Genomic DNA, 57671 nt, shown 5'->3' on the forward strand with positions numbered 1-57671 from the left:
TATCGTATGCAAACAAAGTAACGTATCTATCCATATACAAAATAAAGTAATGAGGCTCTTATTATGAATAAAATTTTTCATATCAACACAGATAACCTAAACACCTCACTCTTAATAGCGGGCCATCAAAAAGTACAAAACCTGAAGCAAATTTGTCTTTCGTTACTGCTTTTACTAACGCTCGGTAACGGCCATGCAGAGCAGTCAACAACAAAGCCTGCTTCTACTCAACAAGCATCCATTAAATCGGAGAAGCCTCACACATGGATCACCATTGGAGAACATGGTTTCGCTGTTGCCTTAGCCGACACCGATGCCGCACGCGAATTTACAGCTATGTTACCGCTGACCCTAGACATGACAGACCTAAACAATAACGAGAAAGAAGCCGATTTACCAAAGGCGCTAACAACAGATACCTATCGACCTGGTACGATTAATAATGGAGACATCATGTTATGGGGTTCTCGTACTTTGGTGGTCTTCTATAAAACCTTTAATACCTCATATTCATACACTCGTATTGGTCATATTGAAGATAACACTAATTTATCGGCAATATTAGGCACTAGCGAAACCAGAATAACATTCTCAAAAAATTAAATAGGATATCCCTTGCGCACTTTCTCAAAAATCACTGCTATCATCATCGGCATATTAATGGTCCTTGCCATTAGTATTTTCTTATATTTACAACAAGCTCAATTTGATGAGCCATCCGTCGACACGACGCGTATTTCCTACCATACAGAACACCACTATCAACAAGGTGCGTTTAATAACGACACTACGACAAATGTTATTTCTAGCCAACAAAATCAACTCATGGCTTGGTATGCATTCTTTTTCACTGAAGACCTGAATGCGATTCCCAATAAGCCGTTGCCCTCTAAGAAAACAAACCTCAAATTATTAAATAAGCAAGACAACGCCATCGTGTGGATGGGGCACTCAAGTTACTGCATACAAATGGACGGCATTCGCATTTTCCTTAACTGTTGATTAGATTATTTGCTAAAAATACTATTAGTTCCACCCATTTTTACTCGTATTTATTATGGCATTAACGGTGAAATCTTTATTATTTGCGATGACATGGAAGGATATTTTGGCATTGTGTGGATTTTCTATTTTAGTGCCATTTATCCAGACGCTGCCGTCTTCACTGTATACGGTGCGATACGTGATCGAATACCCCGTGTTTTCTCTAACACCTTGGAAGTCTGAATATATGATGTTGTTCATCTGCTCGCCTCTAGCAAGGGTAAATAGCGCTGAGGATTTTGCATTAGGGAATGGATAATTTCTTGGGCCTGTCACTATAAAGTCGCTTATAGTAATAGCAATCAGATCGTTATAACCGGGTGATGATTTTCGAACGGTTACTCTCGATTCCAGTTCGGACTTGATGAAAACAAGTTTGTTATAGTTGTCGATCAGTTTGGTTTTGTCGGATGCTCTTTTCGCTTTTGATATAGAGAATTTGAGCGTGTCTGGTATGGCGTGTTTTATACCGGTTCGTTCTTCTAGTTCCTCTACTAACGCCTCGTTCATCTCTCTAAGAGTAATGTTGCCATAGGTTTTAAGCTCTTCAGCATTGATTTTAATTGCCAATAGCATTAAAAATCCCGTGAAAATATGACGTATTTTAATCGCTTTCATTTTTACCCTCTGTTACTAAAAAATATGTTCTTTACTTGGCTGAATTTTTCTAATGAATACCGCGTGTGAAAAATTATTAAATCAATGTGGTGTTATTATTTTAATTAATCAAAGCTTAATAAATAAGAGAGAGCGAATTCATATATTCCATTTTTACACAAGAGATATTTTTTTTATCAAAGTCGGCTTTACTACAATTTTTTGTATAAAAATCAATAATAGAGCGTAAATATATAATGTGCTTTTCCTCGAGACGCCTATAGCTGTCTAGGGCGATGCTTGAAAAAACAACAGACTGAAGTGATGGGGTCGTATATTTCATCTCGTTAAAAGATTTATCAATTCTAGTAGAAAAATACGTTATTAACTCTTCCTCTTTAGCCAAAATGTGTCCGCTCATATTTAAAGTAGGCCTATAGTGAAAAAATTGATAGATATTCATTAATTTTGGGTATACGAAAAATTGCGTTTTTAATAGGCTGTTGATGGCTATTTCTTCGTTACTCTCTTTAATATCTTTTAGCATAAAAGACTGTGTTTGAGAAACGGGTATAAATACTATAATGGCGGGAATAATAACAATAGGGCTTAATAAAAATTTTGTCATTTTAAAAAGTGCTCTAATACCATGTCCTTGATTTTTTTCAACGTTTGAATTTTTTAAATCAGGTATTAAAAGAGACATTAATGAAGCGAAAGCCAATAAAATAGATAAGCCAGAACAAGAAATTAAAATAAGCGGTGAAACGACCGTTTTCACAGCCTCTCGCATTACCCGAGTAGTGTTAATGCCCTCTGCAGGCAGACCTTTAGACCAAGCTGTCACCACCGATGTCACCAGTTTTGATTTTTCTTTATCCATGGCACGACTTATTTCTGAAATAATATCCCGTTTAGTGTTTATTGCTCCCTTTAAAATGTCATTCTGTTTTTTTGTAAATTCCGCGCGAATAATGGTTTCATAGAAAGCGTTTTCTGATGGCGTCCGTCTTTTTCCACTCCGAACAGCGTCGGTAAAATCGGTGAGCGCATTGACGCTGGAGTGACTAATTCCACCCCGACTCAAAGAGCGCCGATAGTTTTTTAAATAGCGCTGGTATCTTCCTTCTGTTGATGCGCTGACAACTTTTAGGTGACCTTCTCGAATATCTTTTAAGTTGGCTTTGAGTGAGCGGATTTTGGAGCTTAATTCAGCTATGGTTAGTTGGTGATAGGAGGCGTTTTTTTCATCCACCACCTTCTCAATCATGGCTTTAAAGTCGACCCTGAGTTTGCGGGTCGAGAAAGATTCGTCGAGTATCTGCTTGTTAGTACACATCGCGGCAGGAAGCAGAATAAGCCCAAGTTGTATGTCTTCAAACGGCGTAAAAGTAGACTCGGAATTCCAGAAAGGCACCGCGGTGCCCTCGCCGATCAAGAAGTTTTTCTTAGCGTAATTGCCTAAAAAACTACAAAGAATGGTTTCTTGTTTGGCGTTATCTACAAATTGATCAACGAGCTTTTCAATCCCATAGTAGATGGAGCATCCGGCTATCACAGACACAAAGAACGCTTTTTTTACTGGGCGTTCGAGTGAGTTTCGCGTCAGAAAATAGACGCTAACGAACACGGAGTACGATAATCCAATACTGGATAAGAGGCGTCCAGATTGGCTGTGTTCTTTTAGTAAATCCAACCCAGAGACCATGGGGTAAGTATTAATAAAGGCCGTAATGTAATAGGCCTCGATGCATAAAAAAATACTGCCAAAGATAAACAGATTTGTCTTTATAGCGGATGATAGGTCGAGCTGTGGGCGGTTTGTTGTTCGCGATTCGGTGTCCATACTGATCTTCTGTATATTTATGTAAATCCTTTTACCTGAGTATACGTGCTTGTGTATCCGTGTCCTACCACTACGATTTAACACACTTTGGTCGAATTAGACGACGTGTCTTCCGACATTCGACGTAGACATATTTGGCGCAGGCACCACCAAAAAACGCACCTTGTTAGATGAAAGTTGTGCCTCCCGAATCAAACTTACGACATCCTCTGAACCCTGCCCCGAGCGGCTGTTGGTAAAGGGGATCGCATGGTTGGTTTTAGGCTTTTTTATCAAATGCCTTGATCAGCACCGAGGTGTCTTGGCGGCCGCAGCCTTCTGCCATGAGGTCTTGGTAATCTTGATCGACGGATTGAGTAAGGGGAAGGCGGAGCCCCATTTTTTCAGCTTGGGCGAGGCACAGGCTTAAATCTTTGTGCATCCATTCGATGGCAAAGCCAAAGTCGAATTCGTTTTTCGCCATGGTTTCGCCACGGTTTTCCAGCTGCCAAGAGCCTGCGGCGCCGTGTTTTAGGGTGTCGACTAGGGTCGTAATGTCTAAGCCGGCTTTTTGCGCAAAGCGCATGCCTTCGGATAAACCCGATAAGACGCCGCCAATGAGGATTTGGTTGACCATTTTGGCGATCTGACCATTGCCAACGGGGCCCATTAAGCGAGTGGCTTTGGCGTAACAATTGAGCACGGTTTGCGCTTTGTCTAAATCACGTTGTTCGCCGCCTATCATCACGGTTAACACGCCATTGACTGCACCGGCTTGGCCGCCAGACACGGGCGCGTCCATGAAGAAAAAGCCTCGTTCTTGGGCGATGTGGTGCAGTTCTTTTGCCACTTCGGCAGACGCGGTGGTGTGATCAATAAATAGCGTGCCAGGCTTGGCGTATTGAAAGGCTCCAGCTTCACCTAAATACACGGCCCGCAGATCGTCGTCGTTGCCGACGCAGGTGAGTACAATGTCGCTGTCTTGTGCGGCGAGCGCGGGGGTTGTGGCGAAAGTCCCTGTGTATTCTTCGCACCACGTTTGCGCTTTTTGTGTCGAGCGGTTGTACACCATAACAGAGTGACCGGCGTTACTCACATGACCGGCCATTGGGTAACCCATGGTGCCTAATCCGATGAAGCTGACTTTGAGAGCGTGCATAGTAGGTTTCCTTTTAGTAGGGAGATTTTATGCCTTGATCATACGGGTTTGTTAAAAAATTACGATAGACAGAAAAGCGCAAATGGCTTAATACAGATGCCATTATTGGCGGTTTTTTACCGATTATCGTGTTTTATTGCGACCTAGTTCACTGGGGGGTTAGCGAAAAATACACTGTGGATAACTTTGTGCAAGAAAATTCTACTACGCGATTATTTCGACCAAGAGCGAGTGATAAACGATAATCGTACAAATTTTATACGATCAGCCTTCTTTTTTACGTTATGAACAAGGCGGTTGGGCTTGGATAAGTCCGTGTCAAGGCGATTGCATTGATGCAGAGTCTACATAAAACCTCGTATGATTGGCTATTGCTCTTGCCGAATTGTTGTGGCTTTTGGCCATTTTTATTCATAAAAATCATATAAAACAATAGTTTAAATTTTAACCAAGCTTGTTGTAACGTCATTTAGTAACGGTATTAGTTGTTCGTTCGCCTTTGTGTCTAAAGCCATGATTTTTATCTCATTAGGCGGCAGCTTGTGTGCAGAATCAAAGAAAACGGCTGAGTTTTTTGTCGCATTATCTTGGCGACGCTGAGAAAAATAGTGATACTTTTCAATGGTGAGAGCAAATAATTCGGCCCTATTCTTTCTGGGGATAACCTATTAAGAGCGACAATGTCTACTTCGTTTTTGATCGATAACATGATCAGTGAATGTCATTGCTGTCTTTATAGTCAGCTTTATAGTCTAGTATGCCGTTGGCTTTCTTGCATTTCTGCAGACATGGCAGGCACCACTATGAAAAGGTGTCCCTTGTTTTATAGGGGAAGGATTCGATAGTGTAATGAATACTGCGTATTGACGAGCACAAAACGACTACCTAATTCCGCTATTTAACCCGGCCATTTAACGAGGCTTCCATGACATCTATTTCTCCTAGTATGGTATCGCAAGATGACCTTAATGCAGCGTTTAAGCGTTTAAAGGGCATCAGCCAACAACACGCGTTCCCGACGGTGCAAGTGCGTACACAATTGCTTGATTCTTTATTAAAGGCCATCAAGCAGCACGAAGACGCGCTACTGAGCGCCTTACAAAAAGATTTTGGTCATCGCGCCCTCGCGGAATCGAGGCTGGTGGAGCTGGTGCCTTTAGTAGGCGAAATCAAACACGCCCAAAAAAAGCTGCATCAATGGATGCGCCCTTCTCGACGTAAGGTGCACATCAGTACTTGGCCAGCCAGTGCGAAGGTGATGTATCAGCCAAAGGGCGTGATTGGGGTGATTTCTCCTTGGAATTATCCGGTATTACTGTGTCTGGGTCCCTTGGTTGGTGCCATCGCGGCGGGCAATCGAGCGATGCTTAAAGTGTCGGAGTTTTGCCCAGAGACAAACAAAATATTGCGCGTTATCGTTGAGCAATCACTGGGCGATAAATGGGTCAGTTTTATGGAAGGTGACGTGGATGTGGCCAATGGGTTTAGCCAATTGCCTTTTGACCACCTGCTCTTTACCGGTTCGACGTCGGTTGGGCGGATTATCATGCGCAACGCCGCGGAACACCTAACGCCGGTGACTCTGGAGCTGGGCGGTAAATCGCCCTTGCTGGTGGCACCGTCGGCCAATTTAGAAGACACAGCCAAAAAACTCGTTTTCGGCAAAAGCATGAATACCGGACAAACCTGTGTCGCGCCGGACTATGTGTTGTGTCAGTCCGCTCAAAAAGTCGATCTGATTCGTTACATCAAGCAAGAATTAGCGCGCTATTACCCGGATGGCATTCTCAGTGAGGATTACACCAGTGTGATCAATGAGCGACAGCTAGCCCGTTTAAAAGGCTATGTCGACGAAGCCACAAAGGCGGGCGTGGCATGCGAAAACCTCATGCCGCAAGGCCCGATTGAAAGCGAAGGTAAGCTGGCGTTTCAGGTGTTGCATCAGCCAGATGACACGCTGGGGGTGATGCAGGAGGAGATTTTTGGACCACTGTTGCCCATATTAACGTACTCTGACATGAGCGAGGCATTGGCCTACATTCAGCAGCGACCTCGTCCGTTATCGATGTATTTGTTCACGCAAGACGCACAAGATCAAACGCGCTGCGAGCAGCAGACAGTCAGCGGCAGCTTGGTGATTAACCATACTCTGATTCAGGTCGCGCAAGCCGATTTGCCGTTTGGTGGCGTCGGAGCCTCTGGCATGGGGGCGTATCATGCGGAAGAAGGCTTTCGCACTTTTTCTCACAGTAAATCTCTATTGCGCAAACGCGGCCCCAATATGCTGGCTTTGTTGCGACCACCGTATCGTCGCGGCATACATGCATTAGTGGCCAAATATTGGCCTTTTCTGTGATGAGTGTTTACTCCGTTATTGGCAAGAAGGTGACCTTGTAGCATGAAATGTCTTTTGTTTATGGCGTGTGCAGTGCTGTTCGCCAGCTGCTCAAAAAAAGACCTATATGATAATTTGCAGTACAGCCATATTCGCCACTGTGAACGTTTTAAAGCGACGCAATACGATGACTGCCTTCGTCAATATAACGACTCCTATGAAGAGTATACCCAGCAAAGGAATTCTCAGAACTAAAAAGCCCATGACTTGCATCATGGGCTTTGTCGTCCAAGTACCCAAGCGGTGTCGGCTTAGGTACGGCTCGTTTATTTTGGTTTATTTCAGTTTGTTCAAGCGGTTCGCAATCGCGTCAATTTCTTGGCTCATGCGGCTCAATTGGCTGGAGTCACTGGCGTTGCTGCCGGTCAAGTCTTGTAAGCGAGAGACGAAATGACTCAAGTCTTGTGACACTTTTTGTTGCTCGCCCGCCGCGACGGATATTTGTGTCGCCTGATCCGTAATTTGCGAAAAGGCACTGACAACTTGCTGCAAGTGCGCGGCCGTCGCTTCCGCGGTGCTGACCGCGCGTTCTGTTTCGCTGTGGCCCAGTTCCATTGAGCTGACCGACTCCTTCGAGGCGACTTGCAAGCGGCCCAGTACTTGTTCAATTTCTACCGCAGAACTTTCACTTTTTGCCGCCAGATTACGTACTTCGTCGGCCACCACCGCAAAGCCGCGTCCTGTTTCTCCGGCCCGAGCGGCTTCAATCGCGGCGTTGAGCGCCAACAAGTTCGTTTGCTCGGCAATATCTCGAATCACGCTGAGCATGCCATTGGCTTGGCGGCTGTCTTCGTCGAGCTGGAGAATATTGGTTTGTGCTTTGGTCATGGCTTGCGTCAATGAACGCATGGTGTCGATGACGGTGTTCATTTCTTTGCCGCTTTTGCGCACATCTGTGTGAATGCGTTCGACGGTGTGTTTCGTTTCGTTTGCGTACATGGCCACGTTGTGCGAGGTGGCGCCCAGCTCTTCTGTCGCGGCGGCTAACGTCGCGTTTTCGTCGCTTAGGCTGTTTGCTTTGCTTAGGAAATCGTGGCTAAAAGTATTTAAACGACCGGCATCGTTCACCAGATTGGCCGATTCGATGTGGATTTGATCGAGCAAGTTTTTTAGCTTGTTGCCGTACGCGTTAACCGCTTGGCGCAAATCGCCCAGCTCGTTGGCTTTGTCAATGTCTAAGGTTTGTGTGCTGTTGCCATCGGCCAGCTCTTGAATTTGTACCGTGGTTTGATTGATCTTGTTGAGCAAGCTGCGAAAGAAGGACGCAGCGATCAGGCCAACAACCAGTAACAAAGCCCCAATGACCAACATGAGAAACCAGCCCATGCTTTGCGCGATCTCGGTCATGCGCTCTTTCGGTACGACTAAGCCAATGGTCCAGCCGGTTTGTGAATGTTTGAAGATATCTACGTAGGCTGCGCCGCCTAAAATATCATCGTGGGCTAATGAGACCACTTGGCTTTGGCCACGCATGTTATTCAATGCCGGCTTTAGCCAAGGCAGCTGGTTGCCAAGCTCTACCGCGGTCAACATGCTGGCGTCACTTTTCACCAAATTGGCTTTGCCTTTCGGGAAGCTAAGAACTTGGCCCGTTTGATCGATTGCAAAAACGTAGCCTTGGCTTTGTGCGCCATATAATTCCAGCGCAGTGGTGATGCCGTCAAGCATCATGTCCACGGTGGCAACGCCTTTAAACACGTTGCCTTCTTTCATCGCAATGGTGCAGGTGACCATGGGAATATTTGTCACGGGATCAATGTAGGCTTCAGACCAGACGCAACGTTTTACCGAGGCGGTTTTGCCTGCGGTGTACCAACTTTCATTGTGATAACCAGACCCAGCCGGGTCGTTATAATCATCAAGGTAGCTCATGTTGGCGCCTTCGCGGCCCCAAAAAAAGCTACGACGATCCGTTCCCTTAGTAAACGCCGAAGGCTCTGGCCAGATGCCACCGCCTGCGATGCTTTTATCGTCATGGTTATTAATGATGCTCGGGAAGACCTTTTTGAACAGAACATCGTCTTTAGGGAGTTGTGAGGTCGCTAGCGCCAGGGTACTGGTCAGCAACTGGATTTTGTCCAGTTTGGCGCTCAATAACTCGTTCAAGCCTTTTTGATTTACCGAGATTTGTCTTTGACGTTCAGCGGTAAGGTCCGGTTTTACTTTTGTTTCAATGACCAGAAAAATGCTGGCAAGAGCCAGTAACAGTATGACGATTAACCCAATATTGATTTGTTGTTGGATTTTAATCGATGATTTCATAATAACCTCGGTGTTTGACAGCTGGTTTTGGCAACATGGTGAATGAAATAAGACCACCGCGTTAAACCGTTTTAACGACTAGCCTAGTGCAAGCGCATTGCGTAACGGCCGATAAATCAGGGCTCCGCCATAGCAACCATAGCTGTGTATGATCGCACAGAATCGCCTTATTAATACAGCATAAATAGGGGCGGTGGCAGAGTAAAAAATCCCTATGATGTATGGCTATCCAACGGCGTGCGCGCTAGCATGTGGGACATTTTTTTGGGGGCCTTGCCATGTTTCAACTCATCCTTTTAAGTCATCAACAACACACTGATGTCGGTAATTTTTCTCTTTCTGCGGAGTTAATGGGCTTGCCGAAAGACATTCCGATCAGCATTCAACAAACCTGTCTCATGGGCGGCAAGCAAACAGGCTCGCGTTTAATCACGTTAACCGTAGGAAATTCTGTGGTGCGTGTGGTGCCAACCCGCGGTATGGCGGTGTTAGATGTGGTGAGAGCTACCGCATCGGGCAAGCCTGTGCGATTTGGTTGGGATTCGCCAGTAAAAGACATTGTGCATCCGAGCTTCATTCATCAAGAAGCCTCCGGTGGCATCGGTTGGCTCGATGGGTTCAATGAAATGGTGGTGCGTTGTGGCTACCAATGGGCGGGGCATCCAGGACAGGACGGCGACGAGTTTTTAACCTTGCACGGGCGCATTCAAAATACCCCCGCTGACGAGGTGATTTTAGAGGTCGAGCAAGCGCCGCCGTACCGGGTCACTTTGCGTGGCCGAGTGGATGAAAAACGTTTTAAATTCACTAACTTTGAATTGCACACCGCGCTGTCACTGACGCCAGATGAGCCTTATTTGTACATGAAAGACACCTTAATCAACAAGGGCAGTTACCCACGTGAATACCAAGCCATTTACCACAATAATTTTGGCCAACCGATTTTAGACAGTGGCGCTCAGCTGCATGTACCTGTTGCCGAATTGTCGCCTTTTAACGACTACGCCGCGGATGGGTTGAGCGATTGGAACCAGATGCCGGCCCCCACTCAAGACTTTGACGAAAGGGTGTTTAACGTTCGTCCTTTAAGCGACGAAAAGGGGTTCTCTTATGCGTTGTTGCACAATGCCAACGCAAGCTGTGGTATAGAAGTGAGTTACCAAACCGACACCTTACCCGTGCTCACTATTTGGAAAAACACCGACACGGTAGAGCAAGGCTATGTGATCGGGATCGAACCGGGTACCAGCTTTGCTTACAATCGATCTTATCAGCGCGATTTAGGCTTGGTTCCTACCATAGGCGCGGGGGAATCAAAACGCTTTGAAGTGCGATTTGGTCTGCTAACTGAACCACATCAAGTGGCCGATAGCGTGACAAATATTGCGCAAATTCAACGCCACCAAGCGGCTCAAGTACGCCAAACGCCGATTGTGCGCGTGAGTTAATCGGCGCGTGTCGGAACCGCTAAATGATCAACATAAGGCAAAAGTACAATAAATTGCTTTGTCAGAACCGGTACTTGTCCTTATTATCCGCGGCCTATTACATTGATTGATCAGCGCAAGCGCTTTATAGGGATAACCACATGGATTACAGCCTGTTTACAGTGACATTGTTAGTCGGAACCGGTTTTATTGCTGGTATTATCAACACCTTAGCGGGAGGTGGGTCTAACTTAACCTTGCCTGCGCTGATGGTCATGGGTATGCCGGCCGACATCGCCAACGCCACCAATCGCGTTGGTGTGTTTTTGCAAAACGTGACCGCCACGTTTGGCTTTCGTAAAGCCAAAAAACTCGATAACGCAGACATCATGCCCGTGATGATTCCGTCGTTACTGGGCGGTGTTGTCGGCGCGTTTGCGGCCAGTTACGCGCCCGAAACCTGGCTAAAACCCTTATTACTGAGCGCCATGATTGGCATGACGATTATCATGATTGTTCGTCCTACCATGATTGCGCCACCAGAAGGCACCGTGCCTTTTAAAGTGCGCGAAAAACCCAGTGCTTGGATCGCTTTGTTTATTGCTGGTGTGTACGGTGGCTTTGTTCAAGCGGGTGTGGGTTTTATTCTTATTGCCGCCTTGGCTGGCACATTACGTTATGACCTTGTTCGCACCAATGCGCTGAAAATGGTCTGCACCCTCGGCTTCACCGCCTTGGCGTTGTGTGTGTTTATCTGGAACGATCAAATACTTTGGATTCCGGGTCTCATCTTAGCCTCCGGCACTATGCTGGGGTCTTATCTAGCGGTGAAAATGGCGATTAAGGCCAATCCTAAGCACTTAAAGTGGTTCCTGTTTGTGATGACGGTTTGTGGCAGTGCCGCTGCTTTATTAAGTGATTAGCTTTTCCCCTGGTGTTACCAAGCGATCCAATACCACTTGCAGGCGTTTTTTTGCCTTGTGGCGCTGACGAACGTCATTCAGAATCTGATCCCAGCGTGGCAGCGTATTGTGCTGTTGGCAGATTAGGCGGATTTCTCTGAGGTATTCCCCTGCGACTGGGTAGGTTTTCGGGTTCACTTTGCTAATTTCTGCCTCGGCTTTGTTTAGCCAGATGGTCATAGCAAGTTCTGGATGCGTCGCGGAGGCTTTTCTGGCTAATACCGCTGCGGTATTCGATTGATACTTCAATTGCTCCGATTGTTTATCAAATAATTCAGCGGCCTCTGAAAAGCGTTGTTCATACAGCGCAATATCAATCTCCAGCAAAAGAGGAAAAGAAGGTTTTGCTGCTTTATTTTTGGAGGGTCGGCGATTTGCGTTGTCATCGAGCTGAGTGAGTAACGGAACCGGCAAAGGCCATATCGAGTCATCCCAGTCGGTTTCGGGAAGCGTGGCATCCTGTAAATAATGGAGCAGCTTCTCACGCACCGGCGGCCAAATAGTCAGAGGCTGACAAAGTGCTTCTAATTGTTTAAATACATCAAGATTAGGCCGTGTAAAGTAATTATCGGCCAATAATGCCGCCACTTCGTGGTGTTTGCCTTCTTTTTGCCATTGTTCTACTAAATGCTTTTTCAGTGATGATGCCATCCCAGCAGAGGTATTTTTATACCCTTGAATCATCCAATGTTTGGCTTTTTCTGGCTGATTTAGTGCCAAGTATGTTTTCGCTAACCCAAGGTAGTCTTCGGTGATGCTCAGACTGTCTTCTATTATGGCTAATAGTGTGTTTTGATCCTCCAACTTTTCCAAGGCATACAGCACATGTTGCAATAACTGTTTGTAGTAGTATTTGTCTTGAAAGGATGGCGTCTTATTGGCAAAAGTTTTTCTTTGATTGTTCAGCCGTTCTCGCAAAATGACTACCACAGCGCGCCATTCAGCGGCTTGATAAGACGGATGATCATAGGGCAGGTCAATGTTATCCAAAATACAAAAATCGTCGGATAATTCATGATCGATTAGCCAAAGTAGCTGATCCACAGGCGCCATGGCGCTGTTAGGAAGGGCGGTGAATACCGGTTGCATGGCAGAGCACAGCTGTTCGGCAGTTTCGCCTTCGTCACCCGCGTTGCCAGCTTGTATTATGCCTAATCTCCAAAGCTCTTTTCCTAATTCGACCACCTCATCACATTGCCCCTGCTCCAGTAAAGCCGTCAACCCTCTTTTAATAGGGCTGTAATTTGGTGTGAAACCTGTTTTATCCCAATGGTTTTGCCAGCTTTCTTGTGCAGTGATCTTTTTGATTTGGCTGCGTAGTGATGTGATGTGTTTCTTAGGGTCTATGGCCGATAAAGCGTCAGCGCGGTCCCTTAGATCAAATAAAAGATCATCAGGATTATCCTCTGCCATGTCCATTAATAACTGAACCAGCTTTTCCTTAGTTAGGGCGGTTAGAGTACGGCGAAGCGGTTGGTATTCCTGAGTATAAAAATCGACTTCTTCCTCTTCGTCATCGTCATACTCATCTGGCTCTTTAGGTGTATAAAGCTGGTTTGGTGACGCTAACGCCAATACCGACTCAATAGTTAAGCCCGAGTGAGTGAGTGTTTCCCGAATGGCTTTCACTCTGGCGTCCTTATCCTGCCTGTCTTGATCCAGTGCGGTAGGCTGAGAGCTTTCTTTTGGTGCTTGGGTGGGAATATCCTGACCTGCATTTAATGCCTTTGCCGCCGCTAAAATGACGGCGACGGCATGTTTGCAATGTCCCCCGCTATAGGGACAAGAGCAAGTGGAATCGAGTAGAACATCTAGGAATATTCGACAATCGTATAACTCACTGCCTTGAACCTGCGCACTAAGTTGATTGTCATTATCTAAGTGAAGCTGTGTGACTTTTTGGCTAAGCCCTTTGCCCCGCTCAACAATGGTGTCGCCAGCCCATGCGGCCAAATCATCATAGGTTAAGTTTTGTAGAGATTGAATAATATTGGTCACGTTCTTCTCGCTTTTTTTAAGCTCTTATTGTATTTCATCGACGATGATCATTGGCGACACATTGTCTGGCACAGTTGGAGCTCGTCGTCAATGTGCATAGTGTTCCATTGCGTTTTATGATGTTCGTTATTTTAGTGACGGGTGGGGCAAAAAAACAGGGGAGTAAAAGACGTTTTACTCATCACTGAGCGGTTTAAGCAGGCATACCACCCTTTCGATTTCTTTAAAGCCCATTTTCTTGTGTAAGACGATGCTTTTCTCATTGGCGATGGGGGTGTCGCTGGCCAGTTCCTCAAAGCCTTGTTGTCTGGCCCACTTTTCGGCGAATTCGATTAACTTTTGACCAATACCTTGCCCCTGAAAGGGCGGCAATACGTACCATGCTTCTATGTAGGGCGTCGTGTTTTGATGGCTGCCAGGCACGTTGTTCCGAAGGTTTAACTCAATAAAGCCTAGTAGGTTTTGAGCTTGGTCAAGCGCCACTATGGCTTCTTTTAGGTTGGGGTTCTGGCCCAGAAAAAAAGCGTCTACTTCGGCCTGATTAATGTCATGAATTTCCGGTAAAAACGCCACACGTAATGATGCCCAGTCGGCGGCATCGCGTGGCTCAATCGTGCGAATGTGTACGTTCATTGCGTGATGACCTTTGAGTGAGATAGTCAGATAAATGGCATGACTCTGCTTGTCTTTTTGGATCACAAAAAAAAGCCACTTCCTAATTGTCTCTGCATTTTAGAGAAATCGACACAAATTAAAACAGATTAATACCGTGAGTCTTTTTGCTTTCCGATCTCTTAATGTTACGGTTGATAGTCAGATGATTTCGTCTGTTTAGCGATCAATTTACTGCATAACAATAATAAAAAAGCAAAGGAGATGACCATGTATAAATATTTGCTGTTTGTGTTTGGCTTGCTGAGCGCATCTCTGTCTTGGTCTGCGAAAGCGCCTTCTATTAACGAGCTGAATTCTTGTCTTGCGTTGGTGGATTTTGTCGACATAAAGCTGGATGAATTTGCCGATCACTATTCATCAAACGATATGTTTGTCGTTCATAAAGGCTTATCGGCTTACAGTCAGTTTCTTCAACATGAGATGATTACGCCAAAATTAGTGAGTATGTACGGTGGCAACCACACTCAAGCTAAGCTGATGCAAACATTATTCGACCGACAAAGAAAATCTTTCCTTCAAAATCTAAATGACCGTTATTCAGAGCAAAAACTTTTGACAGAATACGCCGCGAGTATCAACGATTGTAGAGCCAAAACACGGATGAAAGCGGACACCGCCAAAGCGCTTGATAGCGCCATCACAGCGATGATAAGAATGGCGCGCGCTTAGGCGTTGACAGGTTAAAACCCGCTGAGTTGATCGATGACTTGCCCCGTCGACAATAAATGTTGCTCGTTTAAGTAGTTCAGTAATTCGGTGTTCACATCGTGTTGAATATTGGGTAACCCCTGGTTACCAAAGATACGATTTATTTCAATCACATAGGGCACTGAGCCGACCATGGCAATGTCGAACCCCGCGTGATTAATGTCCAGTGATTCAGCCAGAAAGGTCACCAAATCCTGAGCTTCTTTGGGGATCAACGCCACTTCCACTTGCCCGCCTTGGCTTATGTTGTTGTGAAAGCCATTGTCCGATTGCAAACGCCAGTAGCCACTTACTATCTTATTGCCGACCCAAATTACGCGCATGTCTCGATCAATCGGTAAGTATTCTTGCGCATACAAAACATCGGTTTTTTCCACGTAGTCGCGCCATTGGCCGAGGGTTTCAATCAGAAAAACACCATTGCCCATGCTGCTGCGGGGGATCTTTGCGACAAAGGGCGAGGGCATTTCTTCCCAGATTTTTTCGGCTTCATACGGCGTGTTTGCGGCGATCCGTGTGTATGGATGTTGGTGAGGCGCAATGGTATTGAAGGTGCGCGTCATTTCTACTTTGTCGTGACCGATCATATACGACGCGATACTAGGAAAAATACGTTTTTTAAGCCCGTAAATCAGCGCGTTAAGCTGCCAGTATTGTGGGAAAAGCAACCAATCGGCTTCTCTAATTTCGTCTAAATGGTCGTACATGGATTCGGGTTTTATATAACGGACTTGGGGGAGATGCAGAGTTCTTAGGGCGTCGAAAGAGATGATGTTCATCAAGTATAATCAGTGGCGAAACAAGCCGCGATTGTGCGGCCTGCTACCAAAAAAAGAAACCGTTTTATTGTCTAAATAGAAGTCTAAATACCTGCCAAAACACGGCGCTAAAAAAAGCCCAAGAATAGTTACCGTATCATCACGTTTTAGGCTCGTTACGCGTATTGCGCAAACGTCGCAAAGAGTCAAAAATCAACATGGCCAACGCCGACCAAATCAGCATAAAAGTGACCAGCTTTTCTGGGCTGAGCGGTTCGTCGTACAAAAACACCGCGAGAAAAAACATGCCCGTTGGGCCGATGTATTGAAAGAACCCAAGCGTCACCATGCTCACACGATTCGCCGCGGCGGCAAAGCACATCAAGGGCACCATGGTAATTGGTCCGGCGGCAAACAGCAGCCAGTTCACACTGGCACTGTTGTTAAATACACTGGCTGTTGAAGAGGTACTCATCATTAAATACGTCAGCGCAATGGGCAGCATAATGGCCGTTTCAATGGCCATACCGGTAAAACTATCGACCGCAATTTTCTTCCTTACCAAGCCGTAAAAGCCAAAGGTAATGGCTAACGCCAAGGCGATCCAAGGCAAAGAGCCAAATTGAATCACTTCAAACACCACCGCGCAAAAACACAACAACACCGCGGCTTTACGCACACCGTCTAACTTTTCTTTAAAGAAAATCATCCCCAATAAAATACTGATCAGCGGGTTTATGTAATACCCCAAGCTGGCGCTGAGCATTTTATTATTTTGCACCGCCCAAATAAAGGTACCCCAGTTAACGGCAATCAACACCGTGGTAATCAGCATCGCCAGTAGGGTTTTAGGGGATTTGAGAACCGTAGTTAATGCATCGGTATAACGCAATATTAAAATAAGCGCCAATACCAGTAAAAACGACCAAATAACGCGATGGGCAAGAATTTCCTGTGCGGGCACAAACGACATTTCCTTAAAATAAATGGGCGCGATGGCCCACAGAGTGAATGCCGTTATCGCGTAGAAAATGCCGCTTTTAGAAGACGTTTGCATTGAAGTGATCCTATTCAATGAGTGTTTTTAGTAAGGCTTGTGAGTGTATATTAATACTGGATAAATGGTCAGGTTTTTGTCTCTTTAGCAACAGAGTATTTCTTTTGCGTGTTGATCGCACATATTGCCTAAAGAAAGCGATGCGTTTAAAGTTGCCGGGTATATTTTTACATTAATCGAACTTCGGGGCGGGGCGAAATTCCCCACCGGCGGTGATTTGACGAGATTGAAGAATCCATCAAACAGCCCGCGAGCGCTTAACGCTTTTTTCCTTTGTGATTGAAAGCATTAAGGTCAGCAGATCTGGTGAGACTCCAGAGCCGACGGTTACAGTCCGGATGATAGAAGTCGACCAAGCCTTTGTTGCGCCTGACCTGTGTTAGGGGCTTCAGAGCTGTGCTTTTTTACGTACAGACCTTGGTATATTCCTCATCACCCCTGTGCATCTTACTGATTGGAGAAACCAAAGATGGCAGGAACATTCTTTATCATGATTGCGTGCTTCACATGGGCGCTTGATACCTTAATTCGCTACCCTTTGTTGGGGGCGGGTTATTCCACGTTGCAAATCGTTCTGTTTGAACATCTTACCTTGGTGCTGTTTGTCAGCCCGATGCTGTGGCGCTATCGCCATGTTTATCGTCATATGTCGATCAGTGGTTTTTCGTGCTTGTTCTTCATTGGTGGTATCGGCTCGGCAATGGGCACATTGGCGTTTACCGAAGCCTTCCATTATTTAAACCCGACTGTCGTGATTTTGCTGCAAAAACTGCAACCTATCGTGGCGATTTTGTTGGCGTATTGGCTGTTAAAAGAACGCATTGAAGGGCATTTTTTGCAATGGGCAGCGGTGATTTTACTGGGTAGCTTTGTGATGATGTGGCCAGATCTACGCCAACTTGGTGACGCGCAATGGCATTATTCCAGTGATACCGCGAGCCTATTAAAAGGCTACGGATATACCCTAATTGCCGTGATCGCATGGGGCGCAGCGACAGTGTGTGGCAAGTATTTGTCACATCAACATATGCCCGCCAACGCGATTATGTCGGGGCGATTCGTCGCCGGCTTGTTGGTGCTTTTACCTATGGCGCTGGCGCAATCCGACAGCTTAACCGCGATGACCACCGTGGACCTGAGCTTGGTCGTTGTCATGGCGTTGCTCAGCGGATTCATCGGCATGTGGTTCTATTACCAAGGCCTCAAAACCGTCCCCGCACAACTCGCCACCTTAGCCGAATTGTCCTTTCCCGTCTTCGCCGCCGCCATCAACTGGGTATTTCTCGACATGGGCCTCACCGGCTACCAAATTGTCGGAGGGCTCATGCTGATACTCGGCAACATCGGCCTGCGCATGAAAGAACTGAGACAGAATGATCTAAACCCAGTGACGCCGTGAACACAGCGATCGATGGGGCAAGTACCACAAAAAAATCAGTTAGGTTGACTGATTTTTTTGTGCGCTGAGCGTCAATTCAAAACCACAAGCATGGGCGTATTTCGACAGTGTCGTCCAGCTAGGGTTTGTGTTGCCTTTTTCTAAGCGACTGATATTGCTTTTTTGAGTGTGCATTTTAGCTGCGATTTGTTGCTGTGTTAAACCGGCTTTGATGCGCATGCTAAGCAGTTGATCAATTAAGTTAAATTCGTTTTCGAGCTTCTCATATTCAGATCTCACTTCGGGGTTTTCAAGGGCGCGTTGTTTCAGGGCTTGAAGACTCATTGTTGAACCTCTTTTTGTCTTTCGCGAGCTAGTTTGAGCTCATGCTTTGGTGTTTTTTGAGATTTTTTGATAAATACATGCAGTACATAGATACGATTACCTTTTAGGTAACAAAATAGACCTCGTCCAATGCCTTCCTTGGCTTTTGCTCTTATTTCAAATAAACCGTCACCCATAGCTTTCGTATGTGGCGGGCCTAAATGAGCACCATGCTTTTCCATTAATTCGAGCAATTTAATCATTCGTGCTTGAATTTTAGGAGGCATACTTAGAATGTGATCTTCGACACCGCTATAAAAATTTATTTTCCAGTTCATAAGAATCCTTTTATGAAGTTATCACCAATGATAACTTTGGTTGTTGTTTTTGTCTAATATTTGATCGGTTAGATTGCTCATCCTTGCCTTCTTATCAACTTCTTTTTTATTCTGCAAATGGGAGCTTCGCGCGGGTGTTTTTGCTTTAGAATAGGGCATATAGCTTGTCCGTTAGGTCAGCTTTTTTCTCTTTATGCACAGGCAGTGTAATGCAGGCTGTCAAAAGGAAGGTCAATGTCCCGTTCTATTTCTTCTTTTAATGTTTCAACTCCGGAGCTGAAAACTCAGTGGCTGCTGGTGGCGTTGCTGTGGATTGCAGGGATTTCTGCGGCGATGCAGTTCGCGAAGTTTTCGGTGTCGTTTGACGATTTACTGGTCCATTATCAGGTGGGCGCCACGTCTACCGGAGCGGCGCTGTCAGCCGTGGGATTGGCTGGGTTGGTATTTGGTGTGTCGGCGGGGATGATCGCGAGTCGGGTAGGGTATTTGAAGGTGTTGGTAGGAGCCTTGTTGTTAGGTGGGGCTTTGTCGTTGTTCCAATCTACTTTGCCTTCTTTCGATTTGTTGTTTTTAGCGCGGGCATTGGAAGGCTTTTCTCAGTTGGGTGTGGTGGTGGCGGCGCCGACGCTGATTGCTAAGTTGAGTGCGCCGCAGCATCGATCCTTGACCATGGGCATTTGGGGGACGTTTTTTGGTGTCGCTTTTGCGTTATGTGGTTGGGCTGGGAAGAACATTTTAGACCTATATGGTTTGCAGACATTGTTTTTGAGCCATGGGCTTTTTATCACCACAATCGGTGTGGTGTTGTTCTTCAAGCTAAGAAAAAACCCGGTATTGGATTTGGTGCCGGTGACGGGCATTCAAGACGGTTTTATCATTCAGATGATGAGGATTTATCGTAACCCTCGCGCCTTATTGCCAAGCTGTGTGTTCCTATTTTATACCTGTACCTTGGTGTCTGTTTTAACGTACGTGCCTGGTTTGATCGAAGAGGTGAGTTTGCAAAAGTGGATGCTGGTGGTGTTGCCTTTGGTCAGTACCAGTGGCACGTTTTTGGCGGGTGCGATAGCGCAGTATTGGATGCGGCCGCAAAGGGTCGCATTAATGGCGTATTCTGGGGTGGCGATGAGTGCGCTGATGTTGTTTTTTGTGCATGGGTCGGCGCTGGTGTTTTGTGTAATGGTTGGGATAATGGTGCTGTTTTTGGGGATGGTGCCGGGGTCAGCGTTGGCGATGATTCCGGCGTTGGCTCGCAATCCCAGTGAACAAGCTCAGGCTTATGGTTTGCTGGCACAGTTTGGCAACCTAGGCGCTACCGTTGGGCCACCGAGTTTTGCCACAGCGATAGCGGCGTATGGTTTATCGGGTTTGGTGGGGTTGGTGTTGTGTCTGTGCTGTTTTGGTGTGGCGTTTAGTGTGCTGGCAGGGCGGATGAAAACCGTGCATTAAGGGTCGCTTTTCCCTTTGTTATTTGGCGCTCGATAAAAAAGCCCCATCCATGTGTAAGAATGTCGGTCGTGATTGAGTCTAACGGTGTATACGGTAATTAAGTGGGTGTATTTTTGAGTGGAAAAACGCTGTTGGAGCATGAGTTATGAAGAAGTTGGGGTTGGTCATTGTCATTGCGATGCTTGTGGTCGGTTTTTTTTACTTTGATCTGCACCGGTTGCTAACGTTGGATGGATTAAAATCTGGCTTGGCGCAATTCGAGGCCTGGCGTGCCGATCGCCCTGTGTTCGTCGGCGGGGCGTTTTTGCTGTTGTATGTGATTGTCACGGCGTTGTCGTTGCCTGGTGCGGTTATCATGACCTTGGCCGCCGGCACGTTGTTTGGTTTAGGGTGGGGTTTGCTGATCGTGTCTTTTGCCAGCAGCGTGGGTGCGACTTTAGCGTTTTTAACGTCGCGTTATGTGTTGCAAGGCGCCGTACAAAAGCGTTTTGGTGAGCGTCTAAACGCCATTAATAAAGGGGTTGAAAAAGAGGGCGCGTTTTATTTGTTTACACTTCGCTTGGTGCCGGTTTTCCCTTTCTTTTTGATTAATTTACTGATGGGCTTAACCACGATTCGTACGGTGACGTTTTATTGGGTCAGCCAGTTGGGCATGTTGGCCGGCACGTTTGTGTTCGTCAATGCCGGCACGCAACTTGGCCAGCTTGAGAGTGTGTCAGGGATTTTGTCGCCGTCTTTGTTGTTTTCTTTTGTGTTGCTGGGCGTGTTTCCTTTATTGGCGAAAAAGCTGCTTAACGTCATCAAGGCGCGTCGCGTCTACAAAGGCTTTACCAAGCCAAAAACGTTCGATCGTAATCTTATCGTGATCGGTGGCGGTGCGGGTGGTTTAGTCAGTGCTTACATCGCGGCGGCGGTGAAGGCGAAAGTAACCTTGATTGAAGCCCACAAAATGGGGGGCGATTGTCTAAATTATGGCTGTATTCCCAGCAAAGCCTTGATCAAAAGTGCGAAAGTGGCGCAGCAAATGCGACACGCAGAAAACTACGGTTTGGACAGCCGCGAGCCGACGTTTTCTTTTAAAAAAGTCATGGCGCGCGTTCACGATGTCATTAGCAAAGTCGAGCCACACGACAGTGTTGAGCGCTATACGAAACTCGGTGTGGACGTTGTTCAGGGATACGCAACATTGGTTGACCCTTGGACGGTGGAGATCCAATTAAACGGTGGCGGTACTCAGCGCCTGACCGCTCGCAGTATTGTGCTGGCGACGGGCGCGCGTCCTTTTATTCCGGCGTTACCGGGGTTGGACGAGGTGGGTTATTACACCAGTGACACGCTTTGGGAAGCGTTCGCGACATTCGATGCACCACCAACGCGTCTAGTGGTGTTGGGCGGTGGTCCCATTGGTTGTGAGTTGGCGCAAAGTTTTGCCCGTTTAGGTTCCAATGTGACACAAGTCGAGCGTTCGGCTCGCATTATGGTGCGGGAAGACGAAGAAGTGTCTGAGCTCGTGCAAGAAAGCATGACATCGGATGGCGTGACGATTCTAACGTCACACCATGCCATTCGTTGTGAAAAAGACGGCGATGTTAAGCGTCTGATTGTTGAGAAAGACGGTCAAGAAACGGTCATCGAGTTTGATGCGTTGATTTGTGCCGTGGGCCGTGAAGCGCGTCTCGAAGGCTATGGTTTAGAAAACCTTGGCATTGAAACCAAGCGCACGATTGTCACCAACGATTACCTTGAAACCTTGTTTCCGAATATTTTTGCCGCGGGGGATGTGGCGGGGCCGTACCAATTTACGCACGTTGCCGCTCACCAAGCCTGGTACGCCGCCGTAAACGCGCTGTTCGGTACCGTGAAGAAGTTCCGTGTGGATTATCGTGTGATTCCATGGGCGACGTTTGTCGATCCTGAGGTGGCTCGTGTTGGCCTGAGCGAGCAAGACGCAAAAGAAAAAGGCATTGCCTATGAAATGGTGCGTTATGGTCTGGACGATTTGGACCGCGCGATTGCTGACAGCGCCGCACACGGCTTTGTGAAAGTCTTAACCGTGCCGGGCAAAGATACGATTTTAGGTGTCACCATTGTCGGCGAACACGCTGGCGATTTGTTGGCGGAATTCGTGTTGGCAATGAAACACGGTTTAGGCTTGAACAAAATTCTCGGCACGATTCACACCTATCCGACGTGGGCAGAATCCAATAAATACGCGGCTGGCGAGTGGAAACGCGCTCATGCACCAGAGCGTATTTTACATTGGCTGGAAAAATACCACACTTGGCGTCGAGGGTAAGTTGATGAAACACTGGCTGATTTTTTTAGGTGCGTTGTTTAGTTTACAAAGTGCGAGTGTCAGTGGCGCGAACGCCTTTGATCATTCCGTTTGGAATACATTGTTGCAACAGAACGTGGTGTTACTGGATGGCGGTAAAGCCAGCCAAGTGGATTACCAAGGCGTTGCCGACAATAAAGCGTCGTTGAATGCGTATTTGAAAACGTTGGAGAACGTCAGCCAGTCGGAATTTGATGGCTGGCCGAAAGACGACCAACTGGCGTTTTTGATCAATGCGTATAACGCGTGGACAGTGGATCTGATTCTTACCAAATGGCCGGATTTAAGCTCAATCAAAGACCTTGGTCGTTTTTTTCGTTCGCCGTGGAGCAAAGCGTTTGTTCCTTTGTTGGGAGAAATGCGTTCTTTGGATGAGATCGAACACACGCTGATTCGCGGTTCAAATCGTTACCAAGATCCACGTATTCACTTTGCCGTTAATTGCGCCAGCATTGGTTGTCCGGCGTTAGCAAACCAAGCGTTTCAAGGCGATAACGTCGACCGCTTGCTAGAGACACAAACGCAATTATTTCTAGCGGACAGCAGCCGTAACCGTTGGAATGGTAAGACCTTAGAATTGTCTTCTATTTTTAAATGGTATCGTGAAGACTTTGAAAAAGGCTGGCGAGGTCATCACTCATTAGAGGCGTTTTTGAGTGACTATGCCGGCGCTTTGTCATTAAATACCCTAACCGTAGCGGCCCTCGACAATCGGGCCCTCGACATCACATTTTTGGATTACGATTGGGCACTTAATGCAATACCCTAGTGTCCAGCACGGATGACTATTAGGAGGCAGTTTTGGATAGCGCGTGGGTTGTGTTGTTTTTGGCCGGTTTAATCACTGGTTTTTCCAAGTTTTCAGTGGGCGGCATGGGGTTGCTCATCTTACCGATTTTGATGATTGCTTACCCAGGCCCCGAAGCCTTGGCGATTTTGCTTCCGCTTTATATTGTCACCGACATCATGGCGGTGTTCAGTTACAAAGCGAAAGTGGCCTGGTCCGTGTTGGCGCGTTTTTTGCCTTTTGCCTTTTTGGGCGTGTATGTGGCGAGCCATTTTTTGGCGTCCATTGATGCGGATCAGTTTGTGCGCTTTTTGGGGGTGATGATTCTTTTCATGATTCTGTTGGGGCTATACTTGGATTACCGACCGACCCCCTTTATGCGTAAGCCATGGGCGGCCTATTCGATGGGTTTTTTTGGTGGCATTGTCACCATGATGGCGAATGCGGCGGGGCCCTTATTTAGCTTGTTTTTATTGGAACAAAAACTGGACAAAAACACGTATGTCAGCACCAGAGCGTGGGCATTTTTCATCATCAATGTGGTGAAATTACCCTTTTATTTAAGCTTGGGTTTGCTGTCTCTTGAAACCACTCAAGCCAGTGTGTACACCTTGCCCGGTTTGTTCGTAGGGTCTTTTATTGGTTACCATTTTCTGAAAAGAGTGAACCCGGTGCAGTTTAAATGGCTGATCCGAATTATGTCGATGATCGCCGCGGTTAAGTTGTTTATCTTTTCTTAGTGCGTGAAAAAACATTTCCTTACAAAAGAACGCAAAACGTAATATTTATGGCCTTGTTGCCTGTTAGGTTGTCCCGTACTAATGGGCACCCAGCGGTAAACTTGATGAGATACTGCATTTAACGTGCTCCTTACGGATAATTGTATGAAAAATAGCCAGAAAGGAATCGCTCAATGGGAGTGTGTTCTGAATACCATGCCCATTGCGGTTGGTTTGTCTTGTGTGTCTTCAGGCCAGATCGCGTACGTTAATCGTGCGTTCACAACGCTTTTTGGTCTTGCGATAGACGATCTTAATGATGTCGCGTCTTGGTTTGCACATATTTCTGCTCAGCCTGATTATTACCCGCGTGTGGTGGCGCCCTGGGTGCTTGCTAGTGACGCGGTGTCATCGGACTCTCTGGATATGAGTGTTTTGTGCTTGGACGGTGCTTTCAAGCAAATCAATGTCTGTTTTTCTACCCTCAACGGCAAAAGACTCTGGTACTTCAATGACATAACTGATCACTGGGTGGCAGAAGAGAGATTGCGGGCCCGCAGTCAAATGCTCGAAATGGTCGCCAAAAGCTCGGCCTTAAGCGATATTCTTAACGTTATTGTTGAGCAAATTCAGCAAGAAAGCCCCTCCTCGCTGTGCAGTATTTTGTTGTTTGATCAAGCTGAGCAGCGGCTCGTGGTGGGCTCTGCTCCGAACCTGCCTGACTTTTATAATCAGGAAGTGGATGGGTTAAAAATTGGCATGAACGTCGGGTCTTGCGGTACCGCTGCGCATTTGAATGAACGTGTCGTGGTGGGGGACATTGCCTCCCATGAGTATTGGGAAAACTACGCAGAATTGGCCAAGCAAGCCGGTGTGGCTGCCTGTTGGTCAGATCCGATCATGTCATCAAAGGGCGATTTGTTAGGGACTTTTGCCATTTACAAGTCGGCTCCTTCGTTGCCTTCTGAAAAAGACTTTGAGCTGATTCATTTTGCGAGCAGCTTGGCGAGCATTGCGATAGAGAGCTTTCGGGCGCAAGAGGCGCTTGAAAAGAGAGCCTATTATGACCATTTAACGGGATTAGCCAATCGCGGTTATTTCTTTCAAGAGTATGAGAAGGCGCTCAATAATGCGAAAAAGGACGCCACGCCACTGTCTATTATCATGATGGATGTAGACAATTTTAAGCGAGTAAACGACGGTTTTGGTCACAAAATTGGTGATGTCGTGTTGCAGAAATTGGCTGAGACCTGTCGCTCTATCGTACGTGAAGGGGACATGGTCGCAAGAGTCGGTGGTGAAGAGTTTGCCATTCTTGTACCCTTAACAGAGCAAAAAGACGCGTTAAAGATCGCTGAGCAGCTTCGGCACGAGATTGAGCGGTGTTCCGTCTTAAGTGCTGAGAATCAGCCGGTGAATTTTACGGTGTCGATGGGAGTTTGCAGCAGAGGTGACACAGACAACTCAGTAGATGAACTGTTAAACAAAGCCGATAAAGCCCTGTATCGAGCCAAGGCTGCGGGCAAGAATTGTGTGTTTACGCTTGAGCTTTACAGCGATCATCCCTTAGTCTAGCACTTTTTCCTTTAAGTGACTGAGTACCGCCATGAGTCAGACTCCCTCTTCTAATCAGATAAAAAACTACCTCGGCGCCTACAATCCTAGCGTGCAGCAACAAGCTCAGCAGTTGTTAGACACGCAAAAGTCGGGGGATTGGTTACTCAAAAAATACCCCGCTCCACATGGCTTAAATGGGCCACGCGCGCTTTATGATTACGCCATGGCGCTGAAAAATGACTTCATGCGCAGCTCGCCACCGATCAGCAAGGTCATCTACGACGATAAAATCCACATCATTCATAACGCCTTAGGTTTGCATACCTTTGTGTCGAGAATGCAGGGCAACAAGCTAAAAGCCAAGCACGAGATTCGTGTGGCGTCTTTGTTTCGGCGGATTCCCGAGCCGTTATTAAAAATGATCGTGGTACACGAATTAGCGCACCTGAAAGAAAAAGACCATAACAAGGCCTTTTATAAACTGTGCTGTTACATGGAGCCGGATTATCATCAGCTGGAGTTTGATCTGCGCTTGTATTTGAGCCACCGAGATCGTTTTGGCGACTTATGGTAAAGCCTCATCAGAGGGCAGAAAATGACCATAAAAAAGCCGATTTCCCTACAAAATCGGCTTTTTTGTGCGCTTTTCTTACCAAGAAAACACGATGTTCCTAAGCATTAGACAGCGAGAAGTCAGGCTTTATCAAGGTGAGTTTCTTGATCAAATAATTCAACAACACTCCGTAAAGAGGAATGAACAGGCCTAGGCTGATGATCAGTTTGAACGCGAAATCCGCCAACGCGATTTCTTGCCAATGCTGAGCCATGAAAGGGTCTGGGCTTTGATAAAACGCGATGCCGAAAAACGCCAAAGTGTCTAAGCCATTACCAAATAAAGTCGAGGCAGCGGGTGCGATCCACCAGGCTTTGAGCTGGCGTAGACGGTTGAACACCTGAATGTCCAACACTTGACCCAACAAGTACGCGAGTAAACTGGCCAGAGCGATACGGCCAACAAAGCTGTCAAACGTGGCGAGCGCTGCAAGCCCTTGAAAGGCTCCTTGTGCAAAAATCACCGACAACACATACGACACGATCAGCGACGGAATCAGCACGTAAAAAATGATTTTACGAGCCAGCGTAGCGCCAAAAATACGCACCGTTAAATCGGTTGCCAAAAAGATAAAGGGAAAAGTAAATGCGCCCCACGTAGTGTGGAGATCAAAAATCGTAAAGGGGATTTGGACTAAATAATTGCTCGAAGCAATGATCAGTAAATGGAAAAACGCAAGATAACCAAGCGCCTTGCCTTGTTGTGCCGGTGTGAACGTACTCATTAGTGAGACCTTTTTCGTTTGATTGGGGTGAGGGAACCCAAGTTAAAAAGTGCGCCATTCATGGTGCACTTTCTGAATGTATCATTAAATTTCGAGCGAGATTATACAGAAAACGGGTGATTAAAAAAGACACGACGAGAAAAAGTAGTGTTTTTAATCACCTTAATCTTCATCGTCGGTGCTGTTGATGCGAGCGAGCCTGTCTTGTTCTTCGTCAAAGGCGTCTTGGATTTCTTGCAGTACAGAATCCACGTCCGCGTCTTCGGTTGGCTCTTCAAACAAACCGGTCAGTTCGGTTGTTGGCGTCAATTTACCGGCTTCAAACAGCGCCCAGATTTCTTTGGCGTATTGGGTCTCGAGTAACTCGGGAGCGGACATGCCATAGTAGTTACGCATGTTGTTTACGTCGCGTTCTAGCATCCATTCGGCGTTGTTGTTGGCGGCCGCATCCACAGCTTGGGGTAAATCGATAATAACGGGGCCGTGAGAATCGACCAGCACGTTAAACTCAGACAAATCACCGTGGATCAACCCAGCGCACAGCATGCGTACGATGTCTTTAATGATGGTGTCGTGATCGCGTCGCGCTTGTTCTTCGCTCAGTATCACGTCGTTTAGGCGTGGCGCCACTTCGCCGTTGTCGTCGGTGACCAGCTCCATCAGCAAAACACCATCGAAACAACCGTACGGCGTAGGCGCACGAACACCCGCTTCGGCCAAACGATACAAGGCATCGACTTCGGCATTTTGCCAAAGATTTTCTTGCTCATCACGGCCAAATTTAGAGCCTTTTTCCATGGCACGAGAGCGACGGCTGTTACGGACTTTTCGCCCTTCGCGGTATTGAACCGCTTGTTTAAAGCTGCGCTTCCCCGCTTCTTTATACACTTTGGCACAACGAATATCTGATCCGCAGCGTACCACGTAAACCGTCGCTTCTTTGCCACTCATTAACTGTCGTAGGACTTCGTCAATTAAGCCATCTTCGATGAGGGGTTGTATTCTTTTTGGGATCTTCATGCGGCTCGTTATACAGTGATTGGGTGATAAATGAAACGTCGAGCAAAACATCACAGGACGTTTGGTTAATAAATGCTTTATCGTCTACGTTATCAGATATGTCAATAGTAGCAAAATAACCAAGCCTGATGTTAGCGTGATATTATCGATTTCTAAGATGTTTGATCATTTAGCGCCGTCTATTGTGCGGTTTTTTGCCTGCTTTACCCGGTATTCCAAGGGCTTTTGCTCGGCGCTCTTTTTTTGACGGTTCACGTTTTGTCTGCGTATTTGAGGTTTTATTGAGGTCTGGCTCAAACCCTGGCAGCCATTGCACAATAAACGGCTCGCCGACCAGTTTTTCAATGTCGGTTAATAAATAGCGTTCTTTTTCTGCCACCAAGCTCACTGCTAAGCCAGCCGAGCCGGCGCGACCGGTGCGACCAATGCGATGAATGTAGTCTTCCGCGTTGTAAGGCAATTCGTGATTGACCACATACTGAAGTTGGTCGATGTCGATGCCTCGGGCGGCCACATCCGTCGCAACCAGCGCACGCACTTTGCCCGCTTTGAAATCCGCCAGCACGCGATCACGGGCTCCTTGGGATTTGTCACCATGAATGGCTTGAGTCGCGATGCCGTCTTTTGCCATTTCTTTGGCAAGCTCGTCGGCGCCTTGTTTGGTGCGGGTGAACACCAGCACCTGCTGCCAGTTTTTCGAGCCGATCAAAAAGGACAAGAGCGCGCTTTTTCGATCTTGGTCAACTGCATAAACTCGTTGTTCAACCTGAGTCGCTGTCGTGTTTCGGCTGTCTACCTCGATCAGTTTAGGGTCGCGCAATAACGTTTTGCTCAGTGCGAAAATCTCATCGTTAAAGGTCGCCGAGAAAAATAAGGTTTGGCGCTCAGCGGGCAGCGTTTTCAAAATGCGCTGAATGTCGATGATAAAGCCCATGTCGAGCATACGGTCAGCTTCGTCGAGCACCAAGGTTTGCAGCCGGCTTAGATCGATTAAATTTTTCATCAATAGCTCAAGCAAGCGCCCTGGCGTGGCGACCAACACATCGCAGCCTTGTTTGAGCGCATCAAGCTGCACATTGATGCTGGCACCGCCGTAAGCAACGACCGAGCGAATGGGCAAGTTGTTGCTGTATTTCACGAAGCTGGCGTGCACTTGTTGCGCCAGTTCGCGAGTCGGTGTGAGCACCAATACCTGAATGCATGCGGTGTTTTTTTGCAACAGAATCCGGTGCAACAGTGGCAAAGCAAAGGCCGCCGTTTTACCGGTGCCCGTTTGCGCACCCGCCATAAGATCCGTGTGCGCCAGTACCGCAGGAATGGCGGCCTGTTGAATCGGTGTGGGCGTGTTGTAGCCAAGGGCCGTAACCTGTTGAAGAAGATCTGGGTGAAGGCCTAACGACGCAAAGCTCATGGGGAATCCGTTTAATTAAAAGAAAAGAAGTGAGTGATAAAAAGCGACTCGTAAGTCGCGCTAGTGTAGCTGAAAAAGACAGGGAAAAAACCAAAAGCAGGGCGCGATGTGAGGCCTGCTTTCGGTTAAATAGCTGAGAATCACAAATTAGGCTTCTCGATACGCCAACATGGCCGCGGCCAAATCTTCGCGAGAATCCCCCACGGATTTAAACAAGGTGATGGCGTGATCGGGTTGCTCCAGCGCGGCTCGGCCAAGGTGAGTGTTACCACACAATTCGGTTAATTCAGCGTGAATATCCGTGGCCTTAATGGCGCCTTCTTTAATCGGCATGATCAAGTCACCGGTTTCGGCCAAAGCACCAGCGCGGGTATCAACAAAAATCGCGGCGGCTTGCATCGCGAGGTTATCCACTTCGCGCATGTTTGGGGTGAAACTGCCGACCAAATCCACATGAACGCCCGGTTTTAGCCAGCTTCCTAACAAAATGGGCTCGTTGGCGAGTGTTGCGCAGCTGATGATATCCACCTTTCCTGCCACGTCGGGCAACTGCTCTGTAGTGCAAACGCGCGCGTCTAGGCCTTGCGCTTGTAAATCGGCCGCAAACTCAGACGCCGCAAGGGAGGTTCTGCCCCAAACCCACACGGTTTTGATCGGGCGAACACGGCAATGAGCCGGTACCAAATGCTGCCCCATGCGCCCTGTCCCCATCATCAGCATGCTACTTGAATCCGCCCGAGACAAATAAGACGACGCCAGCGCCGAGGCCGCCGCGGTGCGAATCGCCGTGATCACATTGCCGTCCATTTGCGCCAGCGTTTGACCGGTTTTGCCACAGCTTAGCGTGTAAAGGCTGGTTAACCCAGGCAGATTGTGTGCGTTGTTGCCAGGAAACACGCTGACTTGTTTCACGCCAAAGTATTGGCCCTCGATCCAAGCGGGCATCAATAACAAGGTCGCCTGCGGCGCATTCGGCACATCGATAAAATGATGATGGCGAACGGGAGAATGCACATCGGCGACAAAAATATCGCGTAACGCATCGATGATCTTCGGCCAAGTAAGGCGGGCGCGTAACATATCGGCAGAAATTAGCATGGTAACAGCTCCTGTGGAAAACCCTAAAAAGTGAAATATTTAAATCAGTAATACAAATAAACAGTACAGATAAACAGTACAGATAAACAATAAGAGTCGATTCAAACTCAGTCGCTTCTATTCTAGCAGGATAGAGTCAAGGAAAGATGACGTAAACAACGATACGCTGCACAGACCATAGCGTTTTTTCGAACACATCGGGAGTTCTAGAAGGCGCTTAAGTCCCCAATATAAAAAACGATATCACGTGATTAAATTACATAAATTTACATTATATCAATCTGGATATTTTTATTTCCTTAATATTTTAGTAAAGATTTTAATGGCGGTGTTTTTTAGTTGGTTTTTTCTATAAAAAACAGATGGTTATCTTTCGTTAAGAAAATGTGAAGAAATTAAGTAAAAAAAATGCAGACTTTGAATTAAATACAGATACTTTTTCGCAAGCCGTCGGTGATTCAACCTACGACCAAGGTGGCCGTGTTGCTGTTAATGCTTCCAGCACCCACACATCAGGCGATAACTTTGTAACGGCTAAAGGAACAGTGTTACTGACAACCGACGGAACCACCGGCGTAGATGATGCTTACATTCAAATGGGTAATAGCACAGTGAGTGTTCAAGCAGGTCGTTTCGAAGGTGTAAACCTATTCCCTCTAGGCAAAGACACCATGGTTTCACATGCTGGCGATGTGACAGTTTACAATGCGGGTGATGTACGTGGCCGTGCGGGCAGCAAAGGTGGTCAGTTTGCCTTGCACGTTAATGCCAGTGATAGCGTTAAATTCGAAGTAGACACGATTTTTGGTGATGCCGATTCTAAAGCAGGTGCTCATACATCGGCTGTCTCAGGTATTCGTCCATCGGTTTCTTTCACGACAGACATGGCTACATTTACAGTGGGCTATGAAAGCGTTAAATACGATTTAACTGGCGGCGGCGATGTTAACAAATCTGGTTTTGGTGCCACTGTTAACTTTAACGTGGGTGATGCCAACATTAACCTTGCCGCTACGTCTGGCAAAGATGACAACACAGACCAAAAAGTATCCTCTCTTGCGGCCAACATGACCTACGGTAACTTTGGCCTAGGCGTGATCAGCTCTAGTGAGGACAATACTACAGGCAGTGATCCTTCTGTGATGACAACTTATGTTGCTTACACCATGCCACTTTTGGACATTGATAACGCATCCGTTACCTTAGCGGGTTCTTACTCAACAGCGGATGATGTGGCTGTTGGTACGAACGATAAAACCACCGCTGCTCGAGTTCGCTTTAACTATAGCTTCTAATACGATAGTTAAAAATAAGAACAATATTGCTAGTTACCCCCTTTTCTAGCGATATTGTTCTTTCCTCGTTTCTACGCCTTCCTGTTTTCCACTCGTTTTTCTGTTGACTCGTTCCCACGCTCCGCGTGGTAATGCATATATAAACTTTTGGCTTACAGTGAGCAAATACTGTGCAGGTGATTGTTTTTCTCAGTAAGCCCCCAATCAAGTGTTCATCCTTGATTTCAAGATTAAAACAGATTCCGGAGTACGTTATGTCACAGTCAGAAAACACCCTTTTCAGTGCAGTCCAACTTGGCGATGTTGCCTTGGCCAATCGTTTTGTCATGGCGCCGCTAACCCGCACCCGCGCACCCGGTCATTTGCCCAATGCCTTGATGGCGGAATATTACGGACAGCGCGCCAGCACCGGCTTGATCATCACCGAATGCACCATGGTGACGGAAGACACCTCGGCATTCGGCGACGATCCGGGCATTTACTCGCAAGCGCAAATCGACGGTTGGAAGTTGACCACAGACGCCGTGCATCAAGCGGGCGGCCATGCCTTTATGCAAATTTGGCACGCTGGAAGAGCCGCACATCCTTTGTTGAACGGCGGTAAAGAAGCGGTAGGTCCGAGCGCCATTGCAATCGACGGCGAGACGCACACCGCAGAGGGCAAAAAGCCTTACACAGTGCCTCGTGAATTAACCGTCGCCGAGATCAAAGCCATTGTGAACGATTTCCGCCAAGGGGCGATCAATGCCAAAGCGGCGGGGTTTGATGGCGTTGAAATTCATGGTGCCAACGGTTATTTACTTGACCAATTCTTGCGCGACAGCGCCAACCAGCGTACCGACGAATACGGCGGCTCGATGGAAAACCGAGCGCGTTTCTTGTTCGAAGTGATTGAAGCCGTGACAGAAGTGATGGGCAGTGGCCGAGTCGGCGTGCGCTTGTCGCCATTGAACAGTTTCCAAAGCATGAAAGACACGGACCCATTGGCGTGGACGCGCTTTTTGGCAGAGCAATTAAACCGTTTCAACTTGGCGTATGTTCACCTGATGCGTGCCGATTTCTTTGGGATTCAGCAAGCTGACGTAGTGAGCGTCGCACGCGAAGCGTACCAAGGTCACCTGATGGTCAACATGGGCTACAGCCCAGAAGAAGCCCAGCAAGTGATTGCCTCTGGCCAAGCCGACAGCGTGGCATTTGGAACAGGCATTTTGGCGAACCCCGACTTTGTCGAGCGTGTCAAACAAGGCGCTGAGCTGAACCAACCGAACCCAGACACTTTTTACACACCAGGCGCGGTTGGTTACACCGATTATCCGTTGATGAGTGCCTAGTAATTTATTCGTGCTTAACGACCGTGGTATAAACACCTTATCAAAACGCCAAGGCTGCCGTGCCGTCTTGGCGTTTCTTTTTGTCAGTCAATAAAAATAGGGCGTTATTGTTAATGTCCCAGATTCCCTGTAAATTTTAGTTCGCCGTATAAAGAATGGAATTTTTATGACACAGCTGACTTCAAACTTCTCTTTCTTAAAAGAGCACGACCCGCTTTTCGTTGAGTTGGCTTCCTCAGCAGAACGCGCTTTCGTTGGCGACCCAAACACCACCTTGCTGAAATTGCGTCAATTGGGCGAGGCCTTAGCCCAGCATATTGCGGTACTGGCAGGCATTCCCTTCGATGAGCAAACCTCACAAGCGGATCTGCTCTATAAAATACACCGTGAATTGAAGTTAGAGCCGGTAGTACGAGAGCTGTTTCACACCTTGCGCATTGAAGGCAATAAAGCCAACCACCAATTCAAAACCAAGCACAAAGAAGCCATTAGCGGCTTGGTTGTCGCGCGCAAATTAACCATCTGGTTCCATCAATCTTTTGGCGAAGCGGGAGTCAAATTCAAGCCTGGCCCTTTCGTTGCCCCGACAGACCCCAGTGAGCAGCTACGAAAACTGCAAGGTGACATTGCTCAGTTAAAAAATGATCTGCAACAGGCCAATCTTGATCTGGATTCCAGCCAGCAACTCAATGAGCTGGTGGCCAAAGAAAAAGACGAATACGAAGCGCTGGCTCATGCGATGGATGAAGAATCCCGCGCATTGGCTGAGCAAGCCGCGGCACATGAACAGGCATTTACGCAACAGCAGCGAGATTACGAAGCCAAAATTCAGGCACTTCAAGCTCAGCTGGCCAGCCAAGATGACACCACACAAGCAACTCAACGTCAGCAATTAAACACCAATACGCAGGCCGCCACGCAACACATAGTGTTAGACGAAGCGTTAACCCGTATCTTGATTGACCAACAACTCACCGAAGCGGGTTGGATGGCAGACAGCGAAGCCTTCACCTTCCGCAATGGCACCAGACCCGAAAAAGGCAAAAACATCGCCATTGCTGAGTGGCCCACAGAATCTAATGGCGTCGCTTTAAAAAAAGAAATGGGCCGAGCCGATTATGTGCTGTTTGCCGGTTTAACGCCCATCGCTGTGGTCGAAGCGAAAAAAGAAAACACCAATGTCGCCGGTAAGATTTCCCAAGCAGAACGTTACAGCAAAGCTCTAAACGTCTTACCACCCATGCAAGGCGCCTGGGAGTTGGCCGGCATGACAGTCGCCTGGCCCGATGAAAACGAGGGCCATTACAAGGTGCCTTTTGTCTATTCCTGCAACGGTCGCCCTTATGTGCCCCAGTTAGCGGAACAATCCGGCACTTGGTTTCGTGATGTGCGCGATTTTGCCAACATTAAGCGCGCACTGCCGGGCTTTTATACGCCGGTCGGCTTGCTCGATCTGCTCAAACGCAGCAAAGAGGCGGCCGAGCAAACACTCAAAGCGGAACCATTCGGCTACTTAAAAGTGCGTGATTATCAGCAAAAAGCCATAGTGGCCGTTGAAAATGCACTCTCCCGTGAAGTGCGCAGTGCCTTGCTGGCGATGGCAACAGGCACCGGTAAAACACGCACCATCATTGGCTTAATGTATCGCTTTTTAAAAACGGAACGTTTTAAGCGCATCTTGTTTTTGGTGGATCGTACCGCATTGGGGCAACAAGCCATCGATGCCTTTAACGAAGCGCCCCTTGAGCAAAATCACACCCTATCTAAAATCTACAACGTGGCAGAGCTTGGGGATATGACAACGGCGGCGGAAACTCGTGTTCAGGTAGCCACTGTACAAGCCATGGTGAAGCGCATTTTTATGAGCGACACCCCGCCGCCCGTCGACCAATTTGATTGCATTATTATCGACGAAGCACACCGCGGCTACACACTCGACCAAGACATGACAGAAGGGGAAATAGCCACGCGCGATGCCAGCCAATACCTGTCCAGTTACCGTCGTGTATTGGAGTACTTTGATGCGGTCAAAGTGGCATTAACCGCCACCCCCGCCAAACACACCAGCGACATTTTTGGCAAACCCGTTTACACCTACTCTTATCGCGAAGCCGTGGCGGACGACTGGCTGATCGACCACGAGCCGCCCATTCGTTATGAAACCCTACTGACTCAACAAGGCATCAACTTTGCCAAAGGCGATCAAGTCAGTGCGATCAACACGCAAACCGGCGAAGTGCAAAGTGCCGAATTAGACGACGAGCTAAGCTTTGACGTAGATGCGTTTAACCGACGAGTCATTAACGAAAATTTCAACCGCGTTATCTGTGAGCAGTTAGTACAGGAGCTAGACCCGTTTGGCGACGAAAAAACACTTATCTTTTGTGCCACCGACTTACACGCCGACATGGTCAAGCGGTTGTTAGATGAAGCCTTTAAAGACCTCTATAACGGCGAGTATAACCAAGCCGCGGTCGCCAAGATTACCGGCCAAAGTGACAAAGTTGACCAACTGATCCGCCAATACAAAAACGAACGCTACCCGAACATTGCCATCACGGTGGACTTGCTGACCACCGGCATCGATGTGCCTACCATTTGTAATCTGGTCTTTATGCGTCGCGTAAAATCACGGATTTTATACGAGCAAATGATCGGCCGTGCGACTCGTCGCTGCGATGAAATCGGCAAAACGGTCTTCCGTATTTACGACCCTGTCGACATTTACGCCGCCCTTGCCGATGTGAATACCATGAAGCCTCTGGTGAGAGATCCGAACATTACATTGGAGCAATTGGTTGGTGAAATGACGAATCCAGAGCAGTTAGAGCGGTCGCTAAACGCCCCTGGAGATACGCCTGAACAAAGCCACGCCGATGTGGTGCTGAGTCAACTCAGCCAGAAGGTGATGCGAGTACTGCGTAAAGCCGAGAAAAAAGCCGAAAACAAACCGGCACTCAAGCAAAAACTTGGTGAACTACAAGAATTATGGGGCATTGAACCCAAAAGCCTGCACAAACACCTAAACGCGCTAGGCCCTAAGTCAGCCGCGACCTTTATCAACCAGCACAGTGGCTTATTGAACCAATTAGCCGACGTGAACCGCTTGCTAGGCAGTGATCGTCAACCGGTGATTTCTGAACATCACGACGAGATCAAAGAACGCACCCAAAGTTACGGCGAACACCAAAAACCGCAAGACTACCTAGACAGTTTCAATCAGTTTATTAAAGCACAACTGAACCAAAATACGGCACTTTCAGTTGTAGTCAAAAGGCCTAGGGACTTAACTCGTGAACAGTTGAAAGCTATCACACTCCTTCTCGATGGAGCTGGTTATTCAAATGTGAGCCTTCAGGCTGCGGTTCGTAAGCAAACAAATCAAGATATTGCAGCTAAGATAGTGGGACATATTCGTCGTGCTGCATTAGGTGAGCCTCTAATTCCATTTGAGCAACGAGTCGCGCAAGCCATGCAACGCATTTACCAAAGTCACAACTGGCTGCCAACACAACGAAAATGGCTAGAGCGCCTAGCCAAACAACTGGTACACGAAGTGATTATTGATAGAGAATTTGTTAATAGTCGTTTTTCTGATTACGGTGGAGCTAAACAGTTTGATAAAATATTGGGCAATCAACTGGATAGCGTACTGGATGAACTTAGTGACGCTATTTGGCCACAGAAAAGTGCTTAGAGTTGCCTCTATGAACAATTCAAAAACACATAGATGCTTCAAGGAAAGTTTGAAAAATAGAAATCATTTCACCATTATTCGCCAAGGATCAGGCTTGATTAAGTTTACTTTACTACCTATAATTTTGCGCAATACACCCGCCAAGCCTATGGTTCTTGTAACTACGCTCAAATCGTGCGGGTTTTTTATGCCTGCAATTTGCCTGAACAAAATCGAGAGAAGGCAATGATAGCATTCAACAAACCTGCAATAACCCCTGAACAACAGCTTACTTTGTTAGAAAAACGCGGGCTGACTATTTTTAACCACTCCCGCGCGTTGGCATTTTTACGATCCGTGAGTTTCTTTCGTCTAACGCCCTATATGCGACCTTTTCAGGAGAATGCTCAGCATAATTTTATTGCCGGCACCTGCTTTCGTCAGTTGGTAGAAATATATGATTTTGATAGACGACTACGTTTATTAGTGATGGACGCCATTGAACGAGCGGAAGTCGCTATCCGTGGTCATATTAGCAATCATATGGGCACTGCCTATGGGAGTCATTGGTACCTTGAAGCAACCTATTTTAAAAACAGATCACAGCATGATCGTTTATTAAATGACATTCGCAGTAAGCAAGAAAATGAGCTTCGTGATTACCACAAAGAATGTGATCGAATAGATAAGCTCAAAACAGACGATGCCCGTAAAGCTAACTTGAAAAGCAAACGGCAACAAGAAAGCTACGCTAGGCATTATGCGTTAACCTACACAACTCCTGAACTCATACCTAATTGGGCTATGGTAGAAGACATCACCTTGGGTACGCTGTCCTATTTATACAAAAACCTCAGTAAAGACAGCGATAAAAAGCATATTGCTAGGGGATTAGGGCTAGAAGCCCCGTTACTTGAGTCTTGGCTGCATACCTTAACCACGGTGAGGAACCTATGCGCTCATCATAGCCGCCTTTGGAATCGAGAACTGGGCATTAAGCCGGCCGTGCCGAAAAGTAACCGAATTGCATGGCCAAACTATTTGAGAGAAGGCAGTGCAAGTTTGCATACCCGTGCAGCGGTGATTCTACCCATATTGCAACATTTTATGACTCATTGCGCGCCGCATGCCAGCTGGAAACAACGCTTAATTGAGCTCTTTAATGAGTTCCCGAATACACCTTTAACCCCTATGGGTTTGCCAAATGATTGGCAGTACGACCCATTTTGGCAAAACACCTAAGAGACCTTTTATGACCAACAACGACATCGTTCAAAAACTCTGGAATCTGTGCGACGTATTACGCGACGACGGGATTAATTACAGTGATTACGTAACAGAACTCGTGCTGCTGTTGTTTATAAAAATGGTGCATGAAAACACCGAAGCCGGCACGATTAAAAAGCACCCTTTGCCGGAAGGCTGCCGCTGGACCGACATCAGCGAGAAGTCGGGCATTAACTTATTAAACGATTACAAACGCATCCTGTTAAGCCTTTCCACGGGCAAAGACGCCGACGGCAATCTAGTGCATGATGATCTATTGATCAGTGCGATTTACGCCGATGCGCAAACGCGTTTGCGTGAGCCGCGCCATTTAGAGCAAATGATCAAAACCCTCGACCACATTGACTGGTTCAGCGCCGCCAAAGATGGCCTTGGGGATTTGTACGAAGGCTTACTAGAGAAAAACGCCAGCGAGACGAAATCCGGTGCGGGCCAGTACTTTACTCCGCGCGCCCTAATCAACAGCATGGTGCGTTGCGTTAAGCCGCAAATTGGTGAAATCATACAAGACCCAGCGGTCGGCACGGCCGGTTTTCTCGTCGCCGCCGACCAATACATGCGCGAGCAAACCGACGATTACATGGACTTAACGGCCAAAGAAGCCGAATTCCAGAAAAACCAAGCGTTTGTTGGCGTAGAACTGGTGCCCAATACGCGCCGTTTGGCCTTAATGAACTGCTTATTACACGGCATGGAAGGCGACGACGAAGGCGTGGTGCATTTGGGCAACGCCTTAGGTGACGCCGGTAAAGCGCTAAAATCGGCGGATATTATCCTTGCCAATCCGCCCTTTGGCACCAGTAAAGGCGGGGAAGCCAGCAACACCCGCGACGACCTCACCTACAAAACCAGCAACAAACAGCTGGCGTTTTTGCAGCACATCTACCGCAACCTAAAACCCGGTGGCCGCGCCGCCGTGGTATTGCCAGACAACGTCTTGTTTGAAGCCGGCGTGGGCACCGACGTACGCCGCGACCTCATGGACAAATGCAACCTGCACACGATTTTGCGCCTGCCTACTGGAATTTTCTACGCACAAGGGGTGAAAACCAATGTGCTGTTTTTTACCAAGGGATCGGCGGCCGACACGTTTCAGATGGAAAATTGCACCGAGAATGTCTGGGTGTACGACCTGCGCACCAACATGACCAGCTTTGGTAAACGCACCCCCTTTGGCGACAACCATTTAGCGCCGTTTGAAGGGGTCTATGGCGAGAACGCCGACGGCATCAGCCCCCGCAACGAAGGGGAATACAGCTTCAATGTGCAGGACGCACGAGTGTCGCCAGAGGCAGGGATGCCGGAAGCGACGGGTGCGGAAGAGATTGCCGTAGACAAACAAGCGGCTGTGGAAAACGAAAACGTCGACGACGATCTACTAAAAAGCCGCTGGCGTTGCTTCAGCCGCGACTGGATACGAGACACCAAAGGCGACTCGCTGGACATCAGCTGGTTAAAAGACAAAGACAGCGTCGACGCCGCCGACTTACCCGAACCCAGCGTACTCGCCCGTGAAGCCAAAGACGAACTCGCGGCCGCCATGAGTGAGATTGATGAATTGTTGGCAGCGTTGGAAGGGGTGAATTAATGAGTGACGTTAATTTGCCGGAAGGATGGGCTAAAACTAAAGTAATTGATATCGCAGATATTAACCCCAAAAAAATAGATGCTGACCCTGAGGTTTTATCTGGTTTTATTCCAATGTCACATGCTCCTACAGATTTTAACGGGGCTTTATTTTTTGATGAAAAACCATGGGGCGATATTAAAAAATCATACACGAACTTTAAAGACAATGATGTCATTGTTGCTAAGGTCACTCCATGTTTTGAGAATGGAAAAGCAGCCATCGTTCAGGGTTTGCCAAATGGGATCGGTGCTGGGAGCTCTGAGTTTTATGTTATTCGTCCAGCTAATCAGGAAGTGTCGACACGTTTTCTATTTTCTATTGTAAAGTCACATAAATTTTTACGGGAAGGTGCTGAAAATATGACTGGTGCTGTTGGCCTTCGTCGAGTTCCCCGTGCTTTTGTTGAAAACTTTGGAGTGCCACTCCCACCTCTCGCCGAGCAAAAAGTCATTGCCGATAAACTCGACACCTTGCTGGCACAGGTCGAAACCACCAAAGCCCGTCTCGAACGTATTCCCAACATCCTAAAAACCTTCCGCCAATCCGTCCTCGCCGCCGCTGTGAGTGGGAAATTGACGGAAGAGTGGCGAAGTAATACCAAGACCAAAACTACTCTTGAATTTATGGACTGGAAATGGGGCAATATACCATCTACATGGAAAGTTAAATTATTTCCTGAGCTAGTAGATAGCCGACTGGGAAAAATGCTGGATCAGGCAAAAAACACAGGGATACCTACCAAGTATATTGGGAATATTAATGTTCGTTGGTTTAGTATTGACTTAAATAAGACACAAGAAATATTGGTATCTGAGAATGAGATTAAAGAGCTGTCTTTAAAGATTGGCGATGTTTTGATTTGTGAGGGTGGGGAGCCAGGAAGGTGTGCTATTTGGGATAATGATTTCGATGAGCCGATTGTATTTCAAAAAGCATTACATAGAGCAAGAGTGAAAGTAGAAATCCTCCCTGAATGGCTGACGATGAATATTAAAAACGACTGTGACATGCTGACTATGGAACAGCTATTCACTGGAACAACAATTAAACATCTGACAGGGAAAGCTCTCAAGAGGTATCCCATAAGAGTCCCTCCCCTCGAAGAGCAAACCCAAATCGTCCGCCGTGTTGAAGAGCTCTTTGCCTTTGCCGACGCCATCGAGCAAAAAGCCAATGCGGCTCTTGAGCGCGTCAACAATCTCACCCAATCCATCTTGGCCAAAGCCTTCCGCGGTGAACTCACGGCCGATTGGCGCGCGGCAAATCCTGAGTTAATCACCGGCGAGAACTCCGCCGACGCCTTGCTGGCAAAAATCAAAGCCGAACGTGAGGCGATGAAAAAACAGCCTAAGAAAAAAGCGGCGACAAGAAAAATCCAGTAGGCATGACCACGCTCCGCGTGGGAACAAAGAAACAACCGTGGTATAAACACTTTATCAAAACGTCAAGGCTGCGGCTTTGGCGTTTCTTTTTGACTTGTTAAGGCAACCACATCGTGACGACTACACTTTCTTTGACCTCCAAACTGCCCGCCACGGGCGTGACGATTTTCACTAAGATGTCGGCGCTGGCCAATGAAAAAGGGGCGATTAATGTATCCCAAGGTTTTCCAGATTTCCCGCCCGATCCACGCTTGCTAGAACGCGCTTCTCAGGCGCTGTTAACGGGCAATAATCAATATTCTCCGATGACGGGGCTGCCATTATTGCGGGAAGCGATCGCGGGTTTGATAGCGCGTCATTATGGCCGCACTGTTCATGTTGCCGACGAAATCACCGTGACCAGCGGCGCGTCGGAAGCGATTTTCGATGCCATTATGGCGCTGATCAAACCGGGCGACGAGGTGGTGTTGTTCGACCCCGCCTACGATTTGTACGAGCCGGCGGTGACCTTAGCTGGCGGTGTGTGCAAGCGGGTGACCTTGGCGGCACCGAATTTTCGTCCGGATTGGCACGCATTCCGTGAAGTGCTGAGCGACAAAACGCGTTTGGTGTTGATCAACTCACCACACAACCCGACCGGCAGCTGTTGGTTGGCAGACGATTTAGAGCAATTATGGCAAGCGGTTCAGCACTGTGATCTGTATGTGTTGTCGGACGAAGTGTACGAATTTATCCAGTTTAACGAAAAGGTGGTGAGCGTTCACAAACACCCAGAACTGGCTCTGCGCAGCATTGTGGTGTCGTCGTTTGGCAAAAGCTTTCATTTGACCGGCTGGAAAGTGGGTTACGTGGTTGCGCCCGCCAATATCACCGCAGAATTGCGCAAGGTTCATCAATACGTGACTTTTTGCACCGCGACGCCTTTGCAACAAGCCTTGGCGGAGCATTTGCTGGCCTTACCGGAAGAAAGCGCGGGGCTGGCGGGGTTTTATCGTCAAAAACGCGACTTACTGAGAAACGCCTTGGCAAACAGCCGGTTTCATTTATTGCCCTGCGATGGCACCTATTTTCAGCTATTGGACTACCGCGATATCAGCGATTTGGATGACGTGGCGTTTTGCGAATGGCTCATTGATGAAATTGGCGTTGCGGCGATTCCGATCAGCGTGTTTTATCAAACACCGCCTGACAACCAGCGAGTGATTCGTTTGTGCTTCGCCAAAACAGACGACACCTTAGTCGAAGCGGCTCAGCGCTTGAGTGCGCTGTCGCCGAGTTTTTCCTAATCAGCTTGGCATGGTGTCAAAGGCGGGAATGTCTTCAATGTGCTCATCCCAGTTGGCTTTGCTGCCCATAAAAATGTGCGCTTGTGGCAACATGTCTACATCGGTATCCAAACAACCTGCTGGCACAGCGATCAGCCCACGGGTTTGGGTCGCGTCGGTCGGTACATTGGAGCCACAAATCGAGCAAAACGTGCGCGCAAAAAACGTGTCTTTAAGATGGTAAAAACTCAATGCGTCTTCGCCACTTAACCACGTCAGCGTACCGCCCGGTGCAAACAAATTCGCGCAATGGTTACTGCCCGAGGTTTTACGACAGCGTGTGCAATGGCACAGAATAAAGCGTTTAAAGTCGCCTTCTACTTCAAATTTGACCGCGCCACATTGGCAAGATCCCGCGTGTGAATGGCTCATAATAAAGTGCTCTTTGTTATTAGATGCGTGTGATGACAGGGCAGTGCTTCATGCTTGATGGAGGATAGTAAAGCCTATGCAGCCATAAAAAAAGGGATCAATACGTTTTGAAGTGACACAAGAAGTGGCTCGTTCCCACACTCCGCGTGGGAACGAGGAATTGAATAAAGGATTACAGCGAAAATTCAGAAGACGGTTTCACTCGTTTACCTCATAAAACCAGGCGGGTATTCAGCACGACTTCAAAGCCCTCTTGCTTGCCTGTGGCTGGAGAGGTTAGGACTAAGTTCAATCCTGCGCCAGTGCAAATCGCATCAACAATCGCCAGACCGAGCCCTGAGCCCGCCGCTTGAGTATTGGAGCGTTTAAAACGGTTGCGTAACAAAGCAAGTTCGTCGGCGGAAATAAGGTCGCATTCATTGATCACTTGAAACGTCCCGTTTTGGTGTAAGTTGACGTCGATAGGCTGGTTTTTTTTGCCATGTTTGAGCGCATTTTCAATCAGATTCCGGGCCAAAATAGCGAACGCATCCGCATCTAAAAAAGACAGAGTAGGGCAAGTGGGTAGGGTGAGTCGGATATTTTGGGCATCTTGGTAGGCAAAATCTCGCACTATCATCGTGAGAATGGGCGCCAGATCTTGCGGACGTTGTGATAGGGCGCTTCCGCCTTCTGCTTTAGCAAGCTCTAATAGCTTTTCGGATTGTTTAGCGAGGCTTTTTAATGATGTTTCCACATCGTCTAGTTGCTGTTGAGCCTGTTTATCTTGGTTCAGGGTCGCTTGGAGGCGTTGAACTTTTGCTAAGGCGGTGGCTAACGGGGTGCGTAGCTCGTGAGCTCGGTTGGCAGTGAAACTGCGTTCTGTGTCGAGCGCGCGACGCAGCCGTAAGAGCAACCGATTCACCGCGACGGCAATGGGCTCAAATTCTTCGGGTAAGCGCGTCATGTCGACAGGGGATAAATCACCAGCGTCACGTTTTTCGATCGAACGTTGAAACCGGTCTACGTTACGCAAAGACCGCCGAATGACCCACCAAATGCCAAGTAGACTAACGGGTGCCAGTATGAATAGCGGCGATAATAACGCAACAGCGGCTTCTAATAAGTCTTCGTTTCGATCGATCAGTGGCTCAGCGAGGTGAATAGAGTACTGGCTGTCTGTCGTGAGGGTGGCATAGATCCTGTGCGTTTCATTGCTTGAAAATCCCAAGTTGAGCGTGGGAGTAAAGACATTTTCTTCCGTGGGAATGGATTGAAAAAGCACGTTGCCTTGTTGGTCAAGAACGCGGTAAAGCAAAGGATGATGGCTGTCGATAGTGGAGAGGAAAAGCGCGACGGCATGGTGATTTTTATTAGGCGCTATGCTATCAAGCTCTGAGCGGGAAAGTTCAGTGTTGTCGAGTAAAGAAAGAATCAGTTGAGCGGATTGTTCTAGTGCTTTATCGAAGGATTCGTTCATTTCCTTTTGCACAACGATGCCTGATGCCAAGGCCCCTAATAACCAGAGCACTGACACGCCAAGTGTGAGCGCGATACTGAGGTTTCTTTTTAAGCTCATTTTAGCGCTCATAAATTGCCAACCGGTAGCCCATATTTCGAACCGTAACAATGGTGTTACGTCCCAGTTTTTTACGTAAACGACTAATGTACACTTCGATGGTATTGCTTTCGATTTCCGCACCAAATTGATATAAGCGATCTTCAAGTTGTGAGCGTGACAGCAAGGCGCCAGGACGCTGTAAAAAGCCTTCAAACAATGCCCATTCTCTGCCTGTTAACTCGACAAACTGATGATTTACCTTGAGGCGATGGGCGTTTAAATCGACCTCGATTTCGCCCATTTTGATAAATGGGTTCGGGTCTTTACGATAGCGACGAGCGACCGCAGCGACACGAGCCGATAGTTCTGATAAATCAAAGGGTTTAATAAGATAGTCATCCGCGCCGGCGTTCAGCCCTTCTATTCGGTCCGAGACCTGATCTCTTGCAGTGAGTACGATCACCGGCGTTGTGTTTCCAGTGCCCCTGAGTTTTTTGAGAAAATCAAGGCCGTTGCCGTCGGGCAACATCAAATCTAGCAACACCAAGCTGTAGTCTGTGGTTTTGAGATTGGCGCTGGCAAAGTGTAGCGTGTGAACCCAGTCAACGGCATGGCCATCATCACTGATTTGGTCCCTTACAGCTTCCCCTAAGCCTTGCGTATCTTCTACTAAAAGCACTCGCATAATGACCTCTGGCGATTTGGATTCGCCATCAATGTAACCTAGTAATTTTGCTCATTCTAACCCATTGACCTGACATAAGTCTGAAGAAAGAACACACCTCAGCGTCAACATGAAAACCTCCTGTCTGGTTTGGTCCTGTTTTACCATGATATTGCGTGTGTTCAGCTGGGAGTCAGGTAAGCGTTGTACAGTGATGGGCGTAAAGTTAATCCTATTGGGTTAAACAAGACATTAGCCATTGACCGAAAGGAAAACACTCATGAAACGCCCCTTTTTCACTGCCCTTATTTGTTTGCCTGTAGTGGTTTTATCTCTGTCTGCTCAGGCTCGTGAAGTCACTTTCACGACAACATTGGCGCGCTATAACGGCAGCGGTGCTTACATCGCGATGTATATCACCGATGCTCAGAGTCACTATCAAAAAACAATTTGGGTGGCTGGAAAAGATCGAGAATATTACTCTCATTTAAAAGGTTGGGCCCGAGGCAGCGGTAAAAAAAGTGCTGAGTACGATGGGAAAACCGGCGCCAGTATAAGCAGTGGTCGAACCCTCACCTTTACACAAAATGTGGAAGAAAAATGGTTTGATGCCGGTTACCAGCTGGTCATCGATACCGCGGTTGAAGACAGTAACAGTAACCGAGGTGACGTGGTAACGCCTCTTACTATGTCGGGATCGGGTCATGCTGTGGCGGGCTCAGATTATGTGATGTCCTTTCAATATGATGTTCGATAACGGCCTCGGGTAACGCGTTATGTTGCGTAAATATCACACGGCACTCAGTTTGTTTGCGATGATTTTCTTATTCATTGTTGCGTGTTCAGGCGTGGTGTTGTCGGTTATACCGACCTTACATAAGGCCAGCCTTGTCTCAATACCTAACGGTACCCAAAATGTGGCGACGTTGGCACAAAGTGTGACAGCGCGCTATGGACAAGTGAGCCGTATGGAACGCAATCAATACGGCGACATGGTGGTGTATTACCAAAAACAGGGCGTTAACGCTGCGGATATCATTCACCCGCGCACAGGAGAGCGCCTTGCAACGTATCACCCTTCTGCTTTTGTGGTGTGGGTCAAAGATCTACATCGCGCTTTTTTGCTGGGAAATACGGGGCGTATGTTGGCAGGCATGATGGCGGTCATTATGACGCTGATTGTCGTGTCGGGCACGTTTTTATTAGTGCGTCGTATGGGGCGCTGGCAGGCCTTGTTAACACCGATCAAAGGAACGGGCAGCACGCGGATTCATGCTGAATTAGCGCGCTTTGCCTTACTTGGCTTGTTATTGTCGTCGTTGACGGGCGTGTATATGTCGGCGGTACGGTTTGGCGTGTTCAGCAATGAATCTTATATCGAGGCGCCTTTTCCCGAAACGGTATCAGGCGGCCAGCCCATGCCAGTGAATCGTTTGCCTGTGCTTATGGCGACGGATGTGAATGCCCTAAAAGAGCTGATTTTTCCAGAGCCAGATGATCTGCAAGACGTGTATTCCTTTACCACACGTAACGGCGTCGGATTTATTGATCAGTCAACAGGGCATTGGCTCCAGTTCGTTTCCTTGTCAGATAAAGGACATATTCAGCAATGGATCACAGACTTGCATACAGGGGAAGGATTTTGGTGGTTAGGGCTGATCCTTGGCGCAATGGTGTTAACGGTGCCTGTTTTGTCTTTTACAGGGGCGCAAACCTGGTGGCGCCGCCGCAAGGCTCGACCAGTGTGGGATAATAATGTCATCGGCAACGACGTAATATCAGCGCCAGAGGTGCTTGTTTTGGTTGGCTCTGAAGGAAACACCACATGGAGGTTTGCACAGGAGCTGACGTCACAACTGCAACAAGCGGGTTTAAAAGTGCAATGTACTGAGATGAATCAACTTACCACGCATTATCCTTCCGTTCGCCAGTTATTCGTTTTAACGTCAACCTACGGCGATGGGCAGGCTCCGGCCTCGGCGAGTCAATTTTTAGCCAAGCTTGCGCATTTTACCCCCGATCACATGACGTTTTGCGTACTGGGCTTTGGTGACCGACAGTTTGCGCGTTTTTGTCAGTACGCTGTAGACGTGGACAAGGCGTTGCACCAAACAGGCTTACTGCGTTTTCATAATGTGAGTTTCATTCATCGCTCTTCTTCGCTTGAGTGGCAACAATGGGGGCGCTCTATTCGTCATGAAACGGGTATTCCATTATCGCTAAACGCCATATCAGCGCCAGATAACACTCTAGCGCTTACTTTATTCGAACGTGAAGATTTTGGACAAGACCCCACCACGGCCACCAGTATAATGCGTTTTCAGCTCTCACCAGACCAGACCATGCCTACCTTTGACGCGGGAGATTTATTGAGTGTGATCGCGCCCCATTCAACCGGCCCCCGATTGTATTCTTTAGCGTCTTCAAACACCGACGGCGTCGTTGAAATATGCGTTCGACGACATGCTCAGGGCGTGTGTTCCACTTACCTTCACCGCCTGGCACTTGGTGATCAAGTACAGGCTTCTATTCGGTTCAATGTGTCATTTCGACCACATTACACAGGCAAGCCGATTATTTTAATTGGCGCCGGCACCGGAATAGGCCCATTAATGGGTTTTATTCGGAATAATCGTCAAAGTTGCCCACTGTATCTTTATTGGGGAGCACGAACAAAAGCGTTTGATTTTTTATACGAGACCGAATTGAACATCTGCCTTAATGACAAGCGACTGACTCAACTACACACCGTATTTTCTCAGGACAGTGCACATGATGGGTGTAAACGTTATGTACAAGACGCCCTGTTAAACGACGCGGTAGCCCTACTCGATAGACTAGAAAACCAGGCACACATTCTCATCTGTGGAGGAAAAGACATGGCAACTGGCGTAGCCCTCGCCATTAACGAGATACTGAAGCCTACCTCGGTCGACGTGGATACATTAAAAGCTCAAGGCCGCTACTTGGAAGACGTGTATTAAGCTTCTTCATTAAACAATCTTTTGGTTAATCTAGGTTACCGAGGAAAGCGATCCGCAGGGTGAACTTGGCGGCGTTTACACATTACAAGTCGTCGAGGTGCTCTAAGCACCAATTCGCTCTGTCCAAAACAGCGTGTTTTTGCGCGTCGCTTTGTTTGTCCCAGTTGCCATAAATCATCCCAATGCGTGGATTTTTGCCTAATCGTTCTCGATGTTTCACCATGAAGTTCCAATACAAGCTGTTGAGTGGGCAGGCCAATTCGCCGGTTTTTTCTTTCACCTTGTAATGGCACGAGCCGCAATAGTCGCTCATTTTTTGAATATAGCTGCCGCTGGCGGCGTAGGGTTTGGAGGCGATCCAGCCACCGTCCGCGAATTGACTCATGCCTCGCGTGTTGGGCAGTTCCACCCATTCGAGCGCGTCTATATAAATCCCCAAATACCATTCGTCTACTTGCTTGGGCTGGATTTCCGTGAGCATACAGAAGTTGCCGGTGACCATAAGGCGCTGTATGTGATGGGCGTAGGCGTAGTCGAGGGATTGGCCGATGGCGCTGGAAAGGCAATGCATGTTGGTGTCGCCTGTCCAGAAGTAGCTGGGTAAGGTGCGTTCGGCGTTGAGGGCGTTTTGTTCTTGGTAATTCGGCATATTGACCCAATACATGCCGCGCACGTATTCGCGCCACCCAAGAATTTGCCGCACAAAACCTTCGATTTGCGCAATGTCGATCTCATCGTTTTCTCGATAGGCGGTCACCGCCGCTTTGATGACGTGCTTAGGACTAATGAGTTTGCTGTTCAGCGCGAAGGACAAGCGCGAGTGATAAAGGCTCCAGCTGTGGGGTGTTTTGCTGGTCATTGAATCTTGAAAACGACCAAAATTTGGCAATAAATGCGCACAAAAATACGCCAGTAATGTGAGTGCATCGTGGCTGGTAACGGGCCACAGAAGGGAAGATTCCGCTTTGCCGATCGACGCAATGTGGTGGCGTTCGAGACGCGCCAAAATCGAGGTCACATCATGTTGAAAGCATAGAGGCTCGGGAATTGCCGCGATGTCTTGCGCTTTGAGCTTGTTGCGATTGGCGCTGTCGTAATTCCATTGGCCGCCTTCGGGTTGTTTTTCATCGGCCATGAGAATGTTAAAACGCTGGCGCATTTTGCGATAAAAATTTTCCATGCGCACCGTGGCGCTGGGTTTGAAATAGCGCGTGATGTCATCGTATGGCAGCAAAAAGTGCTCACTATCGACCATGCTTACAGACAAAGCGCTCGCGCTTTCAGGCCCGTGATTGTCGATTAGTGCCTGATAGTGTTGCAGCACACGGTATTCGTCGGGGCGTTGCAATTCAATGCGGGCAATTTGGTGCTGAGCAGCGATCGATAACATCACCTGCTCGTGAGACTGGGGTGCGGTTCCGTCACGTGTTTCGTCCATTGTTTCGCTGATTGTTTCGCTCATTGTTTCATCAAGGGTGAGATAACAGACCTGATGGCCGGCGGTTTTTAAAGCGTCGGCGAAGCGTTCCATGGCGAGAAAAAACGCGCACAACTTTTGCACGTGGTGTTTCACATAGGTGGCTTCGGGGTGCAATTCGGCGATTAAGTACAAAATGCCGTCGTCTTTTTGGCGAAACCAAGAATGAGCGGCATTGAGTTGGTCGCCCAGAATAACGCGAAGCGTGTGGTATTGAGTCATGAGTCGCCTTTTGAGGATATTTTGGCCGATTTAGCGCGCTTTGGCGCACGAACGTGAGTGGCTAGAATGCGTTGTTTTTCTTTCTTTACATCGAGATTTTGGCGGTAGCCCCAGAGCCGATCGCGCGCAGCTTTACCGGCTTCGGCCAGCGCAACAATGGGCGCGGGGTAATCGTCGCCAAGCCGGCACTGGTAGAGGGCTTCTTCCATGGGCGACATTTCCCACGGCGCATGAATCAGCGGCGCGGGCACTTCTTGTAATTCAGGCACCCAGCGACGAATGAACTCGCCGTCAGGGTCTTGGTCTTGCGCCTGTTTGACGGGATTATAAATGCGAATGGTGTTGGTGCCGGTCACCCCCGCTTGCATTTGAAACTGTGGATAGTGAATGCCCGGTTCAAAGTCCAAAAACAAACGCGCCAAATGATGGACGCCCAAACGCCAGTCGATGTTCAAATGATGGCACAAGAAGCTCACCATCATGGCGCGCATGCGAAAGTTCATGTAGCCGGTGGCGTGTAGGGCGCGCATGCAAGCATCGATCATCGGATAACCGGTTTGGCCTTGTTGCCACGCCAGTAAATCCGCTGGCACCTGTGCGTCGCGACGGTGAGGAAAATCGTAGTAGGCGCGATTGACGGGGCGAAATTCCATGGCGCATTCGCTTTCGAACTTTTGCATAAAATGGCAATGCCAATGCAATCTTGAGCTAAGGGCGATCAATGTGCGTCGCCAACCTTGGGTTTGCCAGCGAGACAACAAATCTTGATACACCTCACGCAGGCTGATGTTGCCCCAAGCCAAATAGGGCGAGAGCCGAGAGCAAGCCGAGCGGCTCGTGAGAGGGCTGGAAATAGAGCGATAATAGTCTTTACCGCGACCATCGTAAAAGCTGTCTAGGGTGCGCCAAGCCAGCGTTGGCCCACCGGTTTGCATGCCTTTTTGGGGCGTTTTCCACGACTCAGGAATAGACACCTCTGGATAGGATCTCGGAAGATCAAACCAGGTAATCTGATCGAGCTTGATGTCAACCAGCGGTGCGCGCATGACCTTTTTCCATTCGTCATCCCATGAAATGCGGTTTTTTAACGCTCGGATCACCGCGCCGGTGGGCGATTCTTGCCAGTCGACTTGATGCTGGTGGCACCATTTTTTGACCTGTCGGTCGCGATCAAAAGTGATGCCGAGGCCGATTTCTTCGCTGCTAAAAAGTTGGGTAAAGTGTGAGTCTTGGTGCAGTTTGCTCAGTGCACTGAGCGCGTCATCCATGACAACATGCACGCCGCCACCATGCGGTTCCAGTTGTCGGTTTATGTCAGTGAGGGATTGCCACACAAAGCGCCAGTGGCGCTCGTCGTAATGTGGGTCAGTAAGAAGGCTGGGTTCAAATACGTACAGCAAAATAATAGGCCGCTGCTGGGCAATCGCATTAAACAGCGGCGCGTGGTCGGTAAGGCGCAAATCACGCTTGAGCCAGACCACCACCGGAGTGTGTGGTGTGGCTGGTACTGGAGCGGGCGCTAAAAAAGCCGAGTCGGTCATGGGGTGGGGTAAATGGGCCAATCGGCCGCGTCGACCGAGTCGAGTTGCGAGTCAAAATCTTGCCCTTGCCATTTGTTAATGAAGCGCTGCTTAGGGTCGTATTGTTCCGTTTGTTTTTTCAAGTTGAAATGACGGCCACCGCGAGGGTCGGCACCGACGCCGGCGATGTACTGCCAATTGCCCCAATTTGAGCCTACATCGTAGTCTACAAGCTGTTCTTCAAAGTACGCCGCGCCGTAGCGCCAGTCGATGCCGAGTTCGTAGATCAAGCAACTGGCGACAATTTGACGGCCGCGATTGCTCATAAACCCCGTCGCGTTGAGTTGTTTCATGCAAGCGTTCACGATCGGGTAAGGGGTATTGCCTTGGCTCCATTTACGAAAGCGTTCTGCGTAGTAGCTGCCTTGTGCCGGTTTGCCTGATAAGCCTCCAGCGAGAAACAGCTGCTTGCCATAACGTGTGGCGTACCAATGAAAATACTCGCGCCAGAGCAGTTCAAAATAAATCCAATAGGTGGAGTCGTTAGCGCCGTGGTCACCTTCATAGACGTCTAAGCTGGCTTTGATTTGTCGTGGTGACACGCTGCCTTGCGCCAGCCAAGGCGAAAATTTGGTGGAGTTCTCCCAGCCGTCGAGCTCGTTGCGTGTTTCTTTGTAATGCTGGGGGAGATTGGTCGAAAAGTAGTCACTGAGCTGGTCTATCGCCGCTTGTTCGCCCCCAGTAAATGGGCTGTTTTCGTCCAGCCGACGGTTTAACGAGGTGGGCGGCCAAGGGGGTACTTGTTGGATCGCAAAGACGGGCTCAGGTGGCAGCGACGGAATAGCGGGTAGCAAGGTGGCAAGGTCGATGTTTTCGACGAGACGACGAAATTTTGAAAAAGACACCGGTAATTGTTCCGGGTCAAAAGGCAGCTGAGAAGGCTTAAAAAGGCTCAAACCGTGGTCAATGTGTAGCCGAACATCAGGGAAGGCGGTGGCGATGCGTTTAAGTGCTTGCTGCTCATCCCAGCCGCCATGATGATTGCGATAAAGGTGCGAAATGGGCACTTCATTCAATAACAGTGTCAAGCTGGTGACGGCGTCTAACGCGCTGACATACAGGGTTTGCCCAAGGTTTTTTAATTGTGCAGCAAGGTCGTCTAGCCCTTGTTGTAAAAAGCGTCGACGGTTGTCCGACATGCCTTGGGTGGTGTAGCGACTTGGGCGCTGGTTATGCGGTTCGTCGCAATAGAGGCACACCACATGGTCGACTTCTTGTGCTGCTCGCCACAAGATGCCTTGATCCGCACAACGTAAATCCTCTCCAAACCAAATTACGCCTATTTTCATCGTTATCGCCTTACTACGTGGTGAATTTTAATGCTTACGTATTAAAAGGAAAATTGGTTTAGTGCGAGAAGACTCTGTTTTTTTGAGATGTTTTTTTGAGGTGTTTTAAATGGGTTGTCTTATCAGACCGTGCAGGGACAAAACAGATATGTAATTTTTTGTATACATGTGAAATTTTTTGAAACCAAATAATCGAAATGTACCCAATGTGTCCACTTTATTTGTTCAAAGAAAATGATTTGCGTCAATGAAATGGTAAAAATAGTCTAAACTGATATAAGTTTTTGTTATTTTTTATATAATTGTTTTCTTTTATATTGCGCTGAAGTAACGTGCATTGATAACGAAACGTTACTTTTTGAGACCTTTGCACGAATAATCCCCTTCGATCCTATGAGATAATAACCAAAAGCAAAGAAGAGCAATCAAAAAATGGCGTGGAAAGAGTTAAAACAACAGAGCTTTGCCGATGCGCTGCAAGCATCGAATCGGTTTATTGAAGAATTTGACGAGATTCATGACTTGTTGAATTGGTCCTGCATTGAGCGATTATTCTGTGACATTCACAACCGTACAAAAGGTGAACGCGCTTGGCCTCCGTTGATGATGTTTAAAGCTTTGTTATTGCAATCATGGCACAACCTAAGTGACCCAGCGCTGGAAAAAGCACTGGCTCGCGACTTATTATTTCGCCGGTTTGTCGGTGTCGGCCTAGATCAAGGCGTTCCCGACCACAGTACAATTTGGCGTTTCCGTAATCTGCTAGAGAAAAACGGATTACTAGACGCAGCGATGACCGAGATCAATGCCCAGTTAGCCGAACAAAGTCTGATCATCAAACAAGGTGAGATAAGCATCATAGATGCCAGCGTGATAGAAGCGAAGAATGCTCGTCCTCGTAAGAATGCTGAGGGTAAAAACACGCAAGACCCAGAAGCAGGCTATAGCGTTAAGCAAAGCAGCGATGGAAAACGTAAAACCACCTATGGTTTTAAGGCCCATACAAATGTGGATGAGGATGGTTTTGTCAAAGAAGTCATGCTCACGGCAGGCAATGTTCACGATTCGATTCCATTTGAATCGATACTCACTGGTCATGAGCGGGAAGTGTATGCAGACAGTGCGTACAAAAGTGCCCAGCACAGCAGGTTATTGAAGCAAAAAAAGGTCAAAGAATGCATTATCCATCGAGCTTATCGTAATAGACCTCTTAACGAGGATCAAGAAAAGCAAAACCGTTATTTTTCCAGTATTCGTTCCCGTGTAGAGCATGTCTTTGGGATAATGAAATTGCACTATGGGTTAGGTAAAGCGCGTTATCTAGGACGGGCTCGCAATCAGGCTAGGGTGAGTTTAATTTGTATGGCTTACAACCTAAAACGGGCGTTTCGTATCCAACGAGAATGCTGAGATAGCAAGTAAAGTCCGTCCAAGTGGACTATGTGGGCATTTTTATGAGTTAAAGAGCACTGATTTTTAACGATGTTGACCGTTTTCTATAAAGACGTTGATTGAATTTTTTATAAAAGACCTTTGGCAAGCAATATGGCTAGATCGACTGCTCATGCAAAGGTCTCTTTTTAGATGTTATTTAACCGTTTTTTTTTACCTAACATTCATAAACACGCTGAGACAGTATGAAAAAAAATCTCCCCGTTACCACGACAGAACGAACATTTTCGAAAGACGTCAAACTTATTTCTGTGACGGATTTACAGGGAAACATCATCGACTGTAACGCGGCGTTTGTTGACGTGAGTGGCTACAGTAAAGAGGAATTAGTTGGCCAGCCTCATAATTTGGTGCGTCATCCCGATATGCCGCCAGCGGCGTTTGCGGTGATGTGGTCCCAGCTTAAAGCGGGTTTGCCCTGGATGGGTTTGGTGAAAAACCGCTGTAAAAATGGCGATTTTTATTGGGTTGACGCCTATGTGATGCCCATCACAGAAGACGGCAAAACGGTGGGGTATGAGTCGGTTCGCACCTGTCCGAACAGAGACGACGTTACGCGCGCTGAGTCTCTTTATGCCCGCATGAACAATCATCAATCCGCCGTTAGTTTCGTCAAGATGATGACCGCAGAGTACAGCGCCATTGCGTTGGCGATAATCAGCGTGTTGGCGATGGCGTTATGGGGGTCGGTTGAATACGCGTCTTATTTATTGATCGCTGTTTTGCTGTTGTATGTGGTGGTTTTAAAATCCCGTCAAGGTATCTTTTTAAGCTATTTAGAGCACAAGTTAGGTCGCGCGGCCTTTAAGCACCCGGTTGCGACGGCCACCTATACCCATCAAACCTCGTCTATTGGGGATATTTCCGTGGGTATAAAAAGTTTGCATTCCCGCCTTGGTACCATTTTGACCCGTATTGAAAACGGCGCGTCGCAAGTTGAAAAAGAAATGCGAGTGTCCTATCAGTCGATTTCAAATGCGAAAAAGAAAACCATTCATCAGCAGCAAGAAACCGACTCGATGGCCACCTCGATGACTGAAATGTCCTCTACCATTGCAGAGGTATCGCGTTATGTGACGGAAACCGCGGAGTTCGCGAACACCGCCTCCGAGATTACCAAACGCGCTACCTTCGCAGGCCATGAAGCCAAGTTATCGATTGAGCAGCTTAATACAACCGTGATGGGCATTGGGGCGTCGGTCAATAATGTGTCGTCTTTGGCGGAAAAAATATCCACATCGACTAAACTGATAGAGCAAATAGCCGAACAAACGAACTTGTTGGCCCTTAATGCGGCGATTGAAGCTGCTCGCGCTGGTGAGCATGGCCGTGGTTTTGCGGTGGTCGCTGACGAAGTGAGGCATTTGGCGTCCAAGACTCAAGCCTTAACGCAAGAAATAGACACCGCTATCGACGATCTGCTCAACGGCGTTAAAGCCACGTCTACGGTAGCTGAAAAGGGCGTTGAACTGTCTAACGACAGCCTTCATAAAGTGGCCCTTGAAGATGAATTAATAAAAGAAGTAGACCTGGCGGTGGGGGAAATCGTTGTTCGCTCTATGCACATGGCAGCGACCACGCAGCAGCAATCTGCCGTGATTGAAGAAAGCAGCCATCAGGTACTGAAAATCGCCGAACTGGGTCAAGAGAACACCCAAGAAATGGAGCGCACCGAAGCGTCTATTGGTCGATCTTCAGACGCGACAAAAGCACTGTATGAATTAGTGAAAAGGTTTAGATAAGCCATTATGGGCATAAACGAAGAAACTCCCCTCTACAAGGCGCTGTTCGACGCAGCGGCCGATGGGATTATCATCATCAACAGTCGAGGCGTTATTCAGTCGTTCTCTCCAGCGGCGGAAGCGCTTTTTGGCTATCGTAAAGACGAGGTGATCGGTAAGAACATCTCTGTTCTTATGCCCAAAAAAGACGCAGATCAACACGATGGGTACCTTAGTAATTACTTGTTAACGGGTAAGGGGTCGGTGATTGGTAAAGGGCGTGAAGTCACCGCCATGAAGAAAAACGGCCAGCTTTTTCACATGCACTTATCGGTTGGTCGCGCCGAGACACCAGGCGGCGAGGTGTCTTTTGTCGGCATTTGCCATGATTTGTCCCAGTACAAAAAAGTGGTTCAACAGCTTGAACGAGTGGACATACGCTACAGAAATTTATTCGACTCCGAAGGGCTTTTTATTGTTCGTCTGCAGTTAGACGGCGCCATTATTTTGTCTAATAGATCGTTTACGCAGCAATTTTTAGAGAACCGCACCTCAGGCGATAATTTTTTAGACAGTGTGGCGGAGCCATCAAAAAATGAAGCCAGACTCTTGCTTTCCTTATCGCATTACGGGCTTTCAGATGAAGTGAAAGTGTCCTTGATGATGGAAAATACCGCTTGCCACACGGAGGTAGAGTGGTGGTTTAAGTTAATAAAAGACGATCATGGGCACCATGTGCAAGGCGTCGGCATTGATGTGTCTGAGAAAGTATTGGCCGCGAATGAGGCCTTTTTTCTCAAAAACTTCGACCCAGTGACTAAGTTGCCACAGTTCAATTATGTACAACATTTGTTTGAACAGCACCAGGTAGACGATGAGGTCTCGAAGGACACGAGATTTTGTTTTATGGTGTTTGAACTCATCGACTTCGACCGTATTCGTATGCTGAATGGGGAAGTGTTGGCGGACAATACATTGGAAGAATTGGCGCGCTCGCTGGAAGATCACATCGACTATCTTTATTGCTGTCGTATTAAAGCAAGCCGTTTTTTATTGATTGTTGAGATGTCTGATTTAGAGACGCGCCGTGTGCAAGTTGAGCAAAAATTCGCCGAGTTACAGGCAGAACTAAGGCGCACGGTGGGTGACATTAGTTCTGAAATTCGCATCGGAACCGCTTGTTACAAAGTGGATCGAGATACCTTCGGTGATGTCACAGAACAAGCCCTAATGGCGCTCACCTTTTCCCATCAACACGCTGTATTTTCGTCGTCTTACAATGAATCGATTCATGCGGCCGCGATGCGTAAAAAAGGCCTGCAAAAGGTCTTGATCGATGCGCTTAAACACAACGAAATAGATGTGCATTTTCAGCCTAAGGTGGACCTAAAGACGCGTCGTCTGGTCGGCTATGAAGCGCTCATGCGCTGGCATACGGAGGAATACGAGTACATTTCGCCCTTGGAGATCATTGAAACCGCGCAAGAGTTGAACTTGCTGTTTGAATTGGATAAATGCGTGATCCACAAAGCGTTGTCGATTGTGCAAGATTACCCATTGTTGTTTACCGCGCAGACGCCTGTCGCGATCAATATTTCCGCCAGAAACTTTGCTTTTAAGTGCATCATTGATGAGCTGATCAGTGGGATTCATCGTCGTAGCCTAGACCCTGCTTCTATTGAAGTGGAAGTCACCGAAGACGCATTATTAACCATTGGCGATCAGGTGAAAGCAAATGGTAAGGTATTACGTAATGCAGGGATAAACATTTGCTTAGATGATTTTGGCACAGGGTATTCCGCGCTGAGTTACTTGGGCAAACTT

The 57671-nt window shown here is 47.7% G+C and carries 45 protein-coding genes, 1 pseudogene and 1 riboswitch (2 of these 47 cut by a window edge); of the genes and pseudogenes, 26 read left to right on the top strand and 20 right to left on the bottom strand.

Translation table 11 applies throughout. From position 1 onward, the window contains the following. The 3 genes in view from FXV75_RS00535 to FXV75_RS00545 are tightly spaced (at most 42 nt apart) and all read left to right on the top strand, a layout consistent with a single transcriptional unit that may run on beyond the window. Positions 1–21, top strand: partial view of an MFS transporter gene (locus FXV75_RS00535; RefSeq protein WP_148830642.1) — the final stretch only. 1191 nt of this gene lie to the left of the window's left edge; only the last 21 of its 1212 coding nucleotides appear in the window; the start codon falls outside the window, past its left edge; the stop codon is at positions 19–21. Between the two features lie 42 nt (positions 22–63). After that, a complete protein-coding gene (locus FXV75_RS00540) occupies positions 64–603 on the top strand; it encodes a cyclophilin-like fold protein (protein WP_187424823.1) in 540 nt (179 codons plus the stop codon). A 12-nt stretch (positions 604–615) separates the two neighbouring features. Then, positions 616–1002 carry a hypothetical protein gene (locus FXV75_RS00545; RefSeq protein ID WP_148830643.1) on the top strand — a complete coding sequence of 129 codons (387 nt, stop codon included), beginning with the start codon at positions 616–618 and terminating at the stop codon, positions 1000–1002. 24 nt (positions 1003–1026) lie between these two features. Here FXV75_RS00545 and FXV75_RS00550 read toward each other — a convergent pair whose 3' ends face one another. The 3 genes and pseudogenes from FXV75_RS00550 to FXV75_RS00560 form a co-directional block, all read right to left on the bottom strand. Beyond that, positions 1027–1662: a hypothetical protein gene (locus tag FXV75_RS00550; protein WP_148830645.1), complete on the bottom strand. Its 636-nt coding sequence runs from the start codon at positions 1660–1662 to the stop codon at positions 1027–1029. Between the two features lie 115 nt (positions 1663–1777). After that, positions 1778–3487 carry a hypothetical protein gene (locus tag FXV75_RS00555; protein ID WP_148830647.1) on the bottom strand — a complete coding sequence of 570 codons (1710 nt, stop codon included), beginning with the start codon at positions 3485–3487 and terminating at the stop codon, positions 1778–1780. A 259-nt stretch (positions 3488–3746) separates the two neighbouring features. After that, positions 3747–4628, bottom strand: a pseudogene (locus FXV75_RS00560) (NAD(P)-dependent oxidoreductase); the annotation flags it as partial. A gap of 922 nt (positions 4629–5550) precedes the next feature. On the opposite strand from FXV75_RS00560, the gene FXV75_RS00565 reads away from it, so the two are divergent. Next, positions 5551–6981 carry a coniferyl aldehyde dehydrogenase gene (locus FXV75_RS00565; protein WP_148830651.1) on the top strand — a complete coding sequence of 477 codons (1431 nt, stop codon included), beginning with the start codon at positions 5551–5553 and terminating at the stop codon, positions 6979–6981. 315 nt (positions 6982–7296) lie between these two features. Here FXV75_RS00565 and FXV75_RS00570 read toward each other — a convergent pair whose 3' ends face one another. Next, entirely contained in the window at positions 7297–9282 is a 1986-nt protein-coding gene (locus FXV75_RS00570) for a methyl-accepting chemotaxis protein (RefSeq protein ID WP_148830653.1), read from the bottom strand. A gap of 278 nt (positions 9283–9560) precedes the next feature. Between FXV75_RS00570 and FXV75_RS00575 the strand changes: the two genes are divergently transcribed. After that, positions 9561–10730 carry an aldose 1-epimerase family protein gene (locus FXV75_RS00575; protein ID WP_148830655.1) on the top strand — a complete coding sequence of 390 codons (1170 nt, stop codon included), beginning with the start codon at positions 9561–9563 and terminating at the stop codon, positions 10728–10730. 140 nt (positions 10731–10870) lie between these two features. Continuing rightward, positions 10871–11632, top strand: a complete 762-nt coding sequence (locus FXV75_RS00580; RefSeq protein WP_148830657.1) for a sulfite exporter TauE/SafE family protein — start codon at positions 10871–10873, stop codon at positions 11630–11632. Here FXV75_RS00580 and FXV75_RS00585 read toward each other — a convergent pair. Both FXV75_RS00585 and FXV75_RS00590 read right to left on the bottom strand, forming a co-directional pair. Further along, positions 11621–13669 carry an SWIM zinc finger domain-containing protein gene (locus FXV75_RS00585; protein ID WP_148830659.1) on the bottom strand — a complete coding sequence of 683 codons (2049 nt, stop codon included), beginning with the start codon at positions 13667–13669 and terminating at the stop codon, positions 11621–11623. The two genes, FXV75_RS00580 and FXV75_RS00585, sit on opposite strands and share 12 nt — an antisense overlap. Before the next feature lie 174 nt (positions 13670–13843). Continuing rightward, on the bottom strand, positions 13844–14368 hold the full coding sequence (locus tag FXV75_RS00590; protein WP_262368421.1) for a GNAT family N-acetyltransferase: 525 nt from the start codon (positions 14366–14368) through the stop codon (positions 13844–13846). A 183-nt stretch (positions 14369–14551) separates the two neighbouring features. Here FXV75_RS00590 and FXV75_RS00595 point away from each other — a divergent pair, with 183 nt between their 5' ends. Further along, the gene (locus FXV75_RS00595) at positions 14552–15013 is read left to right on the top strand and encodes a hypothetical protein (protein WP_148830661.1); all 462 of its coding nucleotides are present in this window, start codon (positions 14552–14554) and stop codon (positions 15011–15013) included. Positions 15014–15024: 11 nt separating this feature from the next. Here the strand turns inward: FXV75_RS00595 and FXV75_RS00600 are convergent, their stop codons facing one another. Further along, complete coding sequence (locus tag FXV75_RS00600) at positions 15025–15831, bottom strand: RimK family alpha-L-glutamate ligase (protein ID WP_148830663.1); 807 nt, start codon at positions 15829–15831, stop codon at positions 15025–15027. A gap of 139 nt (positions 15832–15970) precedes the next feature. Continuing rightward, a complete protein-coding gene (rarD, locus tag FXV75_RS00605; RefSeq protein WP_148830665.1) occupies positions 15971–16867 on the bottom strand; it encodes an EamA family transporter RarD in 897 nt (298 codons plus the stop codon). A gap of 174 nt (positions 16868–17041) precedes the next feature. Beyond that, positions 17042–17221, top strand: a riboswitch (FMN riboswitch). A 115-nt stretch (positions 17222–17336) separates the two neighbouring features. Here rarD and FXV75_RS00610 point away from each other — a divergent pair. Beyond that, positions 17337–18266, top strand: a complete 930-nt coding sequence (locus tag FXV75_RS00610) for a DMT family transporter (protein WP_148830667.1) — start codon at positions 17337–17339, stop codon at positions 18264–18266. 39 nt (positions 18267–18305) lie between these two features. On the opposite strand, the gene FXV75_RS00615 is transcribed toward FXV75_RS00610, so the two are convergent. Further along, complete coding sequence (locus tag FXV75_RS00615; RefSeq protein ID WP_148830669.1) at positions 18306–18590, bottom strand: helix-turn-helix domain-containing protein; 285 nt, start codon at positions 18588–18590, stop codon at positions 18306–18308. Beyond that, complete coding sequence (locus FXV75_RS00620; protein ID WP_148830670.1) at positions 18587–18907, bottom strand: type II toxin-antitoxin system RelE/ParE family toxin; 321 nt, start codon at positions 18905–18907, stop codon at positions 18587–18589. Before FXV75_RS00620 ends, FXV75_RS00615 begins: the two co-directional genes overlap by 4 nt. 234 nt (positions 18908–19141) lie before the next feature. Between FXV75_RS00620 and FXV75_RS00625 the strand changes: the two genes are divergently transcribed. The 6 genes from FXV75_RS00625 (at position 19142) to FXV75_RS00650 (ending at position 26328) form a co-directional block, all read left to right on the top strand. After that, on the top strand, positions 19142–20356 hold the full coding sequence (locus FXV75_RS00625; RefSeq protein ID WP_148830672.1) for an MFS transporter: 1215 nt from the start codon (positions 19142–19144) through the stop codon (positions 20354–20356). A 145-nt stretch (positions 20357–20501) separates the two neighbouring features. Next, positions 20502–22652 (top strand): FAD-dependent oxidoreductase, encoded by a 2151-nt coding sequence (locus tag FXV75_RS00630; RefSeq protein ID WP_148830674.1) that lies wholly within the window; start codon positions 20502–20504, stop codon positions 22650–22652. Next, complete coding sequence (locus tag FXV75_RS00635; RefSeq protein ID WP_262368422.1) at positions 22594–23460, top strand: DUF547 domain-containing protein; 867 nt, start codon at positions 22594–22596, stop codon at positions 23458–23460. The genes FXV75_RS00630 and FXV75_RS00635 overlap by 59 nt, the downstream gene beginning before the upstream one ends. A 32-nt stretch (positions 23461–23492) precedes the next feature. After that, entirely contained in the window at positions 23493–24218 is a 726-nt protein-coding gene (locus FXV75_RS00640; protein ID WP_148830676.1) for a sulfite exporter TauE/SafE family protein, read from the top strand. Positions 24219–24362: 144 nt separating this feature from the next. Beyond that, complete coding sequence (locus tag FXV75_RS00645; RefSeq protein ID WP_148830678.1) at positions 24363–25772, top strand: diguanylate cyclase; 1410 nt, start codon at positions 24363–24365, stop codon at positions 25770–25772. A gap of 31 nt (positions 25773–25803) precedes the next feature. Continuing rightward, positions 25804–26328, top strand: a complete 525-nt coding sequence (locus tag FXV75_RS00650) for a M48 family metallopeptidase (RefSeq protein ID WP_148830680.1) — start codon at positions 25804–25806, stop codon at positions 26326–26328. 97 nt (positions 26329–26425) lie between these two features. Here FXV75_RS00650 and FXV75_RS00655 read toward each other — a convergent pair whose 3' ends face one another. From FXV75_RS00655 to FXV75_RS00670, 4 genes are all read right to left on the bottom strand, one after another. Then, positions 26426–27091 (bottom strand): 7-cyano-7-deazaguanine/7-aminomethyl-7-deazaguanine transporter, encoded by a 666-nt coding sequence (locus FXV75_RS00655; protein ID WP_148830682.1) that lies wholly within the window; start codon positions 27089–27091, stop codon positions 26426–26428. Between the two features lie 162 nt (positions 27092–27253). Beyond that, entirely contained in the window at positions 27254–28111 is an 858-nt protein-coding gene (locus FXV75_RS00660; protein WP_148830684.1) for a PA4780 family RIO1-like protein kinase, read from the bottom strand. 169 nt (positions 28112–28280) lie between these two features. Further along, positions 28281–29522 carry a DEAD/DEAH box helicase gene (locus FXV75_RS00665; RefSeq protein ID WP_148830686.1) on the bottom strand — a complete coding sequence of 414 codons (1242 nt, stop codon included), beginning with the start codon at positions 29520–29522 and terminating at the stop codon, positions 28281–28283. A 147-nt stretch (positions 29523–29669) separates the two neighbouring features. After that, the gene (locus FXV75_RS00670; protein WP_148830688.1) at positions 29670–30620 is read right to left on the bottom strand and encodes an ornithine cyclodeaminase family protein; all 951 of its coding nucleotides are present in this window, start codon (positions 30618–30620) and stop codon (positions 29670–29672) included. Between the two features lie 386 nt (positions 30621–31006). On the opposite strand from FXV75_RS00670, the gene FXV75_RS00675 reads away from it, so the two are divergent. The 7 genes from FXV75_RS00675 to FXV75_RS00705 all read left to right on the top strand — a co-directional run bounded on the left by FXV75_RS00675 (position 31007) and on the right by FXV75_RS00705 (position 42507). Further along, positions 31007–31915 carry a carbohydrate porin gene (locus FXV75_RS00675; RefSeq protein ID WP_148830690.1) on the top strand — a complete coding sequence of 303 codons (909 nt, stop codon included), beginning with the start codon at positions 31007–31009 and terminating at the stop codon, positions 31913–31915. 254 nt (positions 31916–32169) lie between these two features. Then, entirely contained in the window at positions 32170–33246 is a 1077-nt protein-coding gene (locus FXV75_RS00680) for an alkene reductase (protein WP_148830692.1), read from the top strand. 166 nt (positions 33247–33412) lie between these two features. After that, positions 33413–36943 (top strand): type I restriction-modification system endonuclease, encoded by a 3531-nt coding sequence (hsdR, locus tag FXV75_RS00685; RefSeq protein WP_148830694.1) that lies wholly within the window; start codon positions 33413–33415, stop codon positions 36941–36943. Between the two features lie 225 nt (positions 36944–37168). Further along, positions 37169–38164 (top strand): Abi family protein, encoded by a 996-nt coding sequence (locus tag FXV75_RS00690; RefSeq protein WP_148830696.1) that lies wholly within the window; start codon positions 37169–37171, stop codon positions 38162–38164. A 10-nt stretch (positions 38165–38174) separates the two neighbouring features. After that, a complete protein-coding gene (locus FXV75_RS00695; protein WP_148830698.1) occupies positions 38175–39797 on the top strand; it encodes an N-6 DNA methylase in 1623 nt (540 codons plus the stop codon). After that, positions 39797–41221: a restriction endonuclease subunit S gene (locus FXV75_RS00700; protein ID WP_148830700.1), complete on the top strand. Its 1425-nt coding sequence runs from the start codon at positions 39797–39799 to the stop codon at positions 41219–41221. Before FXV75_RS00695 ends, FXV75_RS00700 begins: the two co-directional genes overlap by 1 nt. Before the next feature lie 113 nt (positions 41222–41334). Further along, entirely contained in the window at positions 41335–42507 is a 1173-nt protein-coding gene (locus FXV75_RS00705) for a methionine aminotransferase (RefSeq protein WP_148830702.1), read from the top strand. Here the strand turns inward: FXV75_RS00705 and FXV75_RS00710 are convergent, their stop codons facing one another. From FXV75_RS00710 to FXV75_RS00720, 3 genes are all read right to left on the bottom strand, one after another. After that, positions 42508–42918, bottom strand: a complete 411-nt coding sequence (locus tag FXV75_RS00710) for a GFA family protein (RefSeq protein WP_148830704.1) — start codon at positions 42916–42918, stop codon at positions 42508–42510. It abuts the gene before it with no gap. A gap of 211 nt (positions 42919–43129) precedes the next feature. Next, positions 43130–44476 carry an ATP-binding protein gene (locus tag FXV75_RS00715; protein ID WP_262368423.1) on the bottom strand — a complete coding sequence of 449 codons (1347 nt, stop codon included), beginning with the start codon at positions 44474–44476 and terminating at the stop codon, positions 43130–43132. Position 44477: 1 nt separating this feature from the next. Further along, the gene (locus FXV75_RS00720; RefSeq protein WP_148830708.1) at positions 44478–45143 is read right to left on the bottom strand and encodes a response regulator transcription factor; all 666 of its coding nucleotides are present in this window, start codon (positions 45141–45143) and stop codon (positions 44478–44480) included. A gap of 259 nt (positions 45144–45402) precedes the next feature. Between FXV75_RS00720 and FXV75_RS00725 the strand changes: the two genes are divergently transcribed. Both FXV75_RS00725 and FXV75_RS00730 read left to right on the top strand, forming a co-directional pair. Next, on the top strand, positions 45403–45879 hold the full coding sequence (locus FXV75_RS00725; RefSeq protein ID WP_148830710.1) for a DUF2271 domain-containing protein: 477 nt from the start codon (positions 45403–45405) through the stop codon (positions 45877–45879). 19 nt (positions 45880–45898) lie between these two features. Further along, a complete protein-coding gene (locus FXV75_RS00730) occupies positions 45899–48106 on the top strand; it encodes a PepSY-associated TM helix domain-containing protein (protein ID WP_148830712.1) in 2208 nt (735 codons plus the stop codon). A gap of 82 nt (positions 48107–48188) precedes the next feature. On the opposite strand, the gene FXV75_RS00735 is transcribed toward FXV75_RS00730, so the two are convergent. Genes FXV75_RS00735 through FXV75_RS00745 form a run of 3 tightly spaced genes read right to left on the bottom strand, consistent with a single transcriptional unit; the run spans position 48189 to position 52674 of the window. Further along, entirely contained in the window at positions 48189–49805 is a 1617-nt protein-coding gene (locus tag FXV75_RS00735) for a cryptochrome/photolyase family protein (RefSeq protein ID WP_148830714.1), read from the bottom strand. Further along, a complete protein-coding gene (locus tag FXV75_RS00740) occupies positions 49802–51367 on the bottom strand; it encodes a cryptochrome/deoxyribodipyrimidine photo-lyase family protein (protein WP_262368425.1) in 1566 nt (521 codons plus the stop codon). Before FXV75_RS00740 ends, FXV75_RS00735 begins: the two co-directional genes overlap by 4 nt. Next, positions 51343–52674 (bottom strand): DASH family cryptochrome, encoded by a 1332-nt coding sequence (locus tag FXV75_RS00745; RefSeq protein ID WP_148830716.1) that lies wholly within the window; start codon positions 52672–52674, stop codon positions 51343–51345. The genes FXV75_RS00740 and FXV75_RS00745 overlap by 25 nt, the downstream gene beginning before the upstream one ends. Positions 52675–53106: 432 nt before the next feature. Here FXV75_RS00745 and FXV75_RS00750 point away from each other — a divergent pair, with 432 nt between their 5' ends. The 3 genes from FXV75_RS00750 to FXV75_RS00760 form a co-directional block, all read left to right on the top strand. Next, positions 53107–54084: an IS5 family transposase gene (locus FXV75_RS00750; RefSeq protein WP_148830718.1), complete on the top strand. Its 978-nt coding sequence runs from the start codon at positions 53107–53109 to the stop codon at positions 54082–54084. A 227-nt stretch (positions 54085–54311) separates the two neighbouring features. Next, positions 54312–55868: a methyl-accepting chemotaxis protein gene (locus tag FXV75_RS00755; protein WP_148830720.1), complete on the top strand. Its 1557-nt coding sequence runs from the start codon at positions 54312–54314 to the stop codon at positions 55866–55868. Positions 55869–55874: 6 nt separating this feature from the next. Further along, positions 55875–57671, top strand: the 5' portion of a protein-coding gene (locus tag FXV75_RS00760) for an EAL domain-containing protein (protein WP_148830722.1). The gene runs 267 nt beyond the window's last position; 1797 of the gene's 2064 nt are visible here — the first part of the coding sequence; its start codon is at positions 55875–55877; its stop codon lies beyond the right edge, outside the window.

Origin of the sequence: Marinomonas sp. IMCC 4694, assembly GCF_008122525.1 — a bacterium.
Taxonomy (GTDB): Bacteria; Pseudomonadota; Gammaproteobacteria; order Pseudomonadales; family Marinomonadaceae; genus Marinomonas.

Bases quoted from the DNA above. Each gene is read 5' to 3' on its own strand.
- FXV75_RS00540 (WP_187424823.1), top strand. From the start codon at position 64: ATGAATAAAATTTTTCATATCAACACAGATAACCTAAACACCTCACTC.
- FXV75_RS00550 (WP_148830645.1), bottom strand. From the start codon at position 1,662: ATGAAAGCGATTAAAATACGTCATATTTTCACGGGATTTTTAATGCTA.
- FXV75_RS00555 (WP_148830647.1), bottom strand. From the start codon at position 3,487: ATGGACACCGAATCGCGAACAACAAACCGCCCACAGCTCGACCTATCA.
- FXV75_RS00565 (WP_148830651.1), top strand. From the start codon at position 5,551: ATGACATCTATTTCTCCTAGTATGGTATCGCAAGATGACCTTAATGCA.
- FXV75_RS00570 (WP_148830653.1), bottom strand. From the start codon at position 9,282: ATGAAATCATCGATTAAAATCCAACAACAAATCAATATTGGGTTAATC.
- FXV75_RS00575 (WP_148830655.1), top strand. From the start codon at position 9,561: ATGTTTCAACTCATCCTTTTAAGTCATCAACAACACACTGATGTCGGT.
- FXV75_RS00580 (WP_148830657.1), top strand. From the start codon at position 10,871: ATGGATTACAGCCTGTTTACAGTGACATTGTTAGTCGGAACCGGTTTT.
- FXV75_RS00595 (WP_148830661.1), top strand. From the start codon at position 14,552: ATGTATAAATATTTGCTGTTTGTGTTTGGCTTGCTGAGCGCATCTCTG.
- FXV75_RS00600 (WP_148830663.1), bottom strand. From the start codon at position 15,831: ATGAACATCATCTCTTTCGACGCCCTAAGAACTCTGCATCTCCCCCAA.
- rarD (WP_148830665.1), bottom strand. From the start codon at position 16,867: ATGCAAACGTCTTCTAAAAGCGGCATTTTCTACGCGATAACGGCATTC.
- FXV75_RS00610 (WP_148830667.1), top strand. From the start codon at position 17,337: ATGGCAGGAACATTCTTTATCATGATTGCGTGCTTCACATGGGCGCTT.
- FXV75_RS00615 (WP_148830669.1), bottom strand. From the start codon at position 18,590: ATGAGTCTTCAAGCCCTGAAACAACGCGCCCTTGAAAACCCCGAAGTG.
- FXV75_RS00620 (WP_148830670.1), bottom strand. From the start codon at position 18,907: ATGAACTGGAAAATAAATTTTTATAGCGGTGTCGAAGATCACATTCTA.
- FXV75_RS00625 (WP_148830672.1), top strand. From the start codon at position 19,142: ATGTCCCGTTCTATTTCTTCTTTTAATGTTTCAACTCCGGAGCTGAAA.
- FXV75_RS00630 (WP_148830674.1), top strand. From the start codon at position 20,502: ATGAAGAAGTTGGGGTTGGTCATTGTCATTGCGATGCTTGTGGTCGGT.
- FXV75_RS00635 (WP_262368422.1), top strand. From the start codon at position 22,594: ATGCACCAGAGCGTATTTTACATTGGCTGGAAAAATACCACACTTGGC.
- FXV75_RS00645 (WP_148830678.1), top strand. From the start codon at position 24,363: ATGAAAAATAGCCAGAAAGGAATCGCTCAATGGGAGTGTGTTCTGAAT.
- FXV75_RS00650 (WP_148830680.1), top strand. From the start codon at position 25,804: ATGAGTCAGACTCCCTCTTCTAATCAGATAAAAAACTACCTCGGCGCC.
- FXV75_RS00655 (WP_148830682.1), bottom strand. From the start codon at position 27,091: ATGAGTACGTTCACACCGGCACAACAAGGCAAGGCGCTTGGTTATCTT.
- FXV75_RS00660 (WP_148830684.1), bottom strand. From the start codon at position 28,111: ATGAAGATCCCAAAAAGAATACAACCCCTCATCGAAGATGGCTTAATT.
- FXV75_RS00665 (WP_148830686.1), bottom strand. From the start codon at position 29,522: ATGAGCTTTGCGTCGTTAGGCCTTCACCCAGATCTTCTTCAACAGGTT.
- FXV75_RS00670 (WP_148830688.1), bottom strand. From the start codon at position 30,620: ATGCTAATTTCTGCCGATATGTTACGCGCCCGCCTTACTTGGCCGAAG.
- FXV75_RS00680 (WP_148830692.1), top strand. From the start codon at position 32,170: ATGTCACAGTCAGAAAACACCCTTTTCAGTGCAGTCCAACTTGGCGAT.
- hsdR (WP_148830694.1), top strand. From the start codon at position 33,413: ATGACACAGCTGACTTCAAACTTCTCTTTCTTAAAAGAGCACGACCCG.
- FXV75_RS00690 (WP_148830696.1), top strand. From the start codon at position 37,169: ATGATAGCATTCAACAAACCTGCAATAACCCCTGAACAACAGCTTACT.
- FXV75_RS00695 (WP_148830698.1), top strand. From the start codon at position 38,175: ATGACCAACAACGACATCGTTCAAAAACTCTGGAATCTGTGCGACGTA.
- FXV75_RS00700 (WP_148830700.1), top strand. From the start codon at position 39,797: ATGAGTGACGTTAATTTGCCGGAAGGATGGGCTAAAACTAAAGTAATT.
- FXV75_RS00710 (WP_148830704.1), bottom strand. From the start codon at position 42,918: ATGAGCCATTCACACGCGGGATCTTGCCAATGTGGCGCGGTCAAATTT.
- FXV75_RS00715 (WP_262368423.1), bottom strand. From the start codon at position 44,476: ATGAGCTTAAAAAGAAACCTCAGTATCGCGCTCACACTTGGCGTGTCA.
- FXV75_RS00720 (WP_148830708.1), bottom strand. From the start codon at position 45,143: ATGCGAGTGCTTTTAGTAGAAGATACGCAAGGCTTAGGGGAAGCTGTA.
- FXV75_RS00725 (WP_148830710.1), top strand. From the start codon at position 45,403: ATGAAACGCCCCTTTTTCACTGCCCTTATTTGTTTGCCTGTAGTGGTT.
- FXV75_RS00730 (WP_148830712.1), top strand. From the start codon at position 45,899: ATGTTGCGTAAATATCACACGGCACTCAGTTTGTTTGCGATGATTTTC.
- FXV75_RS00735 (WP_148830714.1), bottom strand. From the start codon at position 49,805: ATGACTCAATACCACACGCTTCGCGTTATTCTGGGCGACCAACTCAAT.
- FXV75_RS00745 (WP_148830716.1), bottom strand. From the start codon at position 52,674: ATGAAAATAGGCGTAATTTGGTTTGGAGAGGATTTACGTTGTGCGGAT.
- FXV75_RS00750 (WP_148830718.1), top strand. From the start codon at position 53,107: ATGGCGTGGAAAGAGTTAAAACAACAGAGCTTTGCCGATGCGCTGCAA.
- FXV75_RS00755 (WP_148830720.1), top strand. From the start codon at position 54,312: ATGAAAAAAAATCTCCCCGTTACCACGACAGAACGAACATTTTCGAAA.